Annotated in this window: 59 protein-coding genes (1 of these 59 running past the window's edge); 42 read left to right on the top strand and 17 right to left on the bottom strand. The window is 40.0% G+C overall.

The genetic code is table 11. The features are described 5' to 3' along the window. Positions 1-95 precede the first annotated feature (95 nt). The 7 genes from CSV69_RS10790 (at position 96) to CSV69_RS10815 (ending at position 7,573) form a co-directional block, all read left to right on the top strand. On the top strand, positions 96-1,433 hold the full coding sequence (locus CSV69_RS10790) for a cytochrome ubiquinol oxidase subunit I (protein ID WP_099626300.1): 1,338 nt from the start codon (positions 96-98) through the stop codon (positions 1,431-1,433). After that, positions 1,430-2,455 (top strand): cytochrome d ubiquinol oxidase subunit II, encoded by a 1,026-nt coding sequence (locus tag CSV69_RS10795; RefSeq protein ID WP_099693405.1) that lies wholly within the window; start codon positions 1,430-1,432, stop codon positions 2,453-2,455. The genes CSV69_RS10790 and CSV69_RS10795 overlap by 4 nt, the downstream gene beginning before the upstream one ends. A gap of 12 nt (positions 2,456-2,467) precedes the next feature. Further along, the gene (gene cydS / locus CSV69_RS17295; protein WP_255396873.1) at positions 2,468-2,602 is read left to right on the top strand and encodes a cytochrome bd oxidase small subunit CydS family protein; all 135 of its coding nucleotides are present in this window, start codon (positions 2,468-2,470) and stop codon (positions 2,600-2,602) included. A gap of 66 nt (positions 2,603-2,668) precedes the next feature. Further along, a complete protein-coding gene (gene rlmD / locus CSV69_RS10800; protein ID WP_099693406.1) occupies positions 2,669-4,033 on the top strand; it encodes a 23S rRNA (uracil(1939)-C(5))-methyltransferase RlmD in 1,365 nt (454 codons plus the stop codon). Positions 4,034-4,431: 398 nt separating this feature from the next. Further along, the gene (locus tag CSV69_RS10805; protein WP_233192372.1) at positions 4,432-5,631 is read left to right on the top strand and encodes an amino acid deaminase/aldolase; all 1,200 of its coding nucleotides are present in this window, start codon (positions 4,432-4,434) and stop codon (positions 5,629-5,631) included. Continuing rightward, positions 5,631-6,959, top strand: coding sequence for a D-arabinono-1,4-lactone oxidase (locus CSV69_RS10810; RefSeq protein WP_099693429.1), 1,329 nt, complete (start codon positions 5,631-5,633; stop codon positions 6,957-6,959). Before CSV69_RS10805 ends, CSV69_RS10810 begins: the two co-directional genes overlap by 1 nt. Positions 6,960-7,258: 299 nt before the next feature. After that, positions 7,259-7,573 carry a hypothetical protein gene (locus tag CSV69_RS10815; RefSeq protein WP_099625976.1) on the top strand — a complete coding sequence of 105 codons (315 nt, stop codon included), beginning with the start codon at positions 7,259-7,261 and terminating at the stop codon, positions 7,571-7,573. Between the two features lie 99 nt (positions 7,574-7,672). On the opposite strand, the gene CSV69_RS10820 is transcribed toward CSV69_RS10815, so the two are convergent. Further along, positions 7,673-8,227, bottom strand: a complete 555-nt coding sequence (locus CSV69_RS10820; protein WP_199170412.1) for a cupin domain-containing protein — start codon at positions 8,225-8,227, stop codon at positions 7,673-7,675. 283 nt (positions 8,228-8,510) lie between these two features. Here CSV69_RS10820 and CSV69_RS17300 point away from each other — a divergent pair, with 283 nt between their 5' ends. From CSV69_RS17300 to CSV69_RS10825, 6 genes are all read left to right on the top strand, one after another. Continuing rightward, positions 8,511-8,633, top strand: a complete 123-nt coding sequence (locus CSV69_RS17300; RefSeq protein WP_255396874.1) for a hypothetical protein — start codon at positions 8,511-8,513, stop codon at positions 8,631-8,633. 71 nt (positions 8,634-8,704) lie between these two features. Next, complete coding sequence (locus CSV69_RS17305) at positions 8,705-8,827, top strand: hypothetical protein (RefSeq protein WP_255396875.1); 123 nt, start codon at positions 8,705-8,707, stop codon at positions 8,825-8,827. Between the two features lie 359 nt (positions 8,828-9,186). Next, positions 9,187-9,309: a hypothetical protein gene (locus CSV69_RS17310; protein ID WP_255396876.1), complete on the top strand. Its 123-nt coding sequence runs from the start codon at positions 9,187-9,189 to the stop codon at positions 9,307-9,309. Positions 9,310-9,363: 54 nt separating this feature from the next. Continuing rightward, positions 9,364-9,486 carry a hypothetical protein gene (locus CSV69_RS17315; protein WP_255396877.1) on the top strand — a complete coding sequence of 41 codons (123 nt, stop codon included), beginning with the start codon at positions 9,364-9,366 and terminating at the stop codon, positions 9,484-9,486. 54 nt (positions 9,487-9,540) lie between these two features. Then, positions 9,541-9,663 carry a hypothetical protein gene (locus tag CSV69_RS17320; protein ID WP_255396878.1) on the top strand — a complete coding sequence of 41 codons (123 nt, stop codon included), beginning with the start codon at positions 9,541-9,543 and terminating at the stop codon, positions 9,661-9,663. 124 nt (positions 9,664-9,787) lie between these two features. Next, a complete protein-coding gene (locus tag CSV69_RS10825) occupies positions 9,788-10,774 on the top strand; it encodes a bile acid:sodium symporter family protein (protein WP_233192373.1) in 987 nt (328 codons plus the stop codon). Positions 10,775-10,819: 45 nt separating this feature from the next. On the opposite strand, the gene CSV69_RS17045 is transcribed toward CSV69_RS10825, so the two are convergent. Next, positions 10,820-10,996, bottom strand: coding sequence for a hypothetical protein (locus CSV69_RS17045; RefSeq protein ID WP_198166234.1), 177 nt, complete (start codon positions 10,994-10,996; stop codon positions 10,820-10,822). Positions 10,997-11,109: 113 nt separating this feature from the next. On the opposite strand from CSV69_RS17045, the gene nagZ reads away from it, so the two are divergent. The 7 genes from nagZ (at position 11,110) to CSV69_RS10865 (ending at position 20,794) form a co-directional block, all read left to right on the top strand. Beyond that, complete coding sequence (gene nagZ / locus CSV69_RS10830) at positions 11,110-12,756, top strand: beta-N-acetylhexosaminidase (RefSeq protein ID WP_099693410.1); 1,647 nt, start codon at positions 11,110-11,112, stop codon at positions 12,754-12,756. 18 nt (positions 12,757-12,774) lie between these two features. Further along, positions 12,775-13,407: an esterase/lipase family protein gene (locus CSV69_RS10835; RefSeq protein WP_085427130.1), complete on the top strand. Its 633-nt coding sequence runs from the start codon at positions 12,775-12,777 to the stop codon at positions 13,405-13,407. Between the two features lie 97 nt (positions 13,408-13,504). Next, the gene (locus CSV69_RS10840) at positions 13,505-15,016 is read left to right on the top strand and encodes a Na+/H+ antiporter NhaC family protein (protein ID WP_085427129.1); all 1,512 of its coding nucleotides are present in this window, start codon (positions 13,505-13,507) and stop codon (positions 15,014-15,016) included. A 129-nt stretch (positions 15,017-15,145) separates the two neighbouring features. Beyond that, entirely contained in the window at positions 15,146-15,940 is a 795-nt protein-coding gene (locus CSV69_RS10845) for a VLRF1 family aeRF1-type release factor (protein ID WP_085427128.1), read from the top strand. Between the two features lie 358 nt (positions 15,941-16,298). After that, positions 16,299-18,662 (top strand): penicillin acylase family protein, encoded by a 2,364-nt coding sequence (locus CSV69_RS10850; RefSeq protein ID WP_099693411.1) that lies wholly within the window; start codon positions 16,299-16,301, stop codon positions 18,660-18,662. Between the two features lie 87 nt (positions 18,663-18,749). Further along, on the top strand, positions 18,750-19,019 hold the full coding sequence (locus CSV69_RS10855; protein ID WP_143560826.1) for a hypothetical protein: 270 nt from the start codon (positions 18,750-18,752) through the stop codon (positions 19,017-19,019). A 473-nt stretch (positions 19,020-19,492) separates the two neighbouring features. Further along, on the top strand, positions 19,493-20,794 hold the full coding sequence (locus CSV69_RS10865; RefSeq protein ID WP_099693414.1) for a purine/pyrimidine permease: 1,302 nt from the start codon (positions 19,493-19,495) through the stop codon (positions 20,792-20,794). A gap of 34 nt (positions 20,795-20,828) precedes the next feature. Here CSV69_RS10865 and CSV69_RS16840 read toward each other — a convergent pair whose 3' ends face one another. Then, positions 20,829-21,005 carry a hypothetical protein gene (locus CSV69_RS16840; RefSeq protein WP_157129935.1) on the bottom strand — a complete coding sequence of 59 codons (177 nt, stop codon included), beginning with the start codon at positions 21,003-21,005 and terminating at the stop codon, positions 20,829-20,831. Positions 21,006-21,151: 146 nt separating this feature from the next. Between CSV69_RS16840 and CSV69_RS10870 the strand changes: the two genes are divergently transcribed. Next, positions 21,152-21,706: a DJ-1/PfpI family protein gene (locus CSV69_RS10870; RefSeq protein ID WP_099693415.1), complete on the top strand. Its 555-nt coding sequence runs from the start codon at positions 21,152-21,154 to the stop codon at positions 21,704-21,706. Between the two features lie 178 nt (positions 21,707-21,884). Beyond that, entirely contained in the window at positions 21,885-22,904 is a 1,020-nt protein-coding gene (namA, locus tag CSV69_RS10875; RefSeq protein ID WP_085427123.1) for an NADPH dehydrogenase NamA, read from the top strand. A 12-nt stretch (positions 22,905-22,916) separates the two neighbouring features. On the opposite strand, the gene CSV69_RS10880 is transcribed toward namA, so the two are convergent. Continuing rightward, the gene (locus tag CSV69_RS10880) at positions 22,917-23,414 is read right to left on the bottom strand and encodes a metallophosphoesterase family protein (protein WP_099693416.1); all 498 of its coding nucleotides are present in this window, start codon (positions 23,412-23,414) and stop codon (positions 22,917-22,919) included. Positions 23,415-23,515: 101 nt separating this feature from the next. Between CSV69_RS10880 and CSV69_RS10885 the strand changes: the two genes are divergently transcribed. The 3 genes from CSV69_RS10885 (at position 23,516) to CSV69_RS10895 (ending at position 25,385) form a co-directional block, all read left to right on the top strand. Continuing rightward, positions 23,516-23,884 (top strand): carboxymuconolactone decarboxylase family protein, encoded by a 369-nt coding sequence (locus CSV69_RS10885; RefSeq protein WP_085427121.1) that lies wholly within the window; start codon positions 23,516-23,518, stop codon positions 23,882-23,884. Between the two features lie 210 nt (positions 23,885-24,094). Continuing rightward, positions 24,095-24,826 carry a YqcI/YcgG family protein gene (locus tag CSV69_RS10890; RefSeq protein WP_099693417.1) on the top strand — a complete coding sequence of 244 codons (732 nt, stop codon included), beginning with the start codon at positions 24,095-24,097 and terminating at the stop codon, positions 24,824-24,826. A gap of 232 nt (positions 24,827-25,058) precedes the next feature. Next, positions 25,059-25,385 carry a hypothetical protein gene (locus CSV69_RS10895; RefSeq protein WP_085427119.1) on the top strand — a complete coding sequence of 109 codons (327 nt, stop codon included), beginning with the start codon at positions 25,059-25,061 and terminating at the stop codon, positions 25,383-25,385. Positions 25,386-25,430: 45 nt separating this feature from the next. Here the strand turns inward: CSV69_RS10895 and CSV69_RS10900 are convergent, their stop codons facing one another. After that, complete coding sequence (locus CSV69_RS10900; protein ID WP_085427118.1) at positions 25,431-25,838, bottom strand: YugN family protein; 408 nt, start codon at positions 25,836-25,838, stop codon at positions 25,431-25,433. 163 nt (positions 25,839-26,001) lie between these two features. Between CSV69_RS10900 and CSV69_RS10905 the strand changes: the two genes are divergently transcribed. Further along, on the top strand, positions 26,002-26,982 hold the full coding sequence (locus CSV69_RS10905) for a YsnF/AvaK domain-containing protein (RefSeq protein WP_085427117.1): 981 nt from the start codon (positions 26,002-26,004) through the stop codon (positions 26,980-26,982). 80 nt (positions 26,983-27,062) lie between these two features. After that, the gene (locus CSV69_RS10910; RefSeq protein WP_099693418.1) at positions 27,063-27,305 is read left to right on the top strand and encodes a hypothetical protein; all 243 of its coding nucleotides are present in this window, start codon (positions 27,063-27,065) and stop codon (positions 27,303-27,305) included. Positions 27,306-27,342: 37 nt separating this feature from the next. On the opposite strand, the gene CSV69_RS10915 is transcribed toward CSV69_RS10910, so the two are convergent. The 4 genes from CSV69_RS10915 to CSV69_RS10930 all read right to left on the bottom strand — a co-directional run bounded on the left by CSV69_RS10915 (position 27,343) and on the right by CSV69_RS10930 (position 31,479). Then, positions 27,343-27,837 carry a TspO/MBR family protein gene (locus tag CSV69_RS10915; RefSeq protein WP_099693419.1) on the bottom strand — a complete coding sequence of 165 codons (495 nt, stop codon included), beginning with the start codon at positions 27,835-27,837 and terminating at the stop codon, positions 27,343-27,345. Positions 27,838-27,891: 54 nt separating this feature from the next. Beyond that, complete coding sequence (locus CSV69_RS10920) at positions 27,892-29,466, bottom strand: amidohydrolase (RefSeq protein WP_085427114.1); 1,575 nt, start codon at positions 29,464-29,466, stop codon at positions 27,892-27,894. A gap of 142 nt (positions 29,467-29,608) precedes the next feature. Continuing rightward, positions 29,609-30,943, bottom strand: coding sequence for a type I glutamate--ammonia ligase (gene glnA / locus CSV69_RS10925; protein WP_085427113.1), 1,335 nt, complete (start codon positions 30,941-30,943; stop codon positions 29,609-29,611). Between the two features lie 185 nt (positions 30,944-31,128). Then, positions 31,129-31,479 carry a DUF3307 domain-containing protein gene (locus CSV69_RS10930; RefSeq protein WP_099693420.1) on the bottom strand — a complete coding sequence of 117 codons (351 nt, stop codon included), beginning with the start codon at positions 31,477-31,479 and terminating at the stop codon, positions 31,129-31,131. Between the two features lie 121 nt (positions 31,480-31,600). Here CSV69_RS10930 and CSV69_RS10935 point away from each other — a divergent pair, with 121 nt between their 5' ends. From CSV69_RS10935 to CSV69_RS10945, 3 genes are read left to right on the top strand one after another with little or no spacing between them, the layout of a single operon-like run. Then, positions 31,601-32,758, top strand: a complete 1,158-nt coding sequence (locus CSV69_RS10935) for an HD domain-containing phosphohydrolase (protein ID WP_233192374.1) — start codon at positions 31,601-31,603, stop codon at positions 32,756-32,758. Further along, a complete protein-coding gene (locus tag CSV69_RS10940; RefSeq protein WP_099693421.1) occupies positions 32,755-34,566 on the top strand; it encodes an adenylate/guanylate cyclase domain-containing protein in 1,812 nt (603 codons plus the stop codon). The genes CSV69_RS10935 and CSV69_RS10940 overlap by 4 nt, the downstream gene beginning before the upstream one ends. A gap of 39 nt (positions 34,567-34,605) precedes the next feature. After that, positions 34,606-34,935 carry a YunC family protein gene (locus CSV69_RS10945; protein ID WP_099625992.1) on the top strand — a complete coding sequence of 110 codons (330 nt, stop codon included), beginning with the start codon at positions 34,606-34,608 and terminating at the stop codon, positions 34,933-34,935. A gap of 71 nt (positions 34,936-35,006) precedes the next feature. Here CSV69_RS10945 and CSV69_RS10950 read toward each other — a convergent pair whose 3' ends face one another. Next, positions 35,007-35,243: a hypothetical protein gene (locus CSV69_RS10950; RefSeq protein ID WP_085427109.1), complete on the bottom strand. Its 237-nt coding sequence runs from the start codon at positions 35,241-35,243 to the stop codon at positions 35,007-35,009. A 30-nt stretch (positions 35,244-35,273) separates the two neighbouring features. Then, complete coding sequence (locus tag CSV69_RS10955; protein WP_085427108.1) at positions 35,274-35,462, bottom strand: hypothetical protein; 189 nt, start codon at positions 35,460-35,462, stop codon at positions 35,274-35,276. A gap of 647 nt (positions 35,463-36,109) precedes the next feature. Between CSV69_RS10955 and CSV69_RS10965 the strand changes: the two genes are divergently transcribed. Both CSV69_RS10965 and CSV69_RS10970 read left to right on the top strand, forming a co-directional pair. Continuing rightward, positions 36,110-39,943: a DEAD/DEAH box helicase gene (locus CSV69_RS10965; RefSeq protein WP_099693422.1), complete on the top strand. Its 3,834-nt coding sequence runs from the start codon at positions 36,110-36,112 to the stop codon at positions 39,941-39,943. A gap of 19 nt (positions 39,944-39,962) precedes the next feature. After that, entirely contained in the window at positions 39,963-40,697 is a 735-nt protein-coding gene (locus CSV69_RS10970; RefSeq protein WP_085427106.1) for a hypothetical protein, read from the top strand. A gap of 38 nt (positions 40,698-40,735) precedes the next feature. Here CSV69_RS10970 and CSV69_RS17050 read toward each other — a convergent pair whose 3' ends face one another. Beyond that, positions 40,736-40,894, bottom strand: coding sequence for a hypothetical protein (locus tag CSV69_RS17050; protein WP_199170413.1), 159 nt, complete (start codon positions 40,892-40,894; stop codon positions 40,736-40,738). A gap of 238 nt (positions 40,895-41,132) precedes the next feature. Between CSV69_RS17050 and CSV69_RS10975 the strand changes: the two genes are divergently transcribed. The 3 genes from CSV69_RS10975 to CSV69_RS10985 all read left to right on the top strand — a co-directional run bounded on the left by CSV69_RS10975 (position 41,133) and on the right by CSV69_RS10985 (position 43,975). Next, positions 41,133-41,417: a KGG domain-containing protein gene (locus CSV69_RS10975; protein ID WP_085427105.1), complete on the top strand. Its 285-nt coding sequence runs from the start codon at positions 41,133-41,135 to the stop codon at positions 41,415-41,417. A 174-nt stretch (positions 41,418-41,591) separates the two neighbouring features. Then, the gene (locus tag CSV69_RS10980) at positions 41,592-42,938 is read left to right on the top strand and encodes a sodium-dependent transporter (protein ID WP_099693423.1); all 1,347 of its coding nucleotides are present in this window, start codon (positions 41,592-41,594) and stop codon (positions 42,936-42,938) included. Between the two features lie 239 nt (positions 42,939-43,177). Then, on the top strand, positions 43,178-43,975 hold the full coding sequence (locus CSV69_RS10985) for an alpha/beta hydrolase (RefSeq protein WP_085427103.1): 798 nt from the start codon (positions 43,178-43,180) through the stop codon (positions 43,973-43,975). A gap of 146 nt (positions 43,976-44,121) precedes the next feature. Here CSV69_RS10985 and CSV69_RS10990 read toward each other — a convergent pair whose 3' ends face one another. Beyond that, positions 44,122-44,748 carry a superoxide dismutase gene (locus CSV69_RS10990; protein WP_099693424.1) on the bottom strand — a complete coding sequence of 209 codons (627 nt, stop codon included), beginning with the start codon at positions 44,746-44,748 and terminating at the stop codon, positions 44,122-44,124. 309 nt (positions 44,749-45,057) lie between these two features. Here CSV69_RS10990 and CSV69_RS10995 point away from each other — a divergent pair, with 309 nt between their 5' ends. The 7 genes from CSV69_RS10995 (at position 45,058) to cax (ending at position 54,079) form a co-directional block, all read left to right on the top strand. Next, entirely contained in the window at positions 45,058-46,935 is a 1,878-nt protein-coding gene (locus tag CSV69_RS10995; RefSeq protein ID WP_158232654.1) for an alkaline phosphatase family protein, read from the top strand. 216 nt (positions 46,936-47,151) lie between these two features. Next, positions 47,152-48,177, top strand: a complete 1,026-nt coding sequence (locus CSV69_RS11000) for an ABC transporter ATP-binding protein (protein WP_085429003.1) — start codon at positions 47,152-47,154, stop codon at positions 48,175-48,177. Continuing rightward, positions 48,152-49,171 carry an ABC transporter ATP-binding protein gene (locus CSV69_RS11005; protein WP_085427100.1) on the top strand — a complete coding sequence of 340 codons (1,020 nt, stop codon included), beginning with the start codon at positions 48,152-48,154 and terminating at the stop codon, positions 49,169-49,171. The genes CSV69_RS11000 and CSV69_RS11005 overlap by 26 nt, the downstream gene beginning before the upstream one ends. Beyond that, positions 49,168-50,796, top strand: coding sequence for an ABC transporter substrate-binding protein (locus CSV69_RS11010; RefSeq protein ID WP_085427099.1), 1,629 nt, complete (start codon positions 49,168-49,170; stop codon positions 50,794-50,796). Before CSV69_RS11005 ends, CSV69_RS11010 begins: the two co-directional genes overlap by 4 nt. Positions 50,797-50,863: 67 nt before the next feature. Continuing rightward, the gene (locus CSV69_RS11015; RefSeq protein WP_369823342.1) at positions 50,864-51,895 is read left to right on the top strand and encodes an ABC transporter permease; all 1,032 of its coding nucleotides are present in this window, start codon (positions 50,864-50,866) and stop codon (positions 51,893-51,895) included. Between the two features lie 17 nt (positions 51,896-51,912). Next, positions 51,913-52,809 (top strand): nickel transporter permease, encoded by an 897-nt coding sequence (nikC, locus tag CSV69_RS11020; protein ID WP_085427097.1) that lies wholly within the window; start codon positions 51,913-51,915, stop codon positions 52,807-52,809. A 223-nt stretch (positions 52,810-53,032) separates the two neighbouring features. Then, a complete protein-coding gene (gene cax, locus CSV69_RS11025; protein WP_369823955.1) occupies positions 53,033-54,079 on the top strand; it encodes a calcium/proton exchanger in 1,047 nt (348 codons plus the stop codon). 292 nt (positions 54,080-54,371) lie between these two features. Here cax and nspC read toward each other — a convergent pair whose 3' ends face one another. The 4 genes in view from nspC to speE are tightly spaced (at most 16 nt apart) and all read right to left on the bottom strand, a layout consistent with a single transcriptional unit that may run on beyond the window. Beyond that, a complete protein-coding gene (nspC, locus tag CSV69_RS11030; RefSeq protein ID WP_199170414.1) occupies positions 54,372-55,508 on the bottom strand; it encodes a carboxynorspermidine decarboxylase in 1,137 nt (378 codons plus the stop codon). 10 nt (positions 55,509-55,518) lie between these two features. Then, complete coding sequence (locus CSV69_RS11035; protein WP_085427095.1) at positions 55,519-56,718, bottom strand: saccharopine dehydrogenase family protein; 1,200 nt, start codon at positions 56,716-56,718, stop codon at positions 55,519-55,521. A 16-nt stretch (positions 56,719-56,734) separates the two neighbouring features. Continuing rightward, positions 56,735-57,595 (bottom strand): agmatinase, encoded by an 861-nt coding sequence (speB, locus tag CSV69_RS11040; protein ID WP_199170415.1) that lies wholly within the window; start codon positions 57,593-57,595, stop codon positions 56,735-56,737. Further along, positions 57,585-57,671 carry the 3' end of a polyamine aminopropyltransferase gene (speE, locus tag CSV69_RS11045; protein WP_099693426.1) on the bottom strand. Its footprint extends 765 nt past the window's final position, so only the last 87 of its 852 coding nucleotides appear in the window; its start codon lies beyond the right edge, outside the window; its stop codon occupies positions 57,585-57,587. The genes speB and speE overlap by 11 nt, the downstream gene beginning before the upstream one ends.

Consider the following 57,671-nt stretch of genomic DNA (forward strand, 5'->3'; position numbering starts at 1 on the left):
GTATCAGTCACACGCACATAACTATACTAAAGAATTATTCGGTGAAGATTATGTATTTCGTGCAGGGACAATTGGGACAGTAGGAGGTGGCTCGTATGGATCCCGTTTTTTATTCTAGGATATTGACTGAACTAACATTATCATTTCACATTATCTATGCAACCATTGGGGTCGGTGTTCCACTCATGATTATGCTAGCTCAATGGGTGGGGATTAAAAAGAACGATGAGCATTATATCTTGCTAGCTAGACGTTGGGCGCGCGGCTTCGTTATTACTGTAGCTGTTGGGGTCGTGACAGGAACAGCAATTGGGTTGCAACTGTCTTTATTGTGGCCTAATTTTATGGAGCTGGCTGGTAATGTGATTGCCTTACCATTATTTATGGAGACATTTGCCTTCTTTTTTGAAGCGATATTTCTCGGTATTTACTTATATACATGGGATCGTTTTGAGAATCAAAAGAAACATTTTCTACTACTTATTCCAGTCGCGCTTGGAGCATCATTCTCTGCGGTATTCATCACCATTGTAAATGCTTTCATGAATGCGCCGCAAGGCTTTAATTTAGTTAATGGGGAATTGATTAACGTCAACCCGCTTGTGGCAATGTTTAATCCTGCTATGCCGACAAAAGTGGCACACGTAGTTGGTACAGCTTATATGACATCTGCATTTTTATTGGCTGCCATTGCCGCGTTTCGTCTGTTGCGTGGTTCAAATCATGTCTATCATAAAAAAGCCTTATACCTGACTTTAAAAGTTGGATTCATTTTTAGTGTCAGTGCAGCGCTGATTGGTGATTTATCAGGTAAGTATTTAGCAGAGTATCAACCTGAAAAGTTGGCAGCAGCCGAATGGCATTTTGAAACGGAAGAAAATGCTCCTTTAATTTTATACGGTGTGCTGGACGATGGCGAAGTTAAATACGCCATTAAAATACCGTATGCCCTTTCTATTTTAGCGCACGGTGTACCTAGTGCTGAAGTCGTCGGATTGGATCAGTTTCCTGAAGAGGATACACCACCACTATATATTCATTACCTCTTTGATATTATGGTAACAATCGGAATGTTATTGATGACGTTGGCAGCTGTATACTGGATTGGTATGTGGCGAAGATGGTCATTTGTTGAGTCTCGCTTATTCCGATGGCTCATTGTCATAGCAGGACCACTCGTTTTCATTTCACTCGAAGCGGGTTGGTGGTTAGCAGAGGTAGGACGTCAACCGTGGATATTACGTAATATTATGCGGACGTCTGAGGGTGCAACTACTAGTGGTCAGGTACCGACGATGCTTGTACTCTTTGCGCTTCTATACCTCGTCCTCGGTATCGGCAGTATAGTCGTTTTAAGAAGAATGTTCATCAGAAATCCTGTAGAACAAGAAATTATAGATCGACAGCGAGAGAAAGGCGGTGACATTCTATGAATATCGAAATTCTAGGAATTACGGTGTTGTGGGTGTTCTTATTCGGCTACATCTTGATCGGTGCGATTGATTTCGGAGCAGGTTTTTTCAACGCATATAGTTTATTTACAGGCCGACAGCGAATATTGACTCATGTCATTCAGCGTTATTTGTCACCAGTTTGGGAGGTAACGAATGTATTTCTAGTATTCTTCTTCGTGGGGATTATTGGATTCTTCCCAAAAACCGCCTTCTATTACGGGACTACCTTGTTAGTACCGGTTAGTTTTGCCATTATCCTTTTGGCGATTCGAGGTTCGTATTATGCATTCGAAACGTATGGAGCTCGTGGTCACAAAGGGTATTCATTCGCTTACGGTTCAACGGGTTTACTACTTCCTGCGTCATTGTCAATTGTACTGACGATTTCTGAAGGAGGATTTATCGAATTGGTAAATGGTCAGCCGGTTTTAGATTACTGGAAGTTGTTCACAAGTCCGCTTACTTGGTCGATTGTCGTACTAAGCATAGCGGCCACACTGTATATCTCATCCGCATTTTTGACATGGTATGCGAATAAAGCCAAGGATTCAGAGGCGACGCAACTGTTAAGGAAGTATGCGCTTATCTGGGCATTGCCAACGATCGTCGCTGCAGGCGGGATTATATTTGAATTACGTAAACATAACCCGCTACACTATGAGAATATTCAAAGATTCTGGCCGATGTTTCTACTATCGTTTTTACTGTTCTTAGGAACGGTTTATCTTATCTGGAAACAGCGGCAATATGGTCTAGCATTCGGTTTACTAATAGGACAATTCATATTTGCCTTCTTTGGTTATGGTGCTTCGCATTATCCATACTTGCTCTACCCGTATTTGACTATTTACGATAGTTTCACGAACCAAGCTATGGCGATTGCTTTAATCGTGGCGTTTGTATTTGGATTACTTCTGCTAATCCCATCATTGTATTTACTATTACGTATGTTCCTATTCAATAAAGAGTATGTAAAAGGAAAAGAAAACCATCATGCATAAGGGGGCATTAAGATGAATGAATTTTTGATTTTCTATGCACCTTTTTTAGTCATCATCGCAGGTATCGTACTATCGTTCTTTGTGGTTTTGAAAGACGATGCAGTGACAAAGAATGAGTATAAAAACAGTAAAAAAACAGACGTATGATTACGTCTGTTTTTTTCTTGGCTTCCCATGGTACACTAGAAGTATCTGAAAGATGGAGGAAAAATCATGAGCTTTGCAGTAAATAAAAATGAAAAAATTCGAGTGACTATAGAAGATCTAACACATGATGGAGCGGGCGTAGCGAAAGTAGAGGGCTATCCTTTATTCATTCAAGGAACATTACCCGGGGAAACAGTTGATGTACATGTATTGAAGACATTGAAGAAATATGGATTCGCCAAATTAATCAATATTGTGGAACCATCTACTTCCCGTGTGACACCACCTTGTCATGTATTCCCGACATGTGGAGGATGCCAGTTACAGCATTTATCCTACGAGAGCCAGTTGATACAAAAACGCAAAACAGTACGTGATGTAATGGACCGCATTGCTAAGCTGCCAGACGTACCAGTACACGAAGTGAAAGGTATGGATGATCCATGGCGCTACCGTAATAAATCACAAATACCATTTGACACAGAGAATGATCGAGTAATCACAGGCTTTTATAAAGCGCGTACTCATCATATCGTGGATACGGATGTATGCTTGATACAGACGGAAGAAGCCGATGAATTGATGACTTTGCTGAAATATAAACTACAGCAACTTGGTATCGAGACATATGATGAACATACACACAAAGGCATGCTACGTCATTTAATCGTTAGAAAAGCACGCCAGACGGGTCAAGTAATGGTTGTACTTGTAACTCGACATAAAAAATTCCCGCAAAAAGACGCGGTAGTCGAATTAATTCAGCAACATTTACCGAATGTGACATCTATTATGCAAAATGTGAATACAGCGAATACGAACGTCATTATGGGCAATGAAATGATCCAGCTATATGGTACGGATGTCATTATTGATCGGATTGGAGAAACTGAATTTGAGATTTCAGCACGTTCTTTCTACCAAATAAATCCTGTACAAACAGAAGTGTTGTATCAACAGGCACTTGATTATGCGAACCTGACTGGAAATGAAACAGTAGTAGATGCGTATTGTGGGATCGGAACGATTACATTGTTCTTGGCTAAACAAGCGAAGGAAGTATACGGAGTCGAAATAGTGCCACAGGCGATAGAAGATGCAAAGCGTAACGCAGAACTAAACCATATTACTAACGCTCATTTTGAAGCGGGGCCAGCAGAAGAAATCATCCCCAAATGGTACGCGCAAGGTAAAGAGTTTGATGTATTAGTCGTTGATCCACCACGTAAAGGATGCGATGAAAAATTATTAGAAACTATCTTAGCTTATAAACCGAAGAAGATTGTGTATGTATCTTGTAATCCAGGAACATTGGCGCGGGATTTACGCATTCTAGAAGATGGTGGCTATCGCACGAAGGAAGTCCAACCGGTTGATATGTTCCCGCATAGTAGTCATGTCGAGTGCGTGGCGTTGATAGAGTTGAAATAAGTTGGTAGTAATGATATTTGGAGATTTTACTTAAACAGGAAGTATATTTTATGTTCCCTCGGACGAATGTTCCGAGGGATTTTTTGACGTACTGGAACCGAGTTTATTTAACAAAAATATAGTTGCTTTTTTAACAGGAAGGAACCTATGTCAATAAAATTTATTACCTTTATAATTTCATCTTTTAATAAAAAGTAGACGTTAAAACATCTGATGAAAACACTATTAACTAAATTGCTCATCATGTATATTTTTTCTTCGTTAAAGGACGACTAAGGGCGGTGCTTGCGAAGTCTTTTTAATTGTAGTAAAGGGAAATCAAGCTATTTGTCAAATAAATTGCAATAGAAAGTTATTTACGTGGTATGGTATTAATATTATACTAAAAGAATAGAATGATGAGTAATGAAAGAGAGGTGAAGTATATGCATTCCAACAAAATTCCAGAAGAAATTTCACTTCCAGCTTTGCTGTTGGATCTGCCTGCTTTTGAGGAGAACTGTAGACAAATTGCAAGTTATGGTAATGGAAAAAAGATAAGGATCGCTACAAAATCTATTCGTTCTGTAGAGGTTATTAAGAAAATTTTAGATTCCAGTTCTGTGTTCCAAGGGGTAATGTGCTACAGCCCAGAGGAAGCCGTTTTTCTTGTTGAAAAAGGATTGGACGATATTTTAATAGCATATCCTTGCTGGGACAAAAAAGCCTTATCTGATATTTCAATTCTGAACTCTAAAGGGAAAACTATTATTTGTATGGTAGATGCAGCTGAGCATGTTGACCATCTCAATCATATTGCTAAGGAAACAAAGGGGAGTTTTTATCTTTGTATTGATGTTGACATGAGCACAACCTTTTTTAATCTTCATTTTGGTGTAAGAAGATCGCCACTGAAAGATTCTACAGCAGTATTAGAGCTTGCTAGAAAAATTAAACAATTACAGAACCTAGAGCTCATTGGAATAATGGGCTATGAAGCTCAAATTGCAGGGGTAGGAGATAAAGTCCCTTCTCAACGGTTGAAAAATAGTGTTATAGAATTCTTAAAAAAGAAATCAATTAAGGAAGTAGAAGAGCGAAGAAACAAAGTAGTTCATGCACTAAGACAAGAGGGATTTTCACTGCCATTAGTTAATGGAGGCGGTACTGGAAGTCTCGATTCAACGACTAAAGAAGATGTTGTTACAGAGGTTGCAGTAGGATCTGGTTTTTATTCACCAAAGCTATTTGATTATTATAATGGCTTTTTATACAAGCCGGCATTGTTTTACGCTTTACCTATTGTTCGGAAACCTGCGCCCAATATATACACCTGTCACGGTGGAGGATATGTATCATCGGGTCCACCCGGTAAGGATAAGGAACCGCAGCCAGTATATCCGGTAGGCGGGAAGTTGCTTGATTTAGAAGGAGCGGGCGAGGTTCAAACACCGGTACATTATGAAAATGTGACACTAGAAATTGGAGATGCCGTTATTTTTCGCGCTGCAAAAGCGGGAGAAGTTTGTGAACGCTTTCAAGAGATTGTATGTATATCTGACCAACAAATAGTTGGGCGGCATAAAACATATCGGGGAGAGGGAGTATGTTTTATATGATGAAAAAGGATGAGAGAAAGACATGGAAGAATTGGGCACATACAAGTGAAAGTACTCCTGAGAATATATTTTACCCCACCTCAATTGAAGATATTTGCAAGCTCGTAAAAGAAGCCTCAAAACAAAATAAGAGAATAAGAGTAGTAGGGGCTGGACATTCATTTACAAGTTTAGTTCAGACCAGTGAGTGGCTAGTTTCCCTTGATCATTTAAGCGGGATCGAGACCATAAATGAAGAAGAATGTTACGCTACAGTACTTGGTGGGACCCGGTTGTTTCAAATTGGTGAAGAATTAGGTAAGCTAGGGTATGCGCAGGAGAATTTAGGGGATGTGAATGTACAGAGCATAGCAGGGGCTATTTCTACAGGCACCCATGGCACAGGAGTAGCATTTGGAAATATTTCAACCCAAGTAGTAGAGGTTGTATTAGTAACTGGGTCGGGTGAAATTCTAACAATCTCAGAAGAAAGCAACCCTACATATTTTAAGGCGTGTCTTGTATCACTGGGGCTTCTTGGCATTATCGTAAAAGTCACCATAAAAATTATTCCTTGTCCAATCTACGAATACAAGAGTCGGAAAATTGGATTTACTCAACTGGCACAGCAACTTGAACAACTCATAAAGTCGAACCGCCATTTTGAATTTTATTTGTTTCCATATTCAGATCTTGTTCAAGTGAAGACAATGAATATCATTGAACAAAAACCTCAGAGAATGGCACTACATCATTTTAAAAATCTATTACTGGAAAACTATTTGTTCTTTATTTTCTCAGAAACATGTAGAATATATCCAAAGAGTAGTCGGTTTTTCAGCAGAATGTCCGCAAAAGGAGTGGGCACCACGACTAAAAGAGCTAATAGTTATCAATTATTTGCAACGCCGAGATTAGTTCGATTTAGGGAGATGGAATACTGCATACCACTAGAAAATTTAAAGCCTGCCATGGAGAAAGTTCGAGAGTGTATCGTAACAAAAAAGCACGAAGTTCATTTTCCTATCGAATGTAGGACAGTGAAGGCAGATGATATATGGATAAGCCCCTCCTATCAGAGAGACTCTGCCTATATCGCTTTCCATATGTACAAAGGAATGCCCTACGAAGAATACTTTCATGATATGGAATCAATTATGCAAGAATTTGACGGCAGACCGCATTGGGCGAAAATGCATACTCGAACAAAAGAAGATTTGTTAACACTTTATCCTAAGCTATCAGATTTCCTTGCGGTTAGAGAGAAGCTCGATCCTGAGAGGATATTTATAAATCATTATTTGAATGAATTGTTTAAGGTTGAAAAGGCCAGCCACCAGCCAATTTAAATTGTTTAGTTCGATAAAACACTATTGATGTAATGAGCAGATATCGGCCGTCTGTTAGCATGGATTATATCTAACGGATGTATGTTTCAACTTCCCTCTGGCGAATAGTCCGAGGGGATTTTTGCGTACAAGGGAATCTTGCTATTGCGTATAAATGATACCTGAATCCTCATGTTTTGCAGATCTGTTGCTGAATTTGAAGGATTAAAGAAACAACGAATGTAGAAATATCGTAATAATCGACTTCATGTTACAATTACTGAATTAGTAAATCTTATAGTAGAAGGGAGGATACTCAAATGGCATTAGGCGTATTGGGGATCATATATATAATTTTAGTAGTCATCGCAATAGGAATTCAAACCGTATTATATAAAAGTAAATCCAATAACAGTATCATTATAATTAATATGTTATTTGGCCTGCTTTTATCCTACCTAGCATTTACAGCTTTTCCTACAGATTTTGCCATGCAGAGAGCACTAGCTATCGCAATGGGCATTGTAGCTATATTGGCAGTTGTAATAAAGTTCAGAACTGAAGAGCTTGTGTTATTAAGTAAAATTGCCCTCTCAATTTCTATCGTAGTTAGCTTAGCGTTATTATTGTTATAAGAAATTTTATACTATGAATAGTAATGAAAAAGACAAGACGCCATGTAAATAGGTGTCTTGTCTTTTTCACTTTTTCTACCGTAGTAAAGTTACTTTTGATTATTTCATTTCTGTGCTGTGAGTTGTATGTGTGGACTCCATTTCCTCCGCAATAGCTTTCGTTTCATGTACCGTACCGTGCGGATGATTTGGCGGTGCATAAATAGTATATAATTTGATGGGTACAGTACCTGTGTTCGTTAAATTATGCCAAGTTCCAGCTGGAATAATAATACTATCATCATCCTGAACGTGCCTCTCCAAATCTACTTGATCCTTTCTACGCCCCATCTGAACAATTCCATGCCCCTCCTCGAGTCGAATAAATTGATCGACGTGGGGATGGACTTCCAAACCAATATCCTCTCCAGGCGCAATACTCATGAGTGTGAGTTGCAAATGGTCACCCGTCCATAATACAGTGCGGAATGTTTGGTTTCTTTTTGCGGCCTCTTCTATATTAATCGTGAAGGGCATAGGACCAAAATCTGTTGGATTACGGTGTGTTAGTACAGGTGGGATATCAGCTTGATTCAATTGCCGTAAAGGGAACGTATGGAAACAAGGAAATACATATAGTGGCTGATACCAACATGTAAATATGAAATTTGGCATAGGTTGATTGATTGAACTCATCCTTTCTTTACGTTTTCATCATAGTATATGTCTTAAAATTCTATTTGTGTTCAATAGAAATAGTAGTGAGCAGCTAAACCTGTAATGACTAATATTCACAAAGTAGTCATATGTAAGCGGTTTAACTTTGTATGATTTGTGAAAACCTTCACAATGTGACCAAAACGCATACTAAAGATATTATACTAAGGTTAATAAGAAAAGTTGGTCATAGATTCTCGCCTTGTGAATCTAAATACAACCAAAAAGGAGACTGAACAATATGTGGGTTATCACATTGTTCGAAACAGAAAAAGTACGGATCTTTGAATACGCAGAGAAAGCAGAAGCTACGACTGCCATGGAGAAGCACAATGAGTACGCTGTTTTATCCTATACAAAATAAAAATCACTGAACATACGCATAGTTAATATTAATGAATGATAAAAAGCGAAATTAAAGGGAGACTGACAAACATGTGGGTAATTACATTATTTGATCAAGCGAACGTACGAATATTTGAATATACTGAGAAGATAGAAGCCATGAATGCAATGAAGAATTTCAGTAAATATGCTGTTCTTTCTTACACAAAATAAGTAGTTATTACTTTGACCGTAGCGAAACTTGCTACGGTTTTTTTACATATAAATAGAGATGAAATATATCTAATTTGAAGTGACAGCTTGTAACCACTGTCGAAAGATGTAATTTAGTGTTAATGAAAAAATAAAATATAAATTAAAAAATGAGCATAAAACTACTAATAGTAATGAGAAAACGTTTGCAGTCACAAGTCTGACATATGTAAGCGTTTTGATTTTGAATGAATTGTGAAATGCTTCACATACCGCTTTCTTTTGTTGTAGAACAGAGTATGATAAGAGTAACAAAAGAAATTGGTTAGCCCATTCCTCTTCGGAAATAAGCAGCCAAACAAAAAGGGAGACTACACAATATGTGGGTTATCACATTGTTTGATGAAGCAAACGTAAGGATCTTTGAATACGCTGAAAAAGCAGAAGCGAAAAGTGCAATGAAAAACTTTAGCAAATACGCAGTACTAACATACACATACTAAGTATCAATTTTTAACAATAGAATACCAATACGAATTAAAAGGAGACTGACAAACATGTGGGTAATTACATTATTTGGTCAAGAAAATGTACGAATTTTTGAATATGCTGAGAAGGCAGAAGCAACTGATGCCATGAAAAACTTCAGCAAATACGCAGTTCTTTCATACACGTACTAAACTTCAGATTTTATGGCAAGAATAACCATACAAATTAAAAGGAGACTGGAAAACATGTGGGTAATTACATTATTTGGTCAAGAAAACGTACGGATTTTTGAATACGCTGAGAAAGCAGAAGCAACTGACGCAATGAAGAACTTCAGTAAATACGCAGTTCTTTCATACACAAAATAAATTCAAAACAACATCCCGTAGCGATTCAGCGCTACGGGTTTTTTATGCATGTATTTTGTTCATTAGGGAAGAGTATTTACTCTCAGGCAAACGACTATGCTAGAATACGACTATATCAACACTGATGTCGGGCTTTAAAGAAGGGAATTGTATGTTAAGTGATTTGAATACATTTTTACAACGATGGATCGCCATTTTAACACCACTCAGCTTAGTAGTGGGTGTACTGTTTCATCAAGTAGGAGAACAGCTGTTATTTATCGTCACGTGGTTGTTTGCATTCATGACATTCGTGGGTAGTCTAGGTATGAATGTGAAAGAAGTGCGTATGGTAAGCAAGCATCCAGGAGTTGTGTTAATGAGCATCGCATTTTTGCATATGATCATGCCTGCATGGGCTTACTTTTTATCTACCATCTTTTTTGATGATCATTTACTGACAGTCGGCTTCGTATTGGCAGTTGCTATACCTACAGGTGTTACAAGTGTAATCTGGGTAACCATTTCAAAAGGGAATTTACCGTTATGTTTGTCCATTATTTTAATTGATACGCTATTAGCACCCATCGTCTTACCAACGATTATTCACATTGTCGTTGGAGAACGTATCACAATCGATAATATGTCATTGATTTTAAATTTACTATGGATGATTGTATTACCTACGATAGTAGGTATTGCATTAAATGAATTATCGAAAGGCAGCGTCCAAAAAAAATGGGGACCTCGCTTAGCACCGTTTTCTAAATTGAGTCTGTTTGCGATTGTTGCGATTAATGGTAGTGCGGTAGCACCTTATGTACAGAAGATTACGCTAGAACTTGTTGGCATTATTTCTATGGTACTTTTCATTGCGCTAACCGGCTATGCCTCAGCGTTATTGCTGGCACATTTACTTTGGAGGGATCCTGTCATTGTCACGACATTCATGTTTGTTGGCGGAATGCGTAATATCGCAACAGGTGTAGTTATCGCCACGACGTTCTTCCCAGCTAAAGTGGCAATGCCAGTCGTTTTCGGTATGCTATTCCAGCAAGTACTTGCCTCTTTATACAATAAAGTGGGAGACTGGTATGGAAGACGTCATAGTAGGCTAAATGAAATAGGGTAAAATAAAACAACTGCTGTATTCTATTTTCAGAATACAGCAGTTGTTTTATTTTTTCTTCTTATTTCTTGGCCTAGATCCAAACTCTGCAGAAAACTCTTCTGGTGAGTGGCCTTCTGGATGTTGATTATTACTATTGCTAGCTTCTTTGTTTTTGTTTTCATACGTACTCAGCGGATTGTGCGTCCGTTCATTCATCGTTTTCTTACTATTTTTATTCGACATATTCGTCCACCTCCTATCGACTAGGATGAACAAAAGTCGAGGTTTTATGCAACAGCTTGCGATATCAATAACTATCTGAAAAATGGTATCATGACTAAAAGAAGAGGTGAACTATGCGGAAACTATGTAGATTTTTAAAGTTACTCGTGATCAGTGCACTCTTTATCGTCATAACAGGATGTTCCATTCAAGAAAGCGTTAAGAATGAAGAACCTAAGCAAGAAAATAAACAAAAAGAACAGAACAAGCAGGCGCTGATTGCCATCCGCGACGCTGCTGAAAAAGGACAGCTTCCGAATCAACAGTGGGAAGTAGGGGAAACACACTTTAGAACCGTTCAAGAGCAGTTGGGCGAAGCGGATAAAATTGAACGCGATAGTAATGGGATATATGCGAAGTATGAAAAACAACAGCTGAAACTTCGTTTGACTGAGAACAATCAGGTATATACATTACGTTCATTGGATTCAACAGTTGATGACATAACAATTTCTCAAACTGAGGAAGTGTTGGGATCAGCAGATGAACTAGTGGTTGAAGAAGGTAAACCGGCTTTTGTGTATGAACTGAATGACGAATATCAGTTAACCATTATATTTTCCACTTCAGAGAAGAGTGGAATAATCGAGGAAGTTGCTGTTGTTCATAAGCCAAGTGTGGAAGTTCAGAATGTATTGCAGAAGATGATGCTAGATGAAAAACTTGGTCAGTTACTATTGATAGGCGTGCAAGGACCACAGCTGGATTCGGTAGCCAAGACATTGATTCAGGATAAACATGTGGGTGGCATTATTTTATTTAAACGGAATTTCGAATCGGTGTCACAGTCGTTAGATTTGATCAATGATTTGAAACAAGCCAATACAAACGCCGATACGCCATTGTTCATTAGTGCAGATGAGGAAGGTGGACGGGTTACCCGATTACCGAAGGCGCTTGTGAAAACACCTTCCAATCGCAAAATCGGACATGTTGAAAATGGGAAATATGCTTATGATGTCGGTGAGTTAATCGGACGTAAAATGAGTGCGTTTGGCTTGAATATGGATTTTGCACCTGTACTTGATGTTGACAGCAATCCGAATAATCCAGTGATTGGTGATCGCTCGTATGGTGCTGATGTGCAGTTAGTCAGTAAGGCTGGAATTCAGCAAGCGAATGGAATGATGTCGCAACATGTCATTCCTGTCGTGAAGCATTTTCCGGGACACGGTGATACGAGTGTAGACTCACATATTGATTTGCCAGTGATCAAACATAATAAGGAGCGACTGCAGAAAGTGGAATTGCCTCCTTTTAAGCGAGCTATTGATGGTGGAGTAAAAGCAGTAATGGTCGGCCATTTAATTGTAGAAGCCTATGATCCAAAAATACCTGCTTCATTTTCCAAAAAGATCATTCAAGACTTATTGCGTGATGAATTACAGTTTGATGGTGTAGTCATTACCGATGATTTGGTCATGGGGGCCGTTGGTAAGAACTATGCGATTGGAGAAGCGGCAGTTCGATCCATTCAAGCCGGAGGAGACATATTGCTTGTTGGGCATAACTATACGCCAGTAAACGAAATACTAACCGCATTACAAAAAGCAATTGATGAAGGAACACTAACGGAAAAACGAATCAATGAAAGTGTTGAAAGGATATTACTGCTAAAGCAACAATATCAAATAAATGATGTTCAAAAGGACAAAGTAGATGTAGAGAAGTTGAATCGACAAACGATGGAACTTATAAAAAAGATTGAAGCGAGAAATTAATCAGTAAGGGGTGATCGCATGGAAGAACAAGTTCTTTTACTTCATGGTTTTAATAAAACTTCCCGGGACATGCAGACGTTGTCCAGCCATTTGGAACACTATGGCTTTCATTGTCGGTCACTCGATTTACCGTTAACCCGTCATGAATTCGATCATTCTTTTTTTCTTGTGGAAAAAACTTTATTCGATATGGCATTACAGAGAGAATCGCCTATTCATCTGGTTGGACATAGTACGGGTGGTTTACTAATTCGAAAAGTATTGCAGGAAACCGATTGGATTGATTCAATTGGTCGCTGTGTACAAATTGCTACGCCGAACCGAGGAAGTCAGCTTGCACACGTTGCGAGTAAAATCAATGGCTATACCGAATACTATAAGACGCTGCAGTCCCTAAATGCAGTGTATATTGAGCAGATGAACCTACCAGATATCAGTCCTGTTTCGATTGGTGCAATCGCAGGAAACCGAAATCATTTATGGCTCGGAAAATTACTGTCAGGTGAAAATGACGGAAGAATAGAGCTGAATTCAGTACATTATCCAGGGTTATCTGATTTCATTACGTTGCCTTATGGTCATAAAGAAATCCATCATCAGAAAGAAGTTGCTGAATTGACGGCACGTTTTTTAAAAATTGGTCAATTTTGATAATTCATTGCTATCCTTCGCGTAACTATTTATACTAAAGTAGTCTGCAAACTGCATGTATATGCAAGTAATTACATAAACGAAGGAGTAAATAACTATGGATCATATGGGAATACTCTCGCTTTTACCGCCACTAGTCGCGGTCATCTTAGCGATCATCTCGAAGAACGTCATCATTGCTTTATTCTCAGGGGTCTTTATTGGTGTGCTTCTTCTAGTTGGGGGTAATCCGCTAACTGCTACTACATCTACAATAGGAGATTACTTATTCCCGCAACTTACAGACGGTTATAATGCAGCCGTACTAGTTCTTCTGTTCTTTATCGGCGGATTTGTCGCCCTGATGGAAAAGTCAGGTGGCGGTGCAGCACTTGCAACTTCTTCGGCAAAGTTTTTTACTACTAGGGCTAGAGCACAACTTGGCGCTTGGTTCGGTGGAATAATTATTTTCTTTTCGGACTTAGGAACTCCATTAATTGTTGGGCCCGTTTTTGAAAAGATCTTTGATAAAGCAAAGATTTCTCGTGAAAAACTTGCATGGATTATCGATTCTACTTCTTCACCAGTTGCGGTATTAATTCCGTTCATTGGGTGGGGCGTGTATATTATGGGATTAATCCGTGCGGAATTTGATAATTTAAATATTGCAGATTCTGAGTTCAGTACGCTAGTTGCAGTAATTCCGTTTCAATTTTATGCTATATTAGCCGTTCTTTTAGTTCCAGTCATTGCGTTGACGAAACTAGATTTTGGGCCAATGGGGAAAGCTGAGCGTCGTGTACGTGAGACAGGTCAGCTATACTGGCCAGAATCTAAGCCGTTACGTAAACCCGAAATTACAGATGAATATACAACTGAAAGCCGTGCCATCTTAGTATGGTTACCATTGCTTGTATTGTTTGTAACATTATTTGGTTTACTTGTTTCTTTCGGATTTCCTTTTGAGCCGGTTCCAGGGGGAGATTTCCGAGTATCACTTAGCACGGCCTACTTATTTGCAGCAATCACCATTGTAGTACTGATGCTGATTTTCAAAATTAAGAAGTTTGGTGAAACTGTTGATATTTACACGATGGGCATGCAGAAAATGGTGTATGTAGCGACAACACTTGTGTTAGCGTGGGCGCTTGGTCAAGTCATCGGTGAAATGGGAACTGCGAATTATATCGTAGAAGTGATGCAAGGAAACGTTCCAGCATTCATCATACCGGCCATATTATTTGTTGTAGGTGCAATCATGGCGATAGCATCTGGTACGTCTTGGGGAACGTTCGCTATTATGCTTCCGATTGCTATCCCAATGGCAGTAGCACTGGATGCGCATATGCTTGTTTGTATTGGAGCTGTGTTGTCAGGTGGGATTTTTGGAGATCATTGTTCACCGATTTCCGATACGACCATTTTATCCTCCACAGGCGCTGGCGCGGATCATATTGATCACGTAAAAACGCAATTTCCTTATGCATTATTAAATGCAGTTGCTGCATTCATCGGATTTATAGTAGCGGGCATAACAGGCAGTGTATATACGATATTCTTGTCTATCGCAATCATTATTGTTGTGGCTCTCGTATTATCCAAAAGACAAGCCAAAAGCATAACTAACTAAGTGTAAAAGCGGTGTTTCTTTCATTCGAAAGCGCACTGCTTTTTTTTGAAAAAATTCACAATACTTCTCCCCTTGTAATATTCACTTTGTCGGGCATGCTATTGCTGAGGGAATAAGGAGGATGAATGGATGAACATTAGCGAAGAGTTAAAAAAATTGAAGGCGTTTCGCTGTGATGACCGTTGTGTGCTATCAGTATACTTGAACACGAATCCTGCAGATCCTGAACAACAGCAAGCTGCATGGAGAATTCATTTGAAGTCTGGATTAAAGAGGCTTGATGAATACCTCGTGGCGTCAGGAAATGAAAAGGAATTATCTTCATTTCGTTCATTGAAAGATAAAGTCATGAAGGAAATTGAAGATAAACAAAATGATTTGGCAAAAGGGGCAATCATTTTTGCTGCTGCAAATCCTGAAATTTGGTCAGTACATTATGTCCAAGTAGCGGTGAAAACAAGCTTTCACTGGGAAGAACGAGCAATGACTGATGAATTGGAGTATATGTTAAAAGCATATCCAGAAGCGGGAATTATACTCCCAAGTTACAGCGATGTTCGGATTTTGGATACGGCAATGGGGAGAGTCCATGATGAAAAGGTCTATGAATTCGATTCGGGTCTTGATGTCTGGAAAGAACAAAAAGGGGTTAAGTCTTCCATACAGCGGGGAGTAGGAGGACATACAGACGGTTTTGACCATCGATTGAAAGAGAACTTAGATCGTTTTTATAAGGATATGGGCTCTGTGGTAGGGAATATGAAAAAGAAGCGCGGCTGGAAAGAAGTGCATGTGGCAGGGGAAGCGGAATTGGCCAAAAGCTTCGCGTCTATTTTGAGTGAAAAGCCACAAAGCTGTATTCATAAAAACTTCGGTAAAGCAAATAACAATCACGTCATCCAAAAAATTTTCGAATCCCGATAATGAAAAACAAAAAAGAATGTCCTTAAAATGAAGCTACTTCATTAAAGGATATTCTTTTTTGCGTGGTTTTAAGAGCGAATGGATCTATGTCCTTTATACGCGGCAGTGCGTAAAATACTGTTGTCTTTGAATACAGTTTAATTCCAGTAGTTCAAGATCAGATGCGAAATTAATTACAAACCAAAGTTAAATATGCACTATAAGTATCATCTGCTTTCATTAAAAATGCTCCTCCTTCACACTTATGCCACCGAATCAAATTTCAAAATTACTTTTAATCCTTCCCCCTAAACAATAAAAACTAAAGTAATTTCAATATATTAATAGTATACTAAGCTGTACAGAAGGGGGTAATGGCATGGGAAGAGGTAAAAAAATAACGCTTTGGGCGCTTAGTATACTGTCAATCGTAGCAGTACTGATCGCTATATTTGCAAACGCTTACATTCTTAAATCAAAACCACTTGAAGCGGGAGAGCATGAAGTCACATTCATTGAACAAGAAGTAGTTGTTACACGAGATAAGAATGGGGTACCGCATATCAATGCCGCTTCGGATGAAGACCTATATCGCACACAAGGTTATGTCCAAGCGCAAGATCGTCTATTCCAAATGGATTTAGCACGCAGGCAGGCAAGTGGTCGCCTAGCGGAAGTCATCGGCGACAAGGCGGTCGATACGGATAAGCTTTTCCGCACATTCAGTTTGAGAAATGCCGCGGAAGCTTCATATCAAGGCTATGGCGATCACGCAAAAGAGGTACTCGGTTGGTATGCAGAAGGAGTCAACGCATTCATTGAGGAATCTAAGGCTGAAAAGAAATTATCCTATGAATTTGCACTTCTTGGATATGAACCTGAAGAGTGGACTCCTGTCGATTCGTTAACAATTGGGAAGTATATGGCGTATGACCTCGGCGGGAGGTGGCAACCACAAGCATTCCGCCACTGGGCAATTAATGCATTCCCAGAAGAGAAAGTGAAGGATTTATTCCTTACGTATCCGGAAAACGCAGAATCTATCATGACAGCAAATAAAGAATATAACGTGGAAGTGGCGGGACGTTTTCTACCAGAGCTATCGCCACCTGAATTCAATGGCAGTAATAACTGGGTAGTATCTGGAGAAAAGACCGCTTCGGGTAAACCACTACTAGCCGATGATCCGCATTTAGGACTGAGCACTCCATCTATTTGGTATCAAATGCATCTGCAATCGCCTGAGCAAAATGTGGAAGGAGTAATCTTTGCAGGGATTCCAGGAATCATTTTAGGCAATAATGAAGACATTGCCTGGGGAGTTACTAACGTCGGACCGGATGTGCAAGATCTGTATATTGAAGTTCCGCATCCAACTGAAAAAGGTCAGTTTCTCTACGACGGAAAATGGGAACAGGCAGAAGTGCGTGATGAGACGATCAAAGTTAAAGATGGTAAAGATATTCCATATGAAGTTATCGTCACGAAACATGGTCCAATCATTTCAGATGTCATGTACAAAGAAGAAGATCCAGATGCATTATTTTCGATGCAGTGGACAGCACTGGAACCAACGCTTGAACTCGAAGCGATCATGGAGATGAATAAATCATCGGATTGGCAGAGTTTCGAGAAAGCATTGGAAAAATTCCATGCTCCTGCACAGAATTTTGTCTTTGCTTCAACGGACGGCACAATCGCGTATAAAGCGAACGGTCGGATACCGATTCGAAAACAAGGAGACGCACAATTGGCAGTGCCTGGAGATTCATCAGACTATGGGTGGGAAGGGTATATACCATACGATGAACTGCCACGTGTTGTGAATCCAGATGAAGGCTTTATCGCAACAGCCAACAATGAAGTGGTGAATGAAAGTTATCCATACCACATTACGAAGTTTTGGGCACAACCATACCGTTTCGAACGGATAGCGGAAGTGTTACGTGAAGGAGATAACTTCACTACAGACGATATGATGAAACTCCAAATGGATCAAAAAAATCTCTATGCAGCAGAATTTCTTGATTCCATGATTGGATCAGTAAAGAATAAAGACCAGTCAGGCGACTATAAAGACACGTTGGAAATGTTGCAAAACTGGGATCAAATTGATTCGAAAGACAGCAGCGCCCCACTGATTTTCCATAAGTGGATGAAGCAACTACAAATCGATATGTTCCGCGATGAAATGCCGTCAGATGTCTATGAACTCATGCCGGGCAAAAATCAAATAACAGATGAACTTCTACGCAAAGGTTATAACGGAGAAGAAAGCGTCTGGCTTGAAGAAAAACAAGGTGTTGATCAATGGGTATACGATGCATTCAGCAAGGCAATGAAAAACATCGCCAATGACTTCGGCGACAAACAGAAAAAATGGGCATGGGGAGATTATCACAAACTAACATTCCCGCATCCATTGGCGAGTGCTTCACCTCTATTTGCAAAATTGTTAAATCCCGAAAAACAACCAATCGGTGGATCTAATATCACTGTACAAGCGGCCGCGTTTAAAGACGATGGCTCCGTCAATCACGGCGCATCTTGGCGTTTCGTTGCAGACTTAGACGATTTAACAAAAACATACCACGTCGTCGGGCCAGGGCAAAGTGGACACTTGAAGTCCAAATGGTTCCACGACCAGGCGGAGGACTGGGCGCTTGGGAACTATCATGAAACGTTAATGAGCGAGGACATACCGGACGGTCGTGTGCTTACGCTGCAGCCGAAAGGAAAGTAATCGGAATTTCAAAAGGACTATCCAAAGAGCGGTGATGTTACTGCTTCTTGTGATAGTTCTTTTTTGTGTTGTGGTCGTTGCTCGAGTTTGGCTTGGTCATTGAAAGTAGTGAATGTCATGCTTTGGACCCGCGCAGGCACGTGGGGGATTGCCTCCAGCCATGAGCCAACTAGCGGTGGGGCTGCTAGCTGTCTCATGGCCACGGCCTACCCCGCAGTTGTGCCTGCGCTACTAAGTACTTACCAATTCAGCTTGCGGTTTATAGTAGATAAAACCAGTAACTGGGTGGTACTAGTTCCTATCCTTGCAAAAGAAGAATCTGAACTGCCCTACACCCAATCTAACGTAGGCGGCTGACAGTGGTAGGCGTAGTAATGAGACAGCCAGGCGCTCTTCCTGACTGGCTCATTGCGGAAGCCATCCACCACCGCCGAAGTGGGGCCAATGCCCGTTCCACTTACTTTGCTAGTCAAACCACTACCTTTGCAAAAACAAGGAAGAGTAAAGGGTTCGCAAAACCACAACCTAAAACCGTATCCTACTTACTCGTACGAACACCTTCCCCATGTTTTCGAAAAACGAATACCAGAACTGCCCTACACGCCATCCACCACCGCCGAAGTGGAACCAATGCCCGCTCCACTTACATTGCTAGTCAAACCACTACCTATGCAAAAACAAGGAAGAGAAAAGGGTTCGCAAAAACACAACTTAACATCGTATCCTACTTACTTTTCAAACAAATTATCCATAGGTTCGAAAAACAACAACCTCCCATGATATACTATAAAGATTCTAAACAACGCAACACTTATCGGAGGAATTGTCCAATGAAACATCTAGCAGGCGGTATACAATGGACCGTCTTTCTCATCGCCTCATCCATCGCAGCACCCATCGCCATCGCACACGTCTTCGGCATGGACCCAATCGCTACCTCACTGTTCATGCAACGAACCATATTCGTACTCGGTATCGCCTGTCTGATTCAAGCATTCTTCGGACACCGTATGCCCATCAACGAAGGACCTGCGGGATTATGGTGGGGAATCTATGTAGTCTATGCTGGAATGATTGGCATCTTTTATACAACATCAACAGACGTCTTGCAAGCCTTGCAAAGCGGTATGTTATACAGTGGTGTGCTATTCATTATCCTAGCGGCTACTGGAATCATTACAAAAATGAAAGCACTTTTTACACCGGCCATTACGTTCACTTATTTAATGTTGTTGATCTTACAACTAAGTGGAACATTCATTAAAGGTATGATGGGCATAGAAGAAGTAGGAGATCATCTCGACCCCATCATTTTGCTTGGAAGTTTTATTGTCTTGTTGATTACATTCATTACGATGGCTAATAAACGTCCGTCGATATCTAAATACGCTGTATTGATTTCGATTGCACTTGGTTGGGGAATCTTCCTGGCACTAGGGAAAACACCAGCGGTAGCGCGGGTGTCCGATCAACTGATCCAGCTGCCGAAAATGTTTGTTTATGGGAAACCTGTCTGGGATAGTGGAGTACTCGTTACGGCAGTATTCATTACATTATTACTGGTAGCGAATATGCTTGCGTCTATTCGAGTCATGGAGCATTTACTGAAGGAATCTTTTCATATCCATCCACCAGATCGCTTGCGCCAAGGAGCATTTGCTTCAGGGTTTATACATCTAATCGCAGGCGCTTTTTCCGCTATTGGTTCCGTACCCATCTCAGGATCTGCAGGGTTCGTTGGCACAACACGAATGCCATCTATTAAACCGTTCATTATCGGTAGTTCGTTATTGGTGTTGATTACACTGTTTCCAAGCATCATGGCTATATTCGCGGCATTACCTGCTCCCGTTGCATACGCTGTAACCTTCGCGATCTTTACGAAGATGGTATCGATGGCATTCAATGAACTAGATGCCGATCCAGAAAAAGAACGCGCGCGTCAAGCTGTAGCATTTGGGTTGATGGTGGGTGTGGGTACTATGTTCGTACCCGCAGAAAGCTTGTCTGAACTTCCTGCCGTTGTAGCTTCTACGTTATCTAACGGATTGATTACAGGAACGATTCTCGCCATAATTATTGAGCAATATATGATACGCAGAAGTAAAAGGATCACATACAATAAGATATGAAAAGCCAGACAGTATAAGCTGTCTGGTTTTTTCATTACTTATTTCTTTTATCTTCTGTTTCACGATAAACTTCTTTCAATGCGTCACGATATTCTTTACCACTCGAATTTTCCCGAGCTTTTGAAGCTGCTTCCGCAATGTCTTCAAACTCCATTCCCATTTCTTCGTTGATGGTTCCTTTGTGAAACAGGTGACGTATATCTCTGTCCATAGAAATCCCTCCTCGCCATAATATGTTGCGATTCGAGATAACTATACGTAATGAAGCCAATTTCATTAAAAGAAAGAGGATTCATTCGTAAACTGTCGAAAGAAGTAAAGGAGTAACACAATTCAGAATAGGGAGAGGATCTGCACATGAGTAAAAAAGTATTAATTCTAGGCGGAGATGCTGTAGAAGCGCTGGAAATTTTCTATCCGTATTATCGCTGTTTGGAAGAAGGATTTGACACGACTATTGCTTCACCGTCCGTAAAAAAGTTATATACTGTTACGCATGACTTCATCGACGGAATGGAAGCGTATGTAGAAAAACCTGCTTATGGCTTGGATTCGCATATTGCATTCAAAGATGTCAATCCTGCAGACTATGATGCACTCATTATTCCAGGTGGACGCGCGCCAGAATACATTCGTCTTGATGAATCGTTACCAGCAATTGTCCGTCATTTCTTTGAAGAAGATAAGCCTGTGGCGGCTGTTTGTCATGCGGCTCAAGTATTATCCATTATTCCAGACCTTATGAAGGGCAGAGAATACACGGCGTATATTGCATGTAAACCCGATGTTACTGCAACAGGCGCTACGTATATCGAAAAAGATCTTCATACAGAAGGAAACCTCGTGTCAGGACATGCTTGGCCCGATCTTCCAGGATTAATGAGAGAATTTATGAAAATGGTCAATAAATGATAAAACACAAATCACATTAAGCTTCGCATCAAACTGAAGACAACTCTAAAAATGGAGTTGTCTTCAGTTTTTTAGTAACCAAGAAAAATGATGAACCATCTCAGTGAAATCCTGATTCCTTAAAAACCACTATAGATTTGCTATACTTTCACTAGCTACTATTCAAGGAGGAATTTTCATGACAAAATTATTTAGCCCTTATACTATACGTAACGTAGAATTTAAAAATCGGATTGCAATGGCACCAATGTGCATGTACTCTTCACATAATCAAGATGGAAAAGTGGAGGATTGGCATAAAACTCACTATGCAACACGTGCAGTCGGCCAAGTCGGTCTCATTATCATAGAAGCAACAGCTGTTCAAGCGCAAGGGAGAATTTCGAGTGAAGATTTGGGAATCTGGTCGGATGATCACGTCGAAGGATTAACAGAAATCGTGCGTTTGATGAAGCAACACGGGTCTCGTACGGGTATCCAACTGGCACATGCGGGAAGAAAAGCGACAGTGGAAGGAACGATTTATGCTCCAAGTCCCATCGCGTTCAATGAAGAATATAAGACACCGGCAGAGATGACAATTGCGGATATTGAAGAAACGATTGAAGCATTCAAACAAGGCGCAATCCGTTCCAAGGAAGCTGGTTTTGATGTCATTGAAATCCACGGTGCTCATGGTTATTTACTTAATGAATTCTTAACACCATTATGTAATCATCGAGAAGATGAGTATGGTGGATCAGCAGAAAATCGTTACCGTTTACTCGGGCAAGTGATTGATGCCATACGATCCGTTTGGGAAGGTCCGTTATTTGTCAGAATCTCAGCCGAAGATTATCAAGAGGGTGGCATGGATGCTTCACAATATGCAGAAATGGCTCGCTGGATGAAAGAGCAAGGTGTCGATTTGGTTGATGTGAGCACAGGCGGTGTAGTACCTGCAGCAATTCATCCATTCCCAGGGTATCAAGTGCCTCATGCGGATATAATTCGTCAGCAAGCGAATATTGCAACAGGTGCAGTAGGATTGATAACATCGGCGCTGCAAGCAGAAGAAATACTCCAAAATGATCGTGCGGATATCGTATTGCTTGCTCGCGAATTATTACGTGATCCGTATTGGGCGTATACAGCGGCTAAAGAACTTGGTGTCGAAATTGAATCACCTGTTCAATATAAGCGCGGATGGACGTTCTAATCACTTTGTAGTTTATGTTTTATCATCAAAGAAAATTAACTCTGCACGAATCTCTTCCTCGATATGTAAGATAGCGAATGAATAATGTGGGAGTTTCCGCTTATCTGTCGGGGAACCAGGATTTAGCAGCAAAGTTTTATTGATGTAACGAAGCATCGGAATGTGGGAGTGACCGAAGATAATAACGTCTAGTGGCACTCCTTCAAATGCTTCAATTGCACGTTTTTCTGTAGTCTTTTTATCTCCATGACCATGTACCAAGCCGATTTTAACGTGTCCTACTTGAATCACTTGTTGCAATGGAAACTGTTCTCTAATATCCTCTTCATCTACATTTCCTGAAACTCCTTTTACTTCTGCGAATTCAGAAAGCATCTGCACAACTTCGATGGATTTCCAATCACCTGTATGTACGATCAAATCAGCCGTAGAGCATTCTTTAAGTAACCGTGAAGGCAGAACCTTTCCTCTGCCAGGAATATGTGTATCACCTGTAATGACAATTTTCATGATGAACCTCCTTGATTTGTAATTGCTTATAACATTTCCGTAATCGCTGCATAGCAAACAAAGAATCGGACATACTGTTGCTATAACGGGAGGCGATCTATATGGAAGACTATACATTTACAGATGCCGTACTGGCAGATTACAAAACCGGTATGGGCGCAATGAGCGAACAATTGCCGAAGTTAATGAAATCATTCCATGCATTTACGGAAGTCAGTTTTGAAGAAGGAGATATCAGTCAAAAATATAAGCAGCTCATTGCACTTGCAGTTAGTGTGTACGCTCATAGTGAATACTGCATTATTTTCCATACAAAAGCCTGTATGGATGCAGGTTGTACAGTTTCAGAAGTGCTGGAATCGGTGGGAGTAGCAGCCGCACTTGGCGGAGGAAGTGCTTTGAGCCAAGCAGTCACGTTGGTTATGCAAACGATCGATGAATTACAGGAAAATCCGAAACCTATACAATAAAAGAACGCCTTGTCGAATGAAATCGATGAGGTGTTCTCTTTGTATAAAATCGTAGTGTGTTCTAGGTCCCCATCGTATTCCGTATCTTGTATAAGTTGCTCTCGAGGAGTGTAAATAGTAAGTGAGAACCATTTATTCCATATATTACATTCCGTTAAGGTGAGGGTAACGCATATACAGCATAGTTAGTTAGAGGGGGAATATAAAACATTGATTCAAACATCAAACCCGTTATTGAAAAAGGAAGACTTTACAGAACGTAATGATTTACCAGAATGGCTACTTAGAGAATATCAGACGTTCCATGCTATTGTGACGGACAAAACGTTTCCATGCTATTTTGGAATGGCTGGTGAAAATAAAGGTGAGTTGCGCTATGCCTATGTTTCTCAAAAGGACTGGTCAAACTTACCTCAAGCGTTGTCAGCATTTTTAAAGCTATTCGAAAATCCTAAGCATAAACGTCATGGATTATTTGTCTTTGTTGAGCCTTTTGAAGAAGAAGGTTCAATAGAAGAATACCGTCAGCAGTTTTGGGATATTCTGCAGTATGTGCATATAGAAGATCCGAAAGAATGGCCAGCTGAAGCACCACGTGACCCTGATCACTACCTATGGGACTTCCATTTCCAAGGCGAGCCGATTTTTGCTTTTGGCAATGCGCCTGCTTATAAACAGAGGAAGACGCGTGATCTAGGCAATGCAATGGTCATCGGTTTTCAGCCACGTAAGATTTTTAAAGGTCTAACAGGCACAGAAAAGGGTGGGATCAACTCGCGTGAAAAGGTTCGTGAGCGTGTAGAGGTATGGGATGATCTTCCGAAGCATCCGGACATTAGCCACTTCGGAGATCCAACGCATAATGAATGGAAACAGTCCTTCATTGGCGACGATTGCGTGCCACTAACAGGGAAGTGCCCATTTACGCATAAAGATATGTAAAAACAGACTGTCTCTGTAGTCGTGAACTCACGATTGCAGGGGCTTTTTTAAAAATGGTTTAGTTCAAGTTAGAGTGCGTAGGAATAGTGAGTGAATTTGTGAGTAAAAGCGAAGCGTTAGGAGCACATCTTTGCACTAACTAACCATCGCAACACATTCTGTCTCAAGCAAGAGGGTTTTAAGAATAATCAACAGGGAACACTAAAGGAAACGAGTAAAGTGAGGGGTTTCTATGAAAAAACAAACGGCAGACGTAGAAGAACTCCTGTCATTTGCTGACGGGGCTAGCCAAACAGGAACATCATGGATCAATCAAACAGACTATGTTGGAGAAGAAGACATCATGTCAGACGAGGACCTAGCAGGCAGAGAACCTCTGCAACAACTTCGAATAATCGCAGAAACAGAAGGGCAAACAAAGTATTTTGAATCGCTTTTCTATACAGGCGCGGAACTAGAAGAGTTAATGAGTGAACTCGAACCGCTCTTCGAAAAATTCCCTAAAAAAGTGCTAAGTTCAGATGAAATGGATCAAAAAGCACAAAATACTATCAAATAAGAAATGAGGATCTTCAGCCAATATCGGCAAGAAGATCCTCATTTTTTACTCCAAGTACTGTAATATTTCTTCAATCGCAAGTTCGCCAGCGGTTTCCCAGCGACTCTTATCACGGATTTCTGCATCTTTATCTAATGGCGTTTGGAACTGATTGAATGAACCACTTATCAAAGAACTATCATCGTGTTCTAGTCCCAAGTTGACCACATGTTTGATCACATATGGTTTTTTGAACTTGATCGAAGTATTAAAATCATCCAATTCACCGTCATGTGCTTCGAACGGAACACGTAAATAAATCGTTTCGCCACCTTCTCTATGAAGAATGGAATCAAAACTACCTTTGTCATAATCCCAGCCACCGCCAAAATGATAACCGTGCTGATCTACTTTATCCCGTAAAGTCCCAAAGCACGCTAGTTTGCCTTCGATTGACGTATTTAATTCCAGCATGAAATCACTCCTTTTTATAAGCATTCCTTACTAGCAATTATTTATACATCGCATAAAAAAAACACGGAAATGTTTTTAATTCCGACAACCGGGGTAAAAGTATCAACACGACGATGAAACGAATTTTACAAATAACTAACTAAAATACTAGGAGGAGATTTAAATGGGTAAGAATAGATATATTGGAATGTACTTTAATGAAACAGAATTGATGAACCGCGTGGACGAGCTGAAAAGAGAAGGATGGCCTGAAGATGATATTTATGTAGTTGTGAAGAATGAAGATCAGTTAACTATGGTGAGAAGTCGTACAGATGCAGAAATTAAATCAGCCGACGATTCATGGTGGGATCGTTTCATGGGATTCGTATCCGGAGAAGATCATGTACGTCGTATGGTAGATAGCCTAGAGTTCGGTACAGAAGATACAGTGAAGTATTATCAGGAAATTGAACAAGGCGGCATGTTGCTCTATGTTGATTCCGGCGAAGCAAACCGTCACTATATGGACAACACAGACTTCTACGGTAGAGATGGAAAAAGTACAGATGTGAATCTTGGAGCGAACGGTTTAAGCGTAACAGACCAAGAATTGAACGGCGGAGATCCTGCTTTCAGATTAAGCCAGACACTTCCTGATCAAACACTTAATCATCAAAATCATGAAGTAGACCCTGCAATTCATACGAATGAACATGCTTTATCCGGTGAGAACACAGAAGAAGAGAGTTTACGTTTGCATGAAGAACGTCTTCAAGTAGATAAGCATGAAACACAGCGTGGAGAGATTCGTGTTGAAAAAGAAGTAGTAGAAGAACCTAGATCAGTAGATGTCAGTGTTTCACATGACGAAGTAACGATTGAACGCAGACCTGTTGTAGATGGTGAAATAGGTCATGAAAGCCAATACGTTAACGATGCGACAGCATTTAGAGAAGATGATGAAACGATCCGTATTCCGATTACTGAGGAACGCGTAGAAGTAACGAAGAAACCAGTTGTCACGGAAGAGATTATTCTTAAGAAGCGAGAAGTTGTAGAAAATGAAACAATCCATGAAACTGTGAAACGTGAAGAAGTACACTTCGAAAAAGAAGGCGAAGTAGATATTCAAGGTGACCAGTTGGACAAAGACCGTTTCTAAAATAGATGGATAGCAAACGCCTTGTCATTCCCTTTCTGCATAATGTAAGATAGAAGTAATAGCCAGGAAGGGGAGATGACATGTTTAAGCAACCAGGTATTGCCGCCGTGCTAAGTTTTTTCTGGACTGGCGTTGGTCAAATCTATAATGGACAAATTCTAAAAGGGATTTTTCTTATTATCCTACAAGGAATCAACGGTTTACTTATGTTTGTAGGCATCGGTTTCATTACGTATCCAATTGTATGGATTTGGGGAATGTTCGATGCATATAAGACTGCTGAACGTATGAACTACAATCAAAATCACTATAATCAACGATAAAAAATGTCCTCGCCGTTAGTGGCGGGGACGTTTTTGTTTACTTATTTAATTTCCAAGTAGAGTAATTAAGCGTCAATGCGAACATGACCCATCCAATATAAGGAACCATCAAAGCGCCTGCTGTACGGTCGATCTTATTGAATTCATAAGCCGTCATGGCGATTGCACCTAACATAATCGTCATCTCTACCAAAGCTGTGCCTCGTAAATTCCATTTAAAGAACAGGAAAGACCACAGGAAGTTCAGTCCCAATTGAATATCATATAATGGCTCGGCAACTTCCTTCAGCTGCGTTTGTTGCTTCATTTCTACGCGGTAGTTCGCTACCCCCATCATCGTATAGAGTGCGGTCCAAGCAATCGGAAAAGCGGCACCGGGAGGAGAGAATGAAGGTTTCTCCAACTTTGCATACTGCTCCTGTGTATTGCGGTTTGCAAAGTATCCAATGAGTGAGCCACCCACTACGGGAATCAACACATTGCGCGTAAGTTTCTTCCAATCTAGTTGCCCTTGTACTTTAAGTAATTCCAAAATAAAACCTCCTTTTCAGAAAGTTTTCCCCTTTCATTACTTACTAAACCGTTATTACATATTCGCTGAATACATCACTTCGCCTGCAACTATAGTTTTCGCTACTTTCACTTCAGTAATACGATCAACAGCCACGGTGAAAATATCTTCTTTCAGTACAGTGAAATCCGCGTCAAATCCAATCGAAAGAAGTCCACGAGAATCAGCTTTATCTATTGTAGCTGCAGCGCCTGAAGTAAATAATTGTACTGCTTCAAAACGAGTAAGTTTTTCATCAGGTAAATAACCTTCGTGCTGTTCAATCGGCAATCTTCTTGTGATGGCTGCATGTATGCCTAGTAAAGGATTGGGGTCTTCAATAGGTGCGTCTGATCCTCCGCCGCAAATAAACCCTTTGGCGAGAAGTTTTTTCCAAGCATATGCCCATTCTAGACGATCCATGCCAAGTCGATCTCCAATCCACGGGAAGTCGGAAGGAACGAAAGCAGGCTGTATATCCAAAACGATTGGAAGCTTTTGCATTCTCTCTACTAAATCATCACGTAACAAGATGACATGTATAAATCGATCTTTTTTACCTACAGGTGCGGGATACTTTTCAATGACATCCAATGCCTTTTCAACTGCCAAGTCCCCAATCATATGTATCGCAACAGCTTCTCCGTAATGTCGTGCCATTTTAACGTGGTTCTCTAGCTCTTCATCGGTTAGGACGGCTGTACCGACATTATCCGGTTGATCGGCATACGGTTCACTCAACAGCGCAGTACTGCCACCAAAAGCACCGTCAATAAAGAACTTCATCTCACCCGGTTCGATCCATGGTGCATTATAGAAAGCTTGATCATCCATTAACTCTGCAAACACGCTAAAGTGACGCAGTAAGTGAGCACGGAATTTACGATCACCACCGAGTACGGTATTAAAAGCTTTTAAAGGTGTTTGATACTGTCCGTAATATCCTAGGTCATCCGTTACAACACCTGTCAAACCAACAGATAGTAAGTGATCCACGGAAGTTTCCAACGCTTTCGTTACATAGTCCACTGTAGGATTCGGCAATAACTGGAGTACCCGTTGCATCGCGCCTTCCTTTAGCAATCCAGTGGGCTCACCATTTTCATCTCGTTCAATAACGCCATCATCAGGATCGGGTGTGTTTTTGGTGATACCAGCTAGTTCAAGCGCCTTGGAGTTCACAATAGCTGCGTGCCAACAAGTACGTTTCAATAGCATAGGTGAATTCGTTACAGCATCTAACTCATAGCGAGTAAAAATCTTCTTATCAGGAAAAACATTTTCATCCCAGCCTTCTCCGATGAACCATTCATTCTCAGGCAATCCTTTATAGGCATTCAAAAGTCGCTCCATCATATCTTCTGAAGAAGTCGTATCGGATAGATCAAGGCGTAACAACTTCTCACCTTGCCCAATAATGTGCATATGGTTATCGATAAATCCCGGATAAACAAATGCACCGTTCAAATCTATTTGTTTGTCGGCTTGACCTTTCAGTTCATCATAGGAACCAGTTGCTATGATTTTTCCGTCTTTCGTTAGTAAAGCATCTATTGTATGTCCTTCATTTTGCATCGTATAAAAGAGTGCATTAAACCAAATTGTTGTCATATAGAAATCTCCTTTTCTTTCTATAGTAAACCGATTAGGATGAATGAACAATAGAACTGATTTTAACTAGTTTATGCAATTAAAAAACGGCTGTACATACAGCCGTTTACTTTAGTTCATATTCTATTATCGTGCTACTAACTTAATACATCTTCATATATCGTTCGAGTTCCCAAGGGTGTACCGTAATACGATAGCTCTCCCATTCTTGAAGCTTAGCCTCACTAAAGTTCGCGTAGATATGGGAACCCAGTGCATCTTGAATAATTGGATCTTCAGATAACGCAATGAGCGCATGATCGAGATCGGTAGGCAATGTGTCGATGCCATGTTCTTTAAGCTCTTCAGACTTCATTTCATAAATGTTGCGATCAACAGGAGCTGGTGGAGTAAGTTTTCGCTTAATACCATCGAGTCCTGCTTTTAAAATAACGGCTAACGCTAAGTAGGGGTTAGCGGACGAATCAACAGAACGGACTTCCACACGTGTGCTCATTCCACGTGATGCAGGGATACGTATTAAAGGGCTGCGGTTTTGTGCAGACCAGGCAACATAGCAAGGCGCTTCGTAGCCAGGAACTAAGCGTTTATAAGAGTTAACAGTCGGATTTGTAATAGCAGTGAAACCGCGGACATGATCTAGAACACCAGACATGAACTGATAAGCCGTTTCACTTAATTTACGCTCGCCTCCTTCATCAAAAAAGACATTTTCTCCATCTTTAAATAGGGAAACATTACAATGCATTCCAGAACCGCTAACACCGTATAAAGGCTTAGGCATGAACGTAGCGTGTAGACCATGTTTACGTGCTATCGTTTTGACAACCAGTTTAAAGGTTTGTATATTATCACAAGCTGTTAATACATCTGCATATTTAAAATCAATTTCATGTTGTCCTGGTGCTGCTTCATGATGGGAAGCTTCCACTTCAAATCCTAATTCCTCAAGTTCTAACACAATATCACGTCGGCAGTTTTCACCTAAGTCCATGGGTGCCAAATCAAAATAGTCACCATGATCATTGAGCTCCATCGTTGGTTGTTTATTAGCATCCAATTTGAAAAGGAAAAATTCAGGTTCGGGTCCTAGATTGAAATCAGTGAAGCCGAGTTCTTTCATTTCTGCTATAATTCGCTTTAAATTCCCACGGGGGTCTCCAGAAAAGGGCTCGCCGTTCGCTAAATGGACGTCGCAAATTAAGCGGGCTACACGACCCGTACCAGAGGGCCATGGGAATACCATCCATGTATCTAAGTCAGGTACTAGATACATATCAGATTCTTCAATCCGTACAAAACCTTCGATAGAAGACCCGTCAAACATCATTTTATTATCCAGAGCCTTTTCAAGCTGGCTGATTGGAATCTCTACATTCTTAATCATGCCAAAAATATCAGTAAACTGAAGACGGATGAAATTCACATTCTTTTCTTTCACGAATCGATAAACGTCTTCTCTTGTAATGCTTCCCATCTGGCCACACTCCTTATGATTGTTTGAAACGAATCTTCTTCGTAACATTTTTCTATAATAATGCGCAGGGAGACAGATTACAAGAGTTATTAACTAGATTTTGAAATAAATATAAGACTTAAGTTCTTGTTTTAGACAAAAAAACAAGCCCTCAATTTGAGAACTTGTAAATAAATACTATTTTCCTAATATAGAATATGGATAATTGCACCTATAACTAATAAATGGAAAACCTGGTCGACTAAAATCGTCAGCCAGTTTCCTTCTGGTTTATGGACTCCCATAATGATTCTGACCCACCATAAGACAAAAGTACGTTTGTCCAAAAAAACATGACTGACAAAGATTATGGCTATAGCTAAATAGCTTAAGGAGAACCCGCCAACGACCATGGCCGCCACCAATGAAAGTGTGTAAAGTACACAATGCGTTAATAAAGGAATCCACTTATTCGCTTTATTCATGGCCATCCAAGTGTTCTGCAATAAATAATCTCCGACTAGATGACCAAGTAGTAAGTAAGTAAATAGATTCATTTGGTGGACTTCCAATACTAAATATGAAACGAAGTAACTATGTTTTATGTCTATATCATGATAATATTAACATATATAGGGGAAAGATAAATCAATTATTTTTCTAAAGGGGGCAGTGAATTTGCCAGCTTCATCCAATGCATTTACGAATAATAAAATAAATGGATCAAATTCAGATCGCTTATTAGCGGTCATTTTTGAATATATGACAAAAATATCAGTTGAAACGGATATAAAAAAGATGGTTATGAATCTAGCGGATTTAGGCAAAGAACTTGTAGCAGCAGATCGTTGTTCTGTTTGGTTACATGAAGCCAATGAAAAAATACTATGGACTGTCGGCGGTCATGGCGTTAAAACAATTAGTATCCCAGACGATAGTGGATTTGTTGGCCATTGTGTGAAGACTGGGGAAGCACTCATAATTGAAGATGCATACTCAGATCATCGATTTAATCGTACAGTTGATTTAGAAACAGGATATCATACGACTTCTATTCTCTGTATTCCTTTTCATAACGCGGAAGGGGAAATTATTGGTGCGTTTCAAGCCATCAATAAACAAACAGAAACACAAATTTTTTCCAACGAAGACTTAGAAGTGTTAAAGATTGCTTCGAATTTCACAGGAAAATCACTAGAAGCCTTCATCTTGCGAAACGAATTAGTCGAAACGCAAAAAGAAATTATTGTTCGCATGGGGGAAATTGGAGAAAGTCGTTCGCAGGAAACAGGCTTTCATGTGAAGAGGGTAGCCAAATATTCATATTTATTGGCTTGTCTTTCAGGAATTTCGGAAACGGAAGCATTAAAATTTAAATACGCTTCCCCGATGCATGATATTGGGAAAGTCGCAATTCCTGACAGTATTTTATTGAAACCTGGGAAATTAACCGAACAAGAATTTGAAATGATGAAACAGCATACGACAATTGGTCATAATGTTTTCAAGAAGTCAAAGCGTGAATTACTGAAAATCGCTGCAATTATTGCGAATGAACATCATGAACGATGGGATGGCAAAGGCTATCCTGCTGGTAAACAAGCGGATGACATTCATATATATGGTCGTATTACTGCGGTGGCAGATGTATTTGATGCATTGGGAAGTGACCGAGTGTACAAAAAGGCCTGGCCACTTGAAAAAATTATCGCGTATATGAAAGAAGAACGGTATAAACAATTTGATGGGCGACTCGTTGATATATTCTTAGAGAATTTAGATCAATTCATCGCCATACGTGATGAATTTGTAGATGGAAGTGAAGAGTTACTATGAGAAAAACTATGCATTTTCGTGATGAGCAAGTAGTGGATTTGTCGCCTAGCGTGGTATGGGAGTTGTTAGCTAACACAAATGAGTTAAATAAGTATGCAGGTATGTTTCCAGTTAACTTCAATCAGTTTATTGAAGAAGATCAACAACTCATTCGTTATGCAGATGCCTCTGTTTTTAATATGATACCGTTGAAATGGAAAGAATACGTTTTTGAATGGGTTAGATATTCACACTACTCGGTAGAGCGTAAATATATAAAAGGGCCTTTTGATACCGTTTTTTGGAGTATTCGACTCGAGCCGTTACCTGAAGAGAAGACGAAAATCATTTTACATGGAGATTTCGTTTGTCGAAATATTCTCGGTCCAATAGCACTGGGAGCCATAGTCTATCCGCAACTGCGAAATATGATTACGTACGCTATGGAGTTTGAAAAATATAAAGGGAAAGAAAAGCCACTTGGGAAAATGAAGATTGATCTTGAATCTACACGCTTAGATCATGCGATTTCATTATTAAGAGACTCGTTTTCTACTAAAGAAATGATTGATGCATTGGAAAAAACAATTCGCAACGGTTCGGATGAAATGGTGACCGAAATGCAACCATATCATTGGGCGAGAATTCATCATTTTGACCGTTTTGCATCAGTTGAGCTGTTTTTATTAGCAAATGCGGCGGGGCTGCTGGATTATGACTGGAGTCTAATGTGCCCGAATTGCCGTGTGCCCAAAGGAAAAGCTGCTGCGTTAAAGCAAATGACAAACACGGTTCACTGTGAATTATGTGGTGTCGATTATGAATTGGACTTTGATCGCTATGTCGAAATGAAATTCCATGTGAATGCAGCTATTCGAAAAGTTGATCATACGAGTTATTGTATTAATGGTCCTATAAAAACACCTCATGTACTGGGTCAATTCAGAATTTCTCCCCATACCAATAAAACAATCCGTTGGCCGGAATTTGATGAAAAACTTAGATGTCGGGTATTGAAATATAATGACAGTTTAGAGATAACAGGCGGAATGTCTGAATCCGCGGACATTACCTATACATCAGAAGGATTTATTCAAGAATCAGTTTCCTATGCAAAGCAATTTACAATTCAGAATGAAACCGATAAAGAAATTGTAGTCGTCTTCGAAAAACGGAACTGGAATGATGATGCACTAACTGCACGGGAAGCTACTTCTCTTCAGTTGTTCCGTGATTTACTTGGAACAGAAGTATTGGCCCCAGGTCTTCAAATTGGCGTTGGACATATGTCTATTCTATTCACCGACTTAAAGGACTCTACTAAGCTATATGAACAGATTGGAGATGCAAAAGCTTACTCTGATGTTCAAAAGCATTTTGAATACTTGATGAAGTGTATAAGGGAACACAAAGGAACGATCGTCAAAACTATAGGGGATTCAGTAATGGGCGCATTTACGAATGAATTCGACTCGTTTAAGGCAGCGTTCGCTATACAACAAGGCATACACAATTTAAATGAAAAGTTATCACAGCCAGTCCAAATCAAAGTTGGTTTCCATACAGGCTCTGTTATTGCAGTAAACGCGAATGATTTATTGGATTACTTTGGAGGTACTGTTAATAAAGCAGCTCGCATTCAAGACAAGAGCAAAGGTGGCGATTTACTCATTCATCATGATGTATATGAAAGGCTAATTAATGAGCGACCTGAAATTGCTGAACTGAAAAGTGAATTCTTTACAGCAAAACTAAATGGCTTTGAAGAAGAAATACAGCTTGTGCGATTTATTATAGACGGAAAGACACCAGACGTGCTTAGTGCGTAAGGTGTCTTTTTTACTTTCACATTTTGAACGATTCTACATATGCTGATAAAGAAAGGGGTGGGTGTCTTGATTGAACACCAAAGTATATCTATTGATGGACAGTCATTTCAAGCAGTCACAGTGAAGTTGCCTAAAACTACGCTACTTACAGTTTCAAATGACAAAGGGTATATTATGTGCGGTGCCCTAGATGTAGGTTTGCTAAACAGTGTCTTGGCGGATCGTAAAATTATTGCAGGACGCGCGGTAGGAGTGAAAACGATTGAACAGCTGCTCGCTGCACCTTTAGAATCGGTAACACTTGAAGCTGAACAATATGGTATTTCTGCAGGTATGATCGGTTCAGAAGCCTTATTGAAAATGACATGAAAAATGGCGCCTAATTAATTAGGGCGCCATTTTTCTTTATACAATTAAAGTATTACTCATACACAAGACAGTTATTTATTATCGTATTTCTCTTCGCTAGACGAATTGTCTTTCGTCTCACGATGATTTCTTTCTTCTTCCTCTTCCATACGCACATCTTCTAATGGAATAGCATCTACAGTCTGCATATCCTCATGCATATCGTAAATACTTTCTTTATCAGTCTTTAAATTTTCAGGATTGTCCATATAGCCGCCTTTTGCATCTTGGCGGTCTTTTTCTGTAAATACTTTTTTCTCTTTACTCATGACGATCCGCTCCTTTGCTGTCTAGTTAAGTTAGTCTAAAAATCGACCTAATAATCCTTTATTCGGTGCAGGTTTTTGATTGTGGTCTTTACGTTCACCACGCATAGGTGTGTCATTAAATTCATCGAATTGGCGTGATAATTTGTCGCGTGCGTCTTTGTTACGCATCAAATAGGCTGCACCTAAACCGATTGCTGTTAAAGCCATTCTCTTTTTCATAAAGTGCTCCTCCTCGTTATTGTTTCTTATTGATTTGTTTTCCCAGTTTCCATTCATGCTAAACAAATAACGCAAAGGCGAAGAAACAAAGAACAGCCAGCAATCGAAAACTCTCGACTGCTGACTGTTCTTTTCTTACTATGCGGAAAATTTTATGTTGCGATTACTCCATACTGACGAAATAACATTGTACGCTCGTCGTATGCATGTTGCATCTTACACTGCTTAACTTCTTTGAAGCAGGTATTTCACGTGCACTTACACAAAAAACTTCTTTCGCATTGCCTGGTAAACCTGTCCTTCTGTTGGAACCTTAAAAACAGATTCCCAAACCGAGTGTACCAATTGCCAGTAAAGAAAAATTTTCCGCCAAGGCTGTGCATCTCTTCCAGATCTAGTAGCTTAACTTCTCTAACTAGTTCCTTCAGTTTGCCTTGTATATATAGTATACCCAGGTAAACCATTCCTAAACATCTTTTTTAAAATTAATTTAAAATCTTTTTAAAGTTTTTTATAACTCGCGGTTAATGTACTTATGATCTATAATAGAGGACTGAGGTGAGAGCTTTGAACAAGGGATTAACAGGGAGAAGCACGATGAATGATCTTGCTGAAGTAAAGCCCTATGTAAAAGAGAATTTACTATTATGAGTCCAGTACAAAATATAGAAATGATACCTTGCAGTCTTGAAATAACGAAAAATGCACGAAAAGGTTTAGAACAGTGGTTTTTAAGTGAGGAGGCTTTTGTTTCTTCAGAGTCTACTTTTGATATACATATTGAGAAGAAGCCTGAGAATCGTATGGGGAACCAATCCTATGCGTTGTTTTTTGATCCGAAAACAAATAAAAGATTCGCCAAAGAAGTACAACAACGTGTTGCAGTCATGGAATGTGTACTGAAACCGGATGGTCTGCTAGCAACCGGATTTCATGTCAGGGGTGCAAGAGAGCCAGTTCAGACGAATCGTCGACTACATACGGCAATTAAGTTCCGATTAAATCGATCTGGAGTAGCAATTCCAATCGAATTCTATACGAAATTGCGCCAATTACCCGTTGCAGAAGAACGCTCAGAATATGTTAAAAAGCGAATTGAAAGCTGGGAAGGATATCTGCAAATAGCGGAGAAAAATGCGGATGTAGAAGATATCAATTGTACATTTACCCAAGCTAGTTTCACTAGTGATTTCACAAAGTTGCGTCTTCAATGCAATGATTTGCAAACGAAAAACTGGAAGCAACTTCGCGGGTTTAGTGTAAAAATGAACGAGCTATCTACTGATATTGGACAAGTTGTTGATGCGCAAAAGGGTCAAAAAATCATTGTAGTGGAATTGAATCAGCGGTTTCAAAAGAAAGCTAGATCTGAACAATGGTTGCCCACGCGTAATAAAAGTATAGTGCTGACGAACTTTGCTGAATTGAGTCAGATTCGTCGGTTACGTAAAGGTTTCAAGGATTTGCAGGATGGACTTGCAGCCAATGCGAATCTAGAGAGGGTTTTATTTGAAGAACGGCCTGTCGTGCAGATTACTAATAAACAGCCACAACTGGAATTCCATAATAATTTAAATGAGTTCCAGCAAGAAGCCGTTTCAGGTGCGATGAAAGCACATGATCTATTTGTAATCCAAGGTCCACCAGGCACAGGAAAAACGACAGTGATTTCCGAGATTTGCTATCAGAATGTCAAAGCCGGCTTGCGGACACTTGTCGCTTCCCAATCAAATCTCGCAGTGGATAATGCACTCGGGCGATTACTTACAGATCCAGCGACACGCATTTTACGCTATGGACGATCAGAAAGTATTGAAGAAGAGGGAAAACGCTTCATGGAAGAAAATGTTGCGTTACATTGGAGAAATGAAACGATTGAAACGGTACAGGCGACACGTGCAGTTTATCGAACAAAAGATATAGAATTACAAAAGCGAGCAGATCAATTATCAGAACTGATCATACAAAACACTGAATTAAAACTTTCATTGACCGAACAACTAAAAGTACAAAGTATAGTACAAGAGAAGTTAAAAAAGCTGAAATCTGAATACTTCTCTCGAAAATCACTGCTCGATCAAGCCATTCGTCGGCTATCTCAAAAACAACAGATAGTCGAACAAATAGAAAGTGATCTAGCGCGACGTACAGAAGAAATACAACTATTGCGAGAACAATTGCAATCTGAGCCAAGTAAAGTGGAATTATTAGCTCAAGTAGAAAAGTGGTCGAACGAACAGCAACTACTAATACAAGCACAAACATATATCAAATTGCAGTCCGAATTACAAAATAATACTGAAGCCATACAAAAAAGTAAGGAAGAGAAACAAGAACTACCTAGTATGAAACAAATGCTAGAAGAAACCTATAGTGAAGTGCTGTCACAAACGAAAATGAAAGATATTCAAACGGTACTATCTGTAAATCATATTGATTTACCTATTCATATTACGTTACGAAATAACGACTTACAGAAAATTATCAAATCGATCGAAAGTGGAGAGTATTCCTATGAATTTCAAGAATGGAAAGAACTTCATGAGCGTTTTCAGACAGCTATCAATAAAACACAGTCTCTTTTACAAACGCATCGTTACCCAGTAGAGACTATTGATAAGCGGTCAACCGAAAACTTCAAAACCATTCAGGAAATGCATGACATGATTGATCGTTTAGGTAAGTTTTTAATCAATCCTACGACGAAAAAGGTGCTACAAAATAAAGAAATTTCATCTGCTAAAACAGAAGTACTGCAAAAGATTGCACAAGGCATGTCACTGTTTTACGGTAAAGAAGAAATTGTTCGGGCAAAAGGAATAGAACTTCAGCAACAGAAAGTCCACTCCGTAAAGGAAGTTTTTGCAGAGGTGAAGCATGAAATTCTACGGTTTTTGCAGCATGAACTTCAAAAAACACAACTGGAGATACAGCGAAAAGACGAACATAAACAAGCACTACATTCTAAGCAAACAGAAGTAGAAGGACGAATCAAAGAATGGTTGCAAAAAAATGAGCTGCCTGAAAAGCAGTGGGAAGAAAGTCAATTGACAGAGGAAATTAATCAGTTGGAGACGATGATAGTTGAATGCAGGCAACAAATAAAAAAAGTAACACAATTAACTGCAACTATCACTACATCAGAACTAAAATGTTCCCAAGCAAAACAAAAGTTAGAAGCAGAAATGGAAGAAGTCCTAGTAGTAGAGCGAAAAACACAGCAATTGACAGATGAACAACATCAACGACAGCAGGAGATAGAAGAGCTTGCGGTTCAATTAAAACCGGATATAAAAGAGCAACTTGAAAATGTAGAAAAAGTGCTAACGCAAGCCGAACCGCAGCAAGCAGAAGTAGCGAAAGAACAACAACAACTACCCATCCTTCAGGAATTGCAAGAGCAGTGGGAAGAATTACTACAAGAGGCCAATGACTATGATCTAGATGAAATCCGTAAGCTTTATATCGATCATGCAAATGTAATTGGTACCACATGTGTCGCATCGGCTTCCAAGAAGTTTATGGATGAATACCCGGTCTTCGATGTAGTCATTATTGATGAAGTATCAAAAGCAACACCGCCAGAATTACTATTGCCGATGTTAAAAGGTAAGAAAGTTATTTTGGTAGGCGACCATCACCAGTTGCCGCCACTAGTAGGGCAAGAAACGATGGATGAACTAGTGGATCAGCAAAAAGATCCAGAAGTGCAACGAGAAATGAAAAAGTTACTCAATGAATCATTATTTGAACGCCTATTCCGAACGTTGCCAAAACAAAATAAAACGATGCTCAGTATTCAGTATCGTATGCATGAAAAGATTATGGCTACAATCGCACCGTTCTATAAAGAAGGTAACTATCAATTACAATGTGGACTTCCCAACTCAGATGAATTACGAGATCACCTTCTAGACAGCAATAACATCACAAGAAAAGATCATTTACTATGGTTGGATACACCTAATACACCGTCATTTTTCGAAGCGCAAGTCAAAGGCGGAACAAGTCGTTTCAATGAAGCGGAACTCACTATCATTCAAGATACATTGCTCGATATTGAACAGGCTACGGAAAATGCTAAAAAAGATGGCTTGATGAAACCTGATGAAAAGAAAAGTGTAGGTGTAATTAGTTTTTATGGAGAACAAGTGAAGCGGATTGACCGACTTATTCAGCAAGAGATTCGTCCGAAACAATTGCATTGTCGCACCGGTTCGGTAGATAAATTTCAAGGTATGGAAATGGACATTATTATATTGAGCTTCGTCAGAAACCATGGAGAAAAAAGTGGAGATATTGGATTCGCCAAAGACTATCGACGATTGAATGTGGCATTATCGCGAGCGCGAGAGTTGCTGATTATTGTCGGTAGTTCCGAGATGTTCACCGTCAGAACAAAGAATTCCACGACGCGAGATATGTATAAACAGTTGAGGGAAGTAGTAGAACGTCAAGGTGGATTACGTAAAATAGAATAGATGCAAGGAGGGTGAGTAGATGGATTCGATTCGAAAAAAGTTGCAGCAAGAATTGCAACGACAGCCCGATATCCAAATACAACAATCAGACAGCTGGGGATTGCCGGTTGAGCTCATCAATATACCCTACACAACGAGTAAACGTACAACTATGGATATATTAATGAAAATGATATTGCTGACGATTCAACGACTAGAAGTGTCTGAATCAAAGAAAATCGCAGAATTTCTTGCGGTCGAGCCGCTATTTGTTGAGAATTTATTTAGCAAAATGGAAGCTTCACGGATGATCGAATGGCGAAAAGAAAATGTTGAGCTGACGAGTATCGGTGTAAAACAATTGCAAGCAGGTGTTTACGAACATCCACCTAAAAAGGAAGAAAACAAGTTTTACTATAGTGCGTATCATAATTCGATTTTATGTCAGCAACCTGAAAAGATCTTTACAGCAAAAGTTAAAGAATTTCGATTAGCGAAGAAGTATTCAAGCAAAGCGCAAGCGTTAACTGATGATCAGTTGCGCATAGCACTTCTCGCGGCCGATGCTGAAACAGCCGAGGGCACGCTTCAGAAGGTTATTGATAAGATAGAGATACCACAAATTTTAGATAGTCAATTGATCCCTTGTATAGAATTTTATCTTTATGATCGTTCGGAAAAGAAGTACTTTACTAGGGTGTGGAATACATTAACGGAAGAGTGGGACGAATGTTTGGAGCAGATCATCGATGAACAAGCTCCTCTTCGAAAATGAAAAAGACCGGGGAAATTTTCCCGGTCTTTTTGCTGTTATCATTTACGTTTTTTCTGTTGAGTAGGAGCTTTACGTAATTCAGCAAGTTCTTTTGACATTTCTTCTTTCATGTCTTTCGGGGCAATCGTCTGGTTCTTTGGCGTTTGTGGTAATGAACCGGCAGAATTACTTCCTTTTTTGTGTTCATCTCTTCCCATATCTGATTCTCCCTTCTGTTGATACCTTCTTAAGTAAGTTGGATCAAAATTGAAAAGTTATACGCATAGTTGAAGATCAATTTAGTCGATAACCTTAAAAAATGATGAATTCCATTCCATAAGCCTTTCTATCGAAAAAAGGCTTATTTAGTCGTCTAGTGTTTAGTACGTAGCGGATTGGGAATATATGCATTAAGCATTACGGTTCGTAAAACGAATACTAGGAGGAATACTATATATGGCTAACCAACATAACACCGATCAAGAAAAGAAAATGTCTTTGGAAGAGGCAGGACGTAAAGGAGGTCAAGCAACCTCTAAAAAACACGATAAAGAATTCTATGAACAGATTGGACGTAAAGGCGGGGAAGCCACAGCCCAGAAACATAGTAGTGAGTTTTACAAAGAAATTGGACGTAAAGGTGGAAAAGCAACTTCAGAGAAACACGATAAAAATTTCTATGAAAAAATTGGGCGTAAGGGCGGAGAAGCGAGAGCCCAGCAAAATAAAAGTATGAGTTAAATAAATGAGCAGGAAGATTTTCAATAAAAAAAGGCATATCCGAAGCGGTCATTTCGATTCGGGTATGTCTATTTTTATTGTGTATAACTATCAACTATATAAATCTACTCTTGTTTCTAATGATGCAGTACAGTATAACTGTTATATGCAGAAGTAAAGGAAATGGGGGAGAATATGGAACAACGAAAAGAACAATGGTCTTCTAAGCTTGGGTTTATTATGTCTTCAGCAGGTGCAGCAATTGGCCTAGGGGCAATTTGGAAGTTCCCCTATGTTACAGGTATGAGTGGTGGCGGAGCATTCTTCCTGTTATTCGTCGTGTTTACAATTTTGATCGGTTTACCTATGTTGATCTCTGAATTCATTATTGGACGCGGTTCGGGTAAAGAAGCAATTAGTGCGTATAAAAAACTAGCGCCGACTGGTGCGTGGTCCTGGATAGGTAAGCTCGGTGTGGCAGGGTGTTTTCTTTTATTATCCTTCTATAGTGTAGTCGGTGGTTGGGTGTTCGTGTATAGCGGATTATCTATTGGTGGTAAAATTATTAGTGAAGGTGCTTCCTACTCAGAACAATTTGGCTCGATCGTCGGTTCACCACTAACGACTTTGATTGGCTTGCTTCTCTTTACGATTATTAATATATTGGTCGTATCTTCAGGCGTACAAAACGGTATTGAAAAAGCGAACAAGTATATGATGCCTTTATTATTTGTATTTTTTATTATTTTAGTTATTCGATCGTTGACGTTGCCGGGTGCAATGGAAGGTGTTTCTTTCTTCCTAAAGCCTGACTTCTCCGGTATTACTAGAGATTCTGTATTGTATGCACTTGGACAGTCCTTCTTCTCATTGGCAGTAGGATTTTCATGCATGGTAACGTATAGTTCCTATTTGAAAAAAGACGTTAGCCTGACTTCATCTGCAACTTCTGTTGTTGGCATGAATTTATTTGTATCTTTGCTTGCGGGTCTGGCCATTTTTCCAGCAGTATTTGCATTTGGTCAAGAACCAGCTGCAGGACCTGAATTATTGTTTATGGTGTTGCCAGCAGTGTTCTCTCAGTTACCGCTCGGTCAAGTATTTTTAGCATTGTTTTTAATTTTATTCCTCTTTGCTACATTGACGTCATCATTTAGTTTGTATGAGATTATTGTGGCGGCGATGACGGCGAGTGGCAAGCGGTCGCGTAAATCCGTGACATGGTTGATTGGTGCAGTTGTATTCATCGCAGCTATTCCTTCTGCCTTATCGTCCAGTACATTGTCAGGTTTCCTGATATTTGATAAGAGTATTTTTGATGCGACAGATTATTTGGTCAGTAATATTTTACTTCCGGCAGGTTGTTTGTTGATTGCGTTATTTATTGTTCGCAAGATGGACCAGTTGTTGGTCCGTGATGAGTTTACACAGTACCATACGCAGTCTAAAGGTTTTTATCCGCTCTGGCACTTTTTGATGAAGTGGATAGTGCCGTTGACGATTATTGTGGTGTTCTTGAATACGCTTGGGATTGTGAAGTAAGTGAATGTTAAGGCTCCGTTGATCTGCGTTCCAGGCAGATGTGTTTGCTCTAAAACGGAAATCCCAATCCACTCACTAATTACTCATTTTAATATACTATAGAGACTTCCTACTAGGGGAGTCTCTTTCTGTGTAAGAATGAGAGTTTCCAATGGATTGATTTGACTAATAGGTATCTTAATTGTATAATACCTATTAAACATGTTGGAATAATATATTTTGACTGGAGTGTGGAAGAAATGCAAAAGAATATTACGATTCGTTCTGGGGAAAACAATTTGTCGGGTGCGTTGCATCTGCCTGAATATAGAGAAGAAGCTATACCGTTGCTTATATTTATCCATGGGTTTGTAGGTAGTAAAGTAGGGGAACATCGTCTATTTGTTAAAGCCGCCCGTTATTTCATTGAGCGTGGATATGGGGTATTCCGCTTTGACTTTAGCGGGTGTGGCGAAAGTGACGGAGATTATGCAGATGTAACATTGACCAATCAATTAAAAGAAGTACAGGATGTCGTAGATTATTTAAGTTCGATTCGCGGTATAGATAAACAACAAATTTCATTAGTAGGGCACAGTATGGGAGGGGCAGTTGCGTCGCTGACGGCAGCGAGTGATTCACGGATTAAACAACTGATTCTCTGGTCACCGGTAGGTACACCATACGAAGATATAACGGGAATTCTTGGACCGAAAGCAGTTCATGAAATTTCAAGGCAAGGCAGTCATGACTATCACGGATTTATGATCAGCCAAACTTTCCTTAAAGATTTGAAAAGACATCAACCTATCGAAGCGATTCGTTCATTTATGGGACCTGTGCATATTGTTCATGCAAAAGAAGATGAACAAATATCAAAAGAACATACGAGACGATACGTCAACTCACTCAATAAGCGCTTGAACGGAGAGCGTGTAATAGAACAATATATTGAACAGGCTGATCATACATTTTCAAGCTATTCTTTTGAAAATGAATTGTTTGATAAAAGCTTGACGTGGCTTGAAAGAAATAGAGTAAAGCAACTTGCATTGTAACTATAAATTGATAAACACCTCCCGCTTAAGAGAATTGCGGGAGGTGTTTTTAATGAATAAAAGGCGGGCTGCTTACCCGTTTCCGCGGATAAGCAGCCCTAAATTGGAATGTAGGATAAAACTGGAGATAAGGAAAGAAGAAAAATTTACTTTGCCGCTGTTTTACCAGCTTGGATGAAACGCTCATTGACAACGTCCCAGTCCACAGTATGCCACCAATTTCGTACGAATTCGGGGCGGCGGTTCTGATACGCTAAATAATAAGCATGTTCCCAGACATCGATGACGAGTAATGGAGTTTTACCATCCTTCAATGGCGTATCTTGGTTTGGCGTGCTCATGACTTCTAGCTCTCCGTCATTTAGCACTAACCAGCCATATCCACTGCCGAAGCGACTGATCGCCGCTTTAGTCAAGATATCTTGAAAGTTATCAAATGTAGTAAAATACTTATCGATTTCTCTCTTAATATCTGCTGAAGGTTCACCTTTGCTTTTTGGCGTCATAGATTCCCAGAATAAGCTGTGACAGTAATGTCCACCACCGTTGTTTTGAACAGCAGTGCGTATCTCTTCAGGTACCTGACTGAGATCAGTCAATATGGTTTCAAGAGATTGAGATTGCAACTCTTCTTGATTTTCTAGTGCCGCATTCAAGTTATTGACATACGTCTGATGATGTTTGCCATGGTGAATCTCCAATGTACGTGCATCGATATACGGTTCCAGAGCGTCTACTGCATAAGGCAAAGCAGGAAGAACAAATGGCTTCAAATTTTCACCTCCAAAGAAACTATAGAAAACGTTAAAAGTTGCCCTAAGGAAATAATGTTTCCTTAGGGCAACATTAATAAAGAATAGAAACTTTTGCAAGGCTTTTCTGTAAAAAAATTAGTAAATGAGTCGAAAGACCTGACGTGAATTCAAATTAAAAGCTTTAGTTAATTAATATTAAAAGACTTTTTTAGTGCATATTTGTAGTTAGCAAGTTTACATGATTTTAGGAAGGGAATAGTTCTACAAAGCGAGGGATGACAAATGTTTAAGCCACTGTTTATTTTTGTAACTATAATTTTATGTAGCATGACTACTACTACCTCTTCGTCTGTTCAAGCAGCACAATCAACCGGCACAATTAGTGTTGTGTCATTTGATGGATTGGGTTATCAAGACGCACAGAGATATATAGATAAAGGAATCATGGTGAATTTAGAGGGATTTCAAAAAGAGGCTGCTTATGCGACGGATTTCATAACAGTTACACCATCACTAACCGCGCCATCACATGCCACAATGGCAAGTGGTGCAGCACCTTCCAAGACGGGTATTGTTAGTAATCAGTTCCACTCGTCAGGTGAAACAGTAAAAGATGATCAAAGCGGATTTGCACAAACGTTAGGCGTTACACCTATATGGAAAGAAGCGAAAAATCAAGGGAAAGTAACAGCGACGGTCTCTTTCCCGGATTCAAATCCTGAAAATGCTTCTGCTGCTACGTACGCTGTGTATTCAGGAGGGACCTTAGCGGATTCGAAACTTCATAATTTAAAATTTTCATCTATAGAAGATCAACGTGTTAAACAATTAACTGCAACCACGACAACAGAAGTGGAAGAAGCGGTGATTACATTAGATATAAAAAACTCACCATCCCAACAATTATATGTGTTGCGAACAGATGAGGAAAAAACGGAGCTTTATATTTCAATGGACCCTAAAGAAATAGGAGAAAAAGTATCAGCAAATGACTGGATCAGTGTCGTGCTAGACCTACCAGACTTCGATAGTGCAGGATTTTATATAAAACTAAAAGGGGATCCTGAAGATAAAGAGAAGCTACAGTTATTTCAGGGTACCGTAATGGGAGGGCTTTACAAAGGGCCAGACCAATTCACGAACGAGATTAAATCAGAATTCGGATTTTATCCCGCGGCTGATGAGATAGACGCTTTCAAAAATGGAGATATTACAAGAGAAGAATATGAGCAAGTAGGCGAACGTTTCGCAAATTGGGTGACGGATGTCAGCTTATATATTAAAGATCACTATCAACCAGACTTATTATTTTATTATTATCCAGTCGTAGATACTGAACTGCATAACTTTTTATTGAGAGAACCTGCCCAACCAGGATATGAATTATCGAATGTGTTGGAAAAAGAGAAATATGTTAGCTGGGCATTTGGGGAAGCGGACCGAGCCATTGGGCGAATCAAAAATAATCTTAACCCTGAAGATCACTTGTTGATTGTTTCGGATCATGGCTTAGAACCAATTCATACGAGGCTTTCACCGAATAAAGAGCTTGAGAAAGCCGGACTGCTTGTAACAGATGAAAAAGGAAATGTAGATACATCTAAGACAAAAGCGTATGCGGAAGCGAGTGGAACGATTGCGCATGTGTATGTAAATCTCAAAGGTAGAGAGAAAAAAGGAATTGTAAAAGAAGAGGAATACGAACGAGTAAAGAATGAAATTGTATCCGTCTTTACCGATAAGACCGTTTTTTCTGCCCTTTCACAAGATCCTGAAAAAGTGGCTCATCCTATTTTGCGTTGGCTCACTGGTAAAGCGGACCTAGCCTATACTTACCCGGCACCTTCAGTCTTATCTAAACAGAAAGAAATCGAAACTTCGCCGTATGAAGCAGTTTGGACAGAAGAACAAGAAGAGTATGTAACATTTAATAATGATAATAGTGGTGATGTATTCCTGTCTGCTGCTCCAGGATACTTGATGGGAAAAGACGCGAAAATTGCTGTCGAACCAACCCAAGAATTGGGGAGTCATGGTGGTAATCCTGAGCGTATGCCATTACGTCCTATTCTATTTGCAACAGGTCCTAAGATTACCAGTGGGGAAATTAGTGAAAGAATAACGATGACTGATATTGCACCAAGTCTATACAAACTTCTAGATTTAGAAGCGCCAGAATTTGTAGACGGTCAAGCTATTTGGTAAGGGAAATAATTATGCTGTTAAAAGAGTAAGCATAGCATTAGAAAAACTGAATTTTTTTAAGAAGTGCGTAGGTATCAACTTTCCTAACGTACTTCTTTTTTTATTACTACATTCTCTTAATATATTATTTTATAAAAAAAGTTTCTTGCGTTTAATCAGAATAAAAGTATAATAATGATTAATGAGTTATTTCAGAAAAAGGAAATAGGTGAGCAAATGAACGAAAGAAAGAAATTACTTGAAGTTAAAGATTTGCAAACGACCTTTTTCACGGATTCGGGAGAAATTCCAGCAGTAGATCATGTGGACTTTTATGTGAGAGAAGGAGAGGTCTTAGGGATTGTTGGGGAATCTGGCTGTGGGAAGAGTGTAACCTCTTTATCTATCATGCAGTTGGTGCCAAGTCCGCCCGGGAAAATCACTGGAGGAGAAATCTTATTTGAAGGTCAGGACCTCCTAAAAAAATCGGAGAAGGAAATGAGAGGGATTCGCGGAAACGATGTCGCGATGATTTTTCAGGAGCCTATGACTTCACTTAACCCTCTTTTCACAATAGGTAATCAGATGTCTGAAGCAATTTCCCTTCATCAGAAAAAGTGGTCAAAAAAGCAAATCAAGGAACGGGCAGTTGAAATGTTAAAATTAGTCGGATTGCCTCGCTCTGAAGAAATTATGAAAGAATATCCTCATCAGCTATCAGGTGGTATGCGACAGCGTGTCATGATTGCTATGGCACTTGTCTGCGATCCAAAAGTTCTTATTGCAGATGAGCCTACAACAGCACTTGATGTAACCATCCAAGCGCAAATCCTGAAATTAATGCGGGATCTAAATGAACGTATGAATACAGCGATCCTACTTATTACGCATGATTTGGGGGTAGTGGCTGAGACTTGTGAACGCGTCGTAGTTATGTATGCAGGGCAAGTTATTGAGGAAGCACCAACTCATGCGATTTTTGAAAATCCTTGTCATCCATATACTCGCGGATTGATTCAATCTGTTCCAGATATGCGGGATAAAAGAGACCGTCTTTATTCCATTCCAGGCAATGTGCCGAAACCCGGATCCATTGAGACGGGTTGTAGATTCGCAGCAAGATGTGAAAGCGCTTTCTCAAGATGCTGGGTAGAAACGCCGGAATTGTACCGAAACTCTGAAAATCATCAAACTAGATGCTTCTTATATGACGAGCAAGAAGGAGTGACGAGTGCAAATGAGCAAACCGCTGCTAAAAGTTGAAGGGTTAAAAAAGTACTTTCCCATTCGTAAAGGATTAATTGGTAAAACAGTTGGTCACGTCAAGGCGATTGATGATATTTCCTTTTATGTCAATGAAGGCGAGACGCTTGGAATTGTAGGGGAAAGTGGTTGCGGTAAATCGACGACTGGTCGAACGATTATGCAGTTACTTGAACCTACAGAGGGAATAGTGGAATTTCAGGGCAGAGATCTAGCTAAACTACCTGCTAATGAAGTACGTAAGATTCGTAGAGATATCCAAATGGTCTTTCAAGATCCTTACGCTTCATTGAATCCACGGCATACAATCGGAAAGATTTTGGAAGAGCCATTGATTGTCCATGGAGGTCACAATGCAAAAGAACGTCGTAAAAAGGTTGTGGAGTTCTTAAAAATTGTTGGTTTAAGTGAATATCATGCTAAGCGCTACCCTCATCAATTTAGTGGAGGGCAACGTCAGCGTATCGGAATTGCTCGAGCATTAATGACGAATCCTAAATTGATTATTGCAGATGAGCCGGTATCTGCGCTTGACGTATCGATTCAGGCGCAAGTTCTGAACTTAATGCAAGACTTACAAAAAGAATTTAACTTAACGTATATCTTTATTGCACATGATCTCGGTGTTGTACGTCACATTAGTGATCGTGTAGCAGTTATGTACTTAGGGAAAATCGTAGAGATTACGAAAAGTGAAGAGCTCTATGCAAACCCACTCCATCCCTACACACAAGCTTTGTTGTCTGCGGTTCCTGTACCAGATCCAAATTACAAAAAGGAGCAAATCATTATTGAAGGGGACATGCCTAGCCCGGCGAATCCTCCAAGTGGTTGTGCATTTCACACTCGCTGTCCGTTCAAAATGGATGTGTGTACGAAAGTAACCCCTGTGTTAGCAGAGGAGAATACTGGTCATTCTGTTGCTTGCCATCTGTATACGGATGAAGGCAACGATGATATAGAAAGAAAAAAACAATTGGAGGGATCTGTATGAGAAAAGGGAAATTGTGGTCGTTCGCGTTGATCATGCTTCTTGTCTTATCGACTGCACTGGCAGCTTGTTCAGGCGGCGATGACAAAGAAGGTAGTGGGGACAAAGACAAAGACACTGCAGATAAAGGCGGCAGTGAAAACAAGACGTTAGTATTTGGACGAGGTGGAGATTCAACATCTCTTGACCCATCCCGTGTAACAGAAGGGGAAACTTTTAAAGTTACAGTGAATTTATTCGAAACGTTATTAAACTTTGGGGAGCAAGATACAACGGTTCAACCCGGTCTTGCAAAAGAATATGATACAAGTGAAGATGGATTGACGTATACATTCCAATTAGAAGAAGGCGTAAAGTTTCATGATGGCACAGACTTTAATGCAGAAGCTGTTGTGAAGAACTTTGAGCGTTGGGCTAATGGAGATTCAGATACATTCCCATACTATAACTCTATGTTCGGTGGGTTTAAAGACGATGAAGATCACGTAATTGAATCTGTTAAAGCAGATGGAGAATCCACAGTGATTATTACTTTGAAGCGCCCGCAAGCACCATTCTTGAAAAACCTTGCGATGAGTATGTTCGCTATCTCTAGTCCAGAAGCTTTCGAAAAGGGCAATGATGAGTATGAGCGTAATCCAGTAGGAACAGGTCCATTCAAGTTTGTCGAGTGGAAGCCAAATGAGACAATTACAATTGAAAAGAACGAAGAATATTGGCAAGAAGGATTACCGAAATTGGATCGCATCATTTTCCAAGCAATTCCGGATAACTCTGCTCGCCTGAACGCATTACTATCTGGTGAAATTGATTTGGCAGATGGAATCAATCCTGCTGATGGGTTAAAGATTGAAGACAATGATACATTGCAGTTGTTCGAGCGTCCTTCCATGAACGTAGGATACCTTGGATTAACAGTAACGCGTGAGCCATTTGATAAAAAAGAAGTTCGTCAAGCAATGAACTATGCTATCGATAAACAATCAATCGTTGATTCATTCTTTGAAGGACGCGCAGAGGTAGCGAAAAATGCTATGCCGTCATCTATTTCAGGTTATAACGATGATGTAGAAGATTATGCATATGATCCTGAAAAAGCGAAAGAACTATTGAAAGAAGCAGGTCTTGAAGATGGATTTGAAATGGAGCTATGGGCTATGCCGGTTCCACGTCCATATATGCCGGACGGCAAGAAAGTAGCAGAAGCGATCCAAAGCAACTTGGCTGACGTAGGTATTAAAGCGAAAATCGTTTCGTATGAGTGGGCAACTTACCTTGATAAAGCAAGCAAGGGAGAAGCAGATGCATTCATGCTAGGTTGGACTGGCGATAACGGTGACGCGGACAACTTCCTATATGTATTGTTAGATGAAGATAATATCGGAAGCAATAACTACACGTACTTCAAGAACGACGAAACACATAAGCTATTCATTGAAGCACAAACAGAAGTAGATGAGGACAAGCGTATCGAGTTGTATAAGCAAGCTCAGGAAATTCTTCATGAAGAAGCGCCTTGGGTACCACTTGCACACTCCATTCCTTTGTTAGGCGGTAAGAAAGAATTAACTGGTTTCGTTCCACATCCTACGGGTTCTGATTTGTTATCAAATGTAGAATTCAAATAAGTTACAAGTAAATTGTATGATCGAAGAAGAGGGAGAAGCTAGCATTCTCCCTTTCTTTGATTAATAAATGATAAGAGCCGGAGGGGTGAAAGAGTTGTTCAACTATACGATTAAGAGGCTTTTACAGCTGATTCCTGTCCTGCTTGGTATGACATTTTTAGTTTTTATGTTGATTCGTGCAATTCCTGGTAATCCAGCACAAGTAATATTAGGACAACAAGCGACTAAAGAAGCGGTAGAAGCTTTGACGATTAAGCTAGGTCTTGATCAACCGTGGTATACACAATACTTCAGTTATTTAGGTGGTATTTTTAAAGGTGATTTAGGAGAATCCATGCGTACGCGCCTTCCTGTGGCAGATGAAATTTGGCCTTATTTAGCAGCTACATTAGAGTTAGCATTATTTGCGATGATTATCGCGGTCGTTGTAGGAATTAACGCGGGTATTATTTCTGCTTGGTTCCAAAACTCATGGTTTGATTATTCAGCAATGGTACTAGCGCTAGTTGGAGTATCCATGCCGATCTTCTGGCTAGGATTAATGGGACAGTGGGCATTTGCGATCGAATTACAATGGTTGCCAACAACTGGACGTGAAAATGTCCGGGACCCTATATCCGCCATAACCAATTTATACATAATTGATACGCTCATCCAGGGCAGGTTTGATCAATTATGGGAAGTTATTAAACATTTGATCTTACCTGGACTAGCGCTCGCAACCATTCCAATGGCGATTATCGCCCGAATGACACGTTCGAGCATGTTGGAAGTTATGCGTTCGGACTATATTCGTACAGCGCGAGCAAAAGGTCAGAAAATGTTCTGGGTAGTATATAAGCACGCGTTGAAAAATGCGATCATTCCTGTGTTGACAGTTATTGGTTTGCAGATAGGTTTATTGCTCGGTGGAGCTATTCTGACGGAAACAATCTTCGCTTGGCCTGGAATCGGACGCTATATCTATGACGCAATCAACTTTAGAGATTATCCTGTTATTCAATCAGGTATACTCATCGTTGCATTTATCTTTGTCATGATCAATCTCATCGTCGACCTATTGTATGGACTGATCGATCCGAGGATTAAGTATGATTGAGGAAGGAGGAACAGTTCATGTCAGAATTTACGCCTAAGGTAGATGGAGTAGTAGAAGCAGAATTAGAAAAAACAACAGGACCTTGGCGGGAAGCTTGGGTAGGTTTTCGTAAAAGTAAAGTGGCGGTTGTGGGCGCAGTCATTGTCATATTCTTTATACTGCTCGCACTCTTCGGACCCCTTGTCACGAAAGAAGGCATCAACGAACAATTAATGACAGATCGACTGCAACCTCCTTCGTCAGAATACTGGTTCGGTACGGATGATTTCGGCCGTGATATTTTCTCACGTATTATTCACGGTGCACGAATTTCTCTAACTGTTGGATTTTTCTCGGTAGTAGGTTCGATTGTAGTAGGTAGTTTCCTAGGAATTATCGCGGGTTATTATGGTCGCTGGATTGATACCATTATTTCGAGGATATTCGATATTATGCTCGCATTCCCTTCTATTTTATTGGCAATTGCGATTGTATCCGTACTAGGACCAAGTTTACGTAACGCGTTAATTGCAATTGCGATCATTAACGTACCGAACTTTGGACGATTGATACGGTCTAAAGTATTGAGTATTAAAGAAGATGAGTATATTACAGCTGCAAAGGCAATTGGAATGAAAGATTTCAGAATCCTATTTTCGCATATTTTACCTAACTCAATGGCACCTGTTATCGTTCAAGGTACATTGGCGGTTGCTACAGCTATCTTAGAAGCAGCAGCACTTGGATTCCTAGGACTAGGAGCGGAAGCCCCTTATCCAGAGTGGGGGAAGATGTTAGCTGACTCTAAGGATTATCTGCAAAATGCTCCATGGACAATGATTTTCCCTGGGGTTGCCATAATGCTCACAGTTTTAGGATTTAACCTCATGGGTGACGGTTTACGTGATGCATTGGATCCCAAAATGAAAAGTTAAGCTATATTTTTTTGACGGATATAATCTAGATCATGATAGTGGATGGAGGAGAGTCTTATTTACAGACTCTCCTCCATCTTTTTTGAATACGAATAAGCGGTAATTTATGTACGAGTTATTTGGTTGATCTTCATTCCGATGATCAACCATTTTTTAACCAGTTTATTTACGCTAGTAAAAGGGAAAGATGATAACAAATTGATTTTGAAACGAGGTGGAGACACTGAATAAAGTATTTACTGTAATGGCGTTCACTGGTGTACCTTTAGTGTTTTTAGCGTCTTTTTTGAATTGGTCCGATTTATGGATGTTTGCGCTATGTTGTTATAGTATTGTTGCTCTGGCTGCATTCATAGGAAGAGCTACAGAAAGCTTGGCAATTGTTAGTGGTCCAAGAATTGGTGGTTTGTTAAATGCCACATTCGGTAACGCGGTAGAACTTATCATTTCTATATTTACGTTAAAAGCCGGATTGATTGCAATCGTACTGGCATCGTTGACAGGTTCTGTTTTAGGAAACTTATTATTAGTTCTCGGGCTATCATTTTTCGCGGGTGGTCTGAAACATAAAAGACAGAATTTCAGTATTTATGATGCACGGTTCAACTCTGCGCTACTAGTGTTTGCAATAGTTGTTGCATTCGTGATTCCGGAAGTATTTTCGATGACGATGGATACGAAAACTGAACTACATCTAAGTATTGGTATTTCGATCATACTTATTCTGATTTATTTAGCTGGCCTAGTATTTAAATTATTTACTCACCGTGGTGTTTACGGTTCTGAAGATCACGAAACGGATGAAGTTCCAGAGTGGACGAAAAAGAAAGCTATATTAGTATTGATGATTTCGACAGTAGCGGTCGCATTTGTTTCAGAGAAGCTAGTGCATACGTTTGGTACGTTAGGTGAGAAGTTTGGCTGGACGGAGTTATTTATCGGTGTCATCATTGTTGCTATCGTTGGAAATGCGGCAGAGCATTCATCAGCGATCACGATGGCGATGAAGAATAAAATGGATATTTCAGTTGAAATCGCGATTGGTTCTACATTGCAAGTGGCAATGTTTGTAGCGCCGGTTCTTGTACTGATTTCCTTGATGATGCCAACTGCAATGCCGCTCGTATTCACTTGGCCAGAGTTAATCGCCATGATTACCGCCACCTTGCTAGTCGTCAATATATGTCAAGATGGCGAGTCGAACTGGTTTGAAGGGCTCGTGCTGTTCTCAGCTTATCTAATCATGGGTATTGGATTCTTCTTACTGTGAGTGGTGAGTAGTAGTTTTAAGAGCGGGATAGGGGAAGGAAAGCATCTTTACTATTCTAACTTGAGTGGAATATAAAAGGTATCATTTAGTTGAATAATAATCTTAATAAGATCTTGATGTAATATAGACTTTTACGCATTACTTATTTGTATCAAAGTGTAAAAGCCCGATTCGCATTTTTCAGCGAATCGGGTTTTTATGTCTTAAAAGAAATAGTTTAATGGAGTATAGAAAATGATGTAATTTTGATTAGTAGTTAGGAACTTGTTCTCGCTTTTCCCACTCATTACTTTTAAGACAAGCGCTGCCTAAAATCCTCATAACCAAATTGCTTCACGACATTAATTTCATTATCCACCGTATGAAGAACGATGGACGGAAGATTAACTCCGTTGAACGTATTGTTCTTCACCATGGAATAGTGTGCCATGTCACAGAATACAAGTCGATCGCCTGGCTTTAACGGCTGATTGAATGAATAATCACCAATTACATCACCAGCCAGACAAGTTGGGCCGCCTAATCGATATGTATAGGCTTTTTCATTTGCCGTGCCTGCTCCAATAATCTCTGGTCGATAAGGCATCTCCAGTACGTCTGGCATATGGCAAGCCGCTGATGTATCGAGAATGGCAATGTCCATACCATTTTGCATGGTATCAAGTACTGTGGCGACAAGGAAGCCTGTGTTCAATGCGACAGCTTCGCCTGGCTCCAAGTACACTTCAAGACCATACTTGTCCTGCATGAAACGAATGCTACGAATCAATGCGTCAATGTCATAATCAGCACGCGTTATGTGGTGACCGCCACCGAAATTGATCCATTTCATCTTCTCTAAATAAGGACCAAATTCTTCATCGATAATTTGGATTGTCCGCCATAATGTATCTGAGTTTTGTTCACACATCGTATGGAAGTGTAGGCCACTAATACCATCAAGTTCGTCAGGTTCAAAGTTTTCTAAAGTAACACCAAATCGTGAGTAATCGAAGCATGGGTTATACATGTCGACTTCAATTTCCGAGTACTCAGGATTGATTCGGATACCACATGCAATCGATTTGTCGTGCTTCTGAACACGATCCTTAAACTTCTTCCACTGCGCAAATGAATTAAATACTAAATGATCGGAATAGCTAAGGATTTCATCAAATTCGTCTTCTTGGAAGGCAGGGGCATACGTGTGCACTTCTTTCCCCATTTCTTCATAACCGAGACGTGCTTCAAACAAACCACTTGAAGTCACCCCATGCAAATACTGCCCCAGTAAAGGATAGACGTTAAACATCGAAAATCCTTTTTGTGCAAGTAAGATCTTGCATCCTGTTTGATCGATAATGGATTTCATCTTTTCTAAGTTAGAGATAAGCAATTTTTCCTCCACAACATAACTAGGCGAAGGGACAGCATGTACATCAAAGTTCATAATATTCACCTCAGTCAATCAGAGTTGGATTGAAATCTTCATGCCACGGCAAACCATATTCATTCAATGCTTCCATGAATGGATCTGGGTCGAATTCTTCAATATTGAAGACACCTGGCTTTTTCCATTTACCTGTTAACATCATCATGGCGCCAATCATTGCTGGAACACCTGTTGTATAGGAAATTGCTTGTGATCCTACTTCTCGATAGCATTCCTGGTGATCGCAAATATTGTAGACGTAATAAGTTTTCGGCTCGCCGTCTTTTATACCTTGATAAATACAGCCGATGTTCGTTTTACCTTTCGTGCGCGGACCAAGAGAAGCAGGATCCGGTAATATAGCTTTTAGGAATTGAAGTGGAACTATTTGCTGACCGTTAAATTCAATAGGTTCGATAGATGTCATGCCAACGTTTTCTAATACACGTAAATGCGTCAAATACTTTTCAGAGAAAGTCATCCAGAAACGGATTTTCTCGACACCTGTAATGTTTTTCGCCAAAGATTCCAGTTCTTCATGGTATAACAAGTAAACGTCTTTCGGACCGATTTCAGGTAAGTCATAGACGCGTTTTACTTCAAGAGGCTTTGTTTCGATGAACTCGCCCTTTTCGTAGTAACGCCCGTTTGCAGTGATTTCACGAATATTGATTTCTGGATTGAAGTTAGTTGCGAATGGATATCCGTGATCGCCAGCGTTTGCATCGACGATATCGATTGTATGGATTTCATCGAAATAATGCTTCAGTGCGTAAGCTGAGAATACGCCAGTTACGCCAGGGTCGAAACCACTACCAAGCAGTGCTGTAATACCTGCTTTTTCAAACTTCTCTTTATAAGCCCACTGCCATTTATATTCGAACTTGGCTGTATCAAGCGGCTCGTAATTTGCTGTATCTAGATAGTCGACTTTTGTTTCAAGACATGCATCCATGATCGTCAAGTCCTGATAAGGTAGTGCGACGTTGATGACGATATCAGGTTTGAATTCATTAATTAATGCAACAAGTTCAGGCACATTATCTGCATCTACTTGTGCAGTTTGAATTTTCGTACGTCCACCATCGAGCTTTTCTTTCAATGCATCACATTTTGACTTTGTACGGCTTGCAATACAAATTTCTTCAAATACATCTGGTACTTGACAACACTTATGCACGACGACACTTGCTACGCCGCCTGCTCCAATAATTAATGCTCTTCCCATTAAAGACACCACCAAATTAGTTATTTTTATTTATAGCAATCGTTAATTCACGTAACACTTTACAAGCCACGGCAGTTGAGGCGCCGCTTTGATCGTAAACAGGGGACAATTCATTGATATCACAAGCAACGATATTCAAACCGCTGACTGTCAAAATAGCTTTTAGCAGTTCAACAAAGCTTACGCCGCCAGCTTCGGGTGTACCGGTTCCGGGAAACACGGAAGGATCCAGTACGTCCAAGTCAATCGTCAAATAGACGGGTTTACCTTGCAGTTTCTTAACTGTGTCTTCGAGGCCGTCGAAATTAAATTTATTCATGAACACATGCTGCTTAGCCGCCCACTCGAATTCAGGACGGTCTCCCGAACGAATACCATATTGGAAGATTTTATCGTCTCCAAGCAAGTCCCAGATTCTACGAATAACCGTTGCGTGAGACAGGCGTTGATCCAAATAATCATCGCGCAAGTCAGTGTGTGCATCGAATTGGATGACATGCAGATCAGGATACATTTTCGCTGCAGCACGTACAGCACCCAAAGTAACTAAATGTTCGCCGCCGATCATGCAAGGCGTTTTTCCGTCATGTAGAACAAGTGAAGTGAATTCTTCAATTTGCTCCAGTGCACGTTCCGTATTCCCGAAACTCAGTTCTAGATCGCCTCCGTCAAACAATGCATAATCTGTTAGATCTGCGTCTTGATAGGGGCTATACGTTTCGAGACCGAAAGACTCACTGCGCATCACTTTACTGGCAAAGCGCGTTCCGGGACGAAAAGAAGTAGTGGAATCAAAAGGAGCGCCGAAAATTACGAATGAAGAATCTTCATAGTCTCCTTCGAAACCTAAAAATGTTTCTATGTTTTTATTCAGCATGAATCAGTAACTCCTTTACATAGTTCGGCAAGGCGAATGAGCCGACATGTAGTTTGGGATTATAATACTTTGTTTG

This window comes from Sporosarcina sp. P26b (genome assembly GCF_002743245.1).
Taxonomy (GTDB): Bacteria; Bacillota; Bacilli; order Bacillales_A; family Planococcaceae; genus Sporosarcina; species Sporosarcina ureae_C.

What these genes read in the sequence shown, in the direction of transcription:
- CSV69_RS10945 (WP_099625992.1), top strand. Translation starts at nt 34,606, where the DNA reads ATGCTGATAAAGAAAGGGGTGGGTGTCTTGATTGAACACCAAAGTATA.
- nagZ (WP_099693410.1), top strand. Translation starts at nt 11,110, where the DNA reads ATGCGGAAACTATGTAGATTTTTAAAGTTACTCGTGATCAGTGCACTC.
- CSV69_RS10930 (WP_099693420.1), bottom strand. Translation starts at nt 31,479, where the DNA reads ATGAATCTATTTACTTACTTACTACTTGGTCATCTAGTCGGAGATTAT.
- CSV69_RS10965 (WP_099693422.1), top strand. Translation starts at nt 36,110, where the DNA reads ATGAGTCCAGTACAAAATATAGAAATGATACCTTGCAGTCTTGAAATA.
- nikC (WP_085427097.1), top strand. Translation starts at nt 51,913, where the DNA reads ATGTCAGAATTTACGCCTAAGGTAGATGGAGTAGTAGAAGCAGAATTA.
- CSV69_RS10820 (WP_199170412.1), bottom strand. Translation starts at nt 8,227, where the DNA reads ATGCCAAATTTCATATTTACATGTTGGTATCAGCCACTATATGTATTT.
- CSV69_RS10905 (WP_085427117.1), top strand. Translation starts at nt 26,002, where the DNA reads ATGGGTAAGAATAGATATATTGGAATGTACTTTAATGAAACAGAATTG.
- CSV69_RS10910 (WP_099693418.1), top strand. Translation starts at nt 27,063, where the DNA reads ATGTTTAAGCAACCAGGTATTGCCGCCGTGCTAAGTTTTTTCTGGACT.
- CSV69_RS10845 (WP_085427128.1), top strand. Translation starts at nt 15,146, where the DNA reads ATGAACATTAGCGAAGAGTTAAAAAAATTGAAGGCGTTTCGCTGTGAT.
- speB (WP_199170415.1), bottom strand. Translation starts at nt 57,595, where the DNA reads ATGCTGAATAAAAACATAGAAACATTTTTAGGTTTCGAAGGAGACTAT.
- CSV69_RS17300 (WP_255396874.1), top strand. Translation starts at nt 8,511, where the DNA reads ATGTGGGTTATCACATTGTTCGAAACAGAAAAAGTACGGATCTTTGAA.
- rlmD (WP_099693406.1), top strand. Translation starts at nt 2,669, where the DNA reads ATGAGCTTTGCAGTAAATAAAAATGAAAAAATTCGAGTGACTATAGAA.
- CSV69_RS10865 (WP_099693414.1), top strand. Translation starts at nt 19,493, where the DNA reads ATGAAACATCTAGCAGGCGGTATACAATGGACCGTCTTTCTCATCGCC.
- CSV69_RS10795 (WP_099693405.1), top strand. Translation starts at nt 1,430, where the DNA reads ATGAATATCGAAATTCTAGGAATTACGGTGTTGTGGGTGTTCTTATTC.
- nspC (WP_199170414.1), bottom strand. Translation starts at nt 55,508, where the DNA reads ATGAACTTTGATGTACATGCTGTCCCTTCGCCTAGTTATGTTGTGGAG.
- CSV69_RS10870 (WP_099693415.1), top strand. Translation starts at nt 21,152, where the DNA reads ATGAGTAAAAAAGTATTAATTCTAGGCGGAGATGCTGTAGAAGCGCTG.
- CSV69_RS11005 (WP_085427100.1), top strand. Translation starts at nt 48,152, where the DNA reads ATGAGCAAACCGCTGCTAAAAGTTGAAGGGTTAAAAAAGTACTTTCCC.
- CSV69_RS10810 (WP_099693429.1), top strand. Translation starts at nt 5,631, where the DNA reads ATGAAAAAGGATGAGAGAAAGACATGGAAGAATTGGGCACATACAAGT.
- CSV69_RS11000 (WP_085429003.1), top strand. Translation starts at nt 47,152, where the DNA reads ATGAACGAAAGAAAGAAATTACTTGAAGTTAAAGATTTGCAAACGACC.
- CSV69_RS10950 (WP_085427109.1), bottom strand. Translation starts at nt 35,243, where the DNA reads ATGAGTAAAGAGAAAAAAGTATTTACAGAAAAAGACCGCCAAGATGCA.
- namA (WP_085427123.1), top strand. Translation starts at nt 21,885, where the DNA reads ATGACAAAATTATTTAGCCCTTATACTATACGTAACGTAGAATTTAAA.
- CSV69_RS10980 (WP_099693423.1), top strand. Translation starts at nt 41,592, where the DNA reads ATGGAACAACGAAAAGAACAATGGTCTTCTAAGCTTGGGTTTATTATG.
- CSV69_RS10895 (WP_085427119.1), top strand. Translation starts at nt 25,059, where the DNA reads ATGAAAAAACAAACGGCAGACGTAGAAGAACTCCTGTCATTTGCTGAC.
- CSV69_RS17050 (WP_199170413.1), bottom strand. Translation starts at nt 40,894, where the DNA reads ATGGGAAGAGATGAACACAAAAAAGGAAGTAATTCTGCCGGTTCATTA.
- CSV69_RS17320 (WP_255396878.1), top strand. Translation starts at nt 9,541, where the DNA reads ATGTGGGTAATTACATTATTTGGTCAAGAAAACGTACGGATTTTTGAA.
- CSV69_RS11015 (WP_369823342.1), top strand. Translation starts at nt 50,864, where the DNA reads ATGATAAGAGCCGGAGGGGTGAAAGAGTTGTTCAACTATACGATTAAG.
- CSV69_RS10805 (WP_233192372.1), top strand. Translation starts at nt 4,432, where the DNA reads ATGAGTAATGAAAGAGAGGTGAAGTATATGCATTCCAACAAAATTCCA.
- CSV69_RS10885 (WP_085427121.1), top strand. Translation starts at nt 23,516, where the DNA reads ATGGAAGACTATACATTTACAGATGCCGTACTGGCAGATTACAAAACC.
- CSV69_RS11035 (WP_085427095.1), bottom strand. Translation starts at nt 56,718, where the DNA reads ATGGGAAGAGCATTAATTATTGGAGCAGGCGGCGTAGCAAGTGTCGTC.
- CSV69_RS10970 (WP_085427106.1), top strand. Translation starts at nt 39,963, where the DNA reads ATGGATTCGATTCGAAAAAAGTTGCAGCAAGAATTGCAACGACAGCCC.
- CSV69_RS17310 (WP_255396876.1), top strand. Translation starts at nt 9,187, where the DNA reads ATGTGGGTTATCACATTGTTTGATGAAGCAAACGTAAGGATCTTTGAA.
- CSV69_RS10995 (WP_158232654.1), top strand. Translation starts at nt 45,058, where the DNA reads ATGACTACTACTACCTCTTCGTCTGTTCAAGCAGCACAATCAACCGGC.
- CSV69_RS10790 (WP_099626300.1), top strand. Translation starts at nt 96, where the DNA reads ATGGATCCCGTTTTTTATTCTAGGATATTGACTGAACTAACATTATCA.
- CSV69_RS10900 (WP_085427118.1), bottom strand. Translation starts at nt 25,838, where the DNA reads ATGCTGGAATTAAATACGTCAATCGAAGGCAAACTAGCGTGCTTTGGG.
- CSV69_RS10835 (WP_085427130.1), top strand. Translation starts at nt 12,775, where the DNA reads ATGGAAGAACAAGTTCTTTTACTTCATGGTTTTAATAAAACTTCCCGG.
- glnA (WP_085427113.1), bottom strand. Translation starts at nt 30,943, where the DNA reads ATGGGAAGCATTACAAGAGAAGACGTTTATCGATTCGTGAAAGAAAAG.
- CSV69_RS10815 (WP_099625976.1), top strand. Translation starts at nt 7,259, where the DNA reads ATGGCATTAGGCGTATTGGGGATCATATATATAATTTTAGTAGTCATC.
- CSV69_RS17315 (WP_255396877.1), top strand. Translation starts at nt 9,364, where the DNA reads ATGTGGGTAATTACATTATTTGGTCAAGAAAATGTACGAATTTTTGAA.
- CSV69_RS10850 (WP_099693411.1), top strand. Translation starts at nt 16,299, where the DNA reads ATGGGAAGAGGTAAAAAAATAACGCTTTGGGCGCTTAGTATACTGTCA.
- CSV69_RS10955 (WP_085427108.1), bottom strand. Translation starts at nt 35,462, where the DNA reads ATGAAAAAGAGAATGGCTTTAACAGCAATCGGTTTAGGTGCAGCCTAT.
- CSV69_RS10975 (WP_085427105.1), top strand. Translation starts at nt 41,133, where the DNA reads ATGGCTAACCAACATAACACCGATCAAGAAAAGAAAATGTCTTTGGAA.
- CSV69_RS17305 (WP_255396875.1), top strand. Translation starts at nt 8,705, where the DNA reads ATGTGGGTAATTACATTATTTGATCAAGCGAACGTACGAATATTTGAA.
- CSV69_RS10840 (WP_085427129.1), top strand. Translation starts at nt 13,505, where the DNA reads ATGGATCATATGGGAATACTCTCGCTTTTACCGCCACTAGTCGCGGTC.
- CSV69_RS16840 (WP_157129935.1), bottom strand. Translation starts at nt 21,005, where the DNA reads ATGGACAGAGATATACGTCACCTGTTTCACAAAGGAACCATCAACGAA.
- cydS (WP_255396873.1), top strand. Translation starts at nt 2,468, where the DNA reads ATGAATGAATTTTTGATTTTCTATGCACCTTTTTTAGTCATCATCGCA.
- CSV69_RS10825 (WP_233192373.1), top strand. Translation starts at nt 9,788, where the DNA reads ATGTCGGGCTTTAAAGAAGGGAATTGTATGTTAAGTGATTTGAATACA.
- CSV69_RS11010 (WP_085427099.1), top strand. Translation starts at nt 49,168, where the DNA reads ATGAGAAAAGGGAAATTGTGGTCGTTCGCGTTGATCATGCTTCTTGTC.
- CSV69_RS10880 (WP_099693416.1), bottom strand. Translation starts at nt 23,414, where the DNA reads ATGAAAATTGTCATTACAGGTGATACACATATTCCTGGCAGAGGAAAG.
- CSV69_RS10940 (WP_099693421.1), top strand. Translation starts at nt 32,755, where the DNA reads ATGAGAAAAACTATGCATTTTCGTGATGAGCAAGTAGTGGATTTGTCG.
- CSV69_RS10920 (WP_085427114.1), bottom strand. Translation starts at nt 29,466, where the DNA reads ATGACAACAATTTGGTTTAATGCACTCTTTTATACGATGCAAAATGAA.
- CSV69_RS17045 (WP_198166234.1), bottom strand. Translation starts at nt 10,996, where the DNA reads ATGTCGAATAAAAATAGTAAGAAAACGATGAATGAACGGACGCACAAT.
- CSV69_RS10985 (WP_085427103.1), top strand. Translation starts at nt 43,178, where the DNA reads ATGCAAAAGAATATTACGATTCGTTCTGGGGAAAACAATTTGTCGGGT.